Consider the following 57,671-nt stretch of genomic DNA (forward strand, 5'->3'; position numbering starts at 1 on the left):
TGTCATTGATGTTTTGAACAAGCTCTTGTAACTTTTTATAAAGCTCTGCTGCTAACTCCGCTAGATCTTCAGGGAAGAGTTTTATATTTGCATTGCGACAGGTTGTATAAGCTATGCGACCGAGTTTTTTCATGAGTCCAGTAGGAATGGTGGGTGCTTTAAAGCCGGCTGCTTTCGCTTTTGCCATGTCACTAAACATTTCACCTTCACCAGTGAGAAGCCAATAAAAGTCTACACCATAAATTTTGTAATAGGCAATTACGATAGATGCTGGTGGCTCATTTACACCGAGCTCATAATTTGCGAATGTACTTTTCGCCAAATCAAGAGTTTTTGCAAAAGCACCACGTTCTTCATTTCCAAGCATTTTTCTTATTTCACGTAGGCGTTTTGCCAATGGTGTTTTTGGTAACGCGCCCATAGTTTTCCTTTTAGAGGAGCATTAAGCCGTATCTTGTGTAGTTACTAGATGTGCACTTTCAGCTTCTATTTGACGCTTTAAATGCAATTTTAGAAGAGGCAAAGTAAGTTCCACTTCTTCAGTGTCGTTTATGTTTTGAACAAGCTCTTGTAACTTTTTATAAAGCTCTGCTGCTAACTCCGCTAGATCTTCAGGGGAGAGTTTTATATTTGCATTGCGACAGGTTGTATAAGCTACGCGACCGAGTTTTTTCATGAGTCCAGCAGGAATAATGGCAGGTGCTTTTAAACAAGCTGCTTTCGCTTTTTCCATATCTCGAAACATTTCACCTTCACCAGTGAGAAGCCAATTAACGTCTATACCGCAAATATTTTTGTCAATGAATAACATTGATGAAGGCGGCTCTCATACGCCAGTTTCATAATTATACATAGTACTCTCTGGTACTGTAAGATGATCAGCAAACTTTTTACGCTACGTAAAACCAAGAGCGAGCCGTACTTCACATAACCGTTTTGCCAGTTCTGTTTTTGATTTTTTTCAGATTTTGCCAAAGAAAATCACTCCACTCTTACATTTAGGTATGGCAAATTTATAAAAGTAAATCATAACTCATGTTACCGCCCGTTATTGAGGGCATTTATTCTACATTTAACCCCACAAAAACAGATGGTTTGAGCATCCGTTTAAAGCAGGAGCGAAAGTTATGACAATCACACAAAAATGGGATCGCCATAGTATTTTAGCCGAGCCACACTACCGTAACATGACCTTGGCGGAGCTCGCGAAAGCATATCAACTCCCTTCATCCAGCGTTCAGCATATCTGGACACGACCCAATGAGAAAGCCGAGCGTGCTATTGCAGACTTTATCGGCTTGCCCGTCGAGCAAGTTTTCTTTGAGCGCTACCCCAAAAGTCGCCGTCGCATTTTTAAAGCAGCAAAACACGCTCATACGGATTCCATCAAACATTCCCCATTGCGTGGGAGTGCTGCTTAAACTTCGTTGTCAGGCTTTGCGTGTTAGCGCATTTGCCATGAATTTAAATACCATAAGATAAAAAGGTTTATCAATGTCTAAAGATCAAGACGAAATAGGCAAGGTAAATTGCATAGAGTTTCATCCTGGGGCAGCCATTTTTGTGGTTTTGTTTTCCATAGCAGATGATCAGATTGTCTTTATCGGGGGTGGTTATAGTTGCTGCTTATAATTTATGGACCCCAGAGGAAAAGAGAGAGCTCTTCAATCCTTATTCAGAAGTTGAACGTTTAGAAATGATGCTTAGCTGTTCTTTTAGAGCAGTGAGTTGTGGCTTTAGGCATCTGCCGATACGCTTTATTATAGATCCGCCGCATTATTTGTTTGATGCGATGTTGGCGCGGCAAATTGCCATTCATATTTTGCATTATCACTTAGCAAATGCTTTACCGTGTGATAATTGACAAAACACAAAACTTAGAGAAATGGATTGATCATACGGGGTCCCATTGCCTTGAGTTTATAATGAAACATATTAATTTATAAATGATATAACTATCATTATTCACCTTAAACCCTAACACCGAATATCGGGAGACTCGCTTATTTTAAATCTTTTCATGATGAATCAACTTTATGCACGTTTATGCACTTAACTTTACGCCATAAGCGGAGTTGGCCATTCGGGGTCCCCCCTAAAGATAAGGCGAAAATGCCTTGAATGAACCGCTTTCATGCAAGGGTTGTTGCAACACCATAAGTTGGTAAATATACTATGAGCGGAAAACTGGCAAAGAGAATGATGATACCCACTTGGGCTTTCACCTCACTTTAAGAAAAAATTGTTTAAGGATTTGAACCTTGCCCAAAGCGTGTATGAATATAATCACTTAAAAGAGACTCAAATTCCTCAGCAATATGTTCACCCCGCAAAGTTTTCACCTTTTTCCCCTCAATAAAAACAGGGGCTGCAGGACTTTCACCCACTCCAGGCAATGAAATCCCGATATCAGCATGTTTTGATTCTCCTGGTCCATTGACGATACAGCCCATCACTGCAACTTTCAAACTTGCAACACCAGGGTATTTTTCGCGCCAGACGGGCATATTTTTATATAAATCCTCTTCAATTTTTTGTGCCAATTGCTGAAACACTGTCGAGGTTGTGCGCCCACATCCAGGGCAAGCGGCAACAACAGGCAAAAACTGCCGAAACCCCATAACCTGTAACAATTCCTGCCCCACCTTTACTTCGCGTGTTCGATCTCCACCAGGCTCAGGTGTTAAGGAAATGCGAATAGTATCCCCAATTCCCTGCTGCAGCAAAATTCCCAAAGCCACAGAAGAGGCAACAACACCTTTTGTACCCATCCCTGCTTCTGTCAATCCCAAATGAAGTGCATAATCACAACGCCCTGCCAAACTACTGTAGACAGCGATAAGATTTTGCACATCACTCACCTTAGCAGAAAGGATAATTTTATTACGCTCCAACCCTAGCTCTTCAGCAAAAGCAGCTGAATGTAAGGCTGACTGCACAACAGCCTCACGCATAACTTCAGAAACAGAGAGAGGATTTTCCTTTTGAGCATTTTCATCCATAAGCTGTGTCAATAACGCGTTGTCCAAGGAGCCCCAGTTCACCCCAATACGAATAGGTTTACGATACCGACAGGCAATCTCAATAATTTCTGCAAACTGGCGATCCTTTTTGGGTCCAAAACCGACATTTCCAGGGTTGATCCGATATTTTGCAAGAGCCTCAGCACAAGCAGGGTGTTCTGATAAAAGTTTATGACCAATATAATGAAAATCCCCCACCAAGGGTACAAACAAGCCTAACCGTTCCAACCTCTCTCGTATTTTAGGTACAGCCGCAGCAGCTTCATCACGATCAACAGTAATACGCACCAATTGGGAACCAGCTTTCCAAAGAGCAGCAACTTGCGCAACAGTGGAATCAACATCAGCAGTATCAGTATTTGTCATTGATTGAACAACAACCGGATTATGACCACCAACCAAGACATCGCCAACCGCAACGACGACAGACTGACGACGCTCAAAAGGTCCAGATAAAGAATACGCGGTGCTCATAAAGTCCTCAAATTTTCAAAGCTTGTGTTATCGATCATCCTTTATGGCAACAGTTACCAAAGTATAATTTAAAAAACGAATTGAAGAAAACGCTTTATAAAACCAAAATTGTTGTACTTCCACCACCGTCTGATAAGCAACACAATCAATGCAACCTTTCAATTTTCAAGCCGTTATAAAAAAACCAAAGATAATCCGAATTTTCGTAAAACAATATAACACCTGAAGGAGTTAATAAATGTGTCTATTTTCAACACACGCCAAGAATGCTAGAATTAAAAAGCGCATTGCACAATTAAAAAATGAACTTGTTCCTGTAAATCATTGGTATCCTGATAATGACAGCTTTAAAAACATCTCTAACATATTTGATACTTGGAAACAAAAAAGCTGTCACGCACTTCACCACCTCAACGAACATGCGGCAACATTGAAGAAAAAAGCAAAAGAGCACCCCAAAACAACGCTTGCATTAGCGGCGGGAATGCTCTTGACAGGCTTCTTTTTGATACGGAAAAATTAACAATACAACCTAGCCTTTTAAATGCCCGCTTGATCTCGGGCATTTTTTTTGCACTTTGTGACATGTGTGAGACATGACTTTTATGATAGGCGTTATTTTTTACAACGGGCCTTCCTTGGCATAAACCACCTGCTCATGAAAAGGATATCAATATCATGCGTGATGTCTTCATTGTCCTTGATAATAATCACTTTTGTCAGCAACTTACAAATGAAATAAATGAATTTTATTTTCATTTTTTGCTTCTTTTATGATTCTGATTTTATTATTTGGCACAAATTATTTTCTGATTCATCATCAAAAATACCATAACAAGGGATGTGCGCACAAAGGATAACCCAATCCATAATCAAGAGATCATCAACAGCCCAAGAGAACGCCATGCAATGAACATAATTTGTTTCTCGTTCTTTTCCTGTTTTTTCTCTTTCAAGAAATTTTTTCCTTACGGGAGAGAAGATCGTGATAAGAGGCATAACAACAACAATTTTTTTTAAGAAAAGACATGCTGTTCACATCAATGATATTTATTATTGTGATATCTCATTTATGTTTATAACCCCTCAATTTTTCCCCCTGCTTCCTAAAACCACCCGCATTTTTAAACCACAAGGCACACAATCTCCATCTGCATTAAAAACATCGCTCTTCACCAAAGAACTAAAACGCCAACGCACCCCAATCTGTCACCAAATTGGTTTTTCTGAACAGCCTCCCTCTACACCACTAATACACATCTACTTTAATGAGGCAACACCCTTCCCGCAAAACAAAAACGCTCTTGCGTTACATATGCGCACGCTCGTTTTGTTGCACATGCACATATCGTTTTAAAGAGACATCTCTTCGTGCTTCCAAAACTGTTTCACAGTGCTATCCATCATGAACAGCTTCGCTCTACACCACTAATACACATCACTTTAATGAGGCGACACCCTTCCCGCAAAACAAAAATGCTGCTTGCGCTGTATATGCGCACGCTCGTTTTGTTGCACATGCACATGTCGTTTTAAAGAGACACCTCTTCGTGCTTCCAAACCTGTTTCACAGCACTATCTGAAAATTGTATAATAATAAGCCATTGAACACCACCATCTTTACTGACACAAGTTTACTTGTACAAGGGATAAGCGGGCACCACCATTCTATTAATCCACTCCATGGTTTATTGACTCATTCATAGTGTGTGACACCCCTGCATGAAAAAGAGTTCATGAAAGGCATTTTCACACACCTCTCTTCACGCGTTTCATCCCCTACACCAACCTCACTGATAGTGTACAAGCACATGATTTAATTGCTTCAATATGAAAAGCGGTGTGATAAGAGAAATGTCTCATATTCGGCATAATAATATAAGGGTAATAATGACAATTTATCATGATAAATCAACATATTGCCCTCATAAAAGAACAAGTACGCACCAGTATTATCGTTGCCAACACGCAAATATTGCCTCTTGCGTTTAAACATCTCATAAAAGGCATGGGGGCGTCTTTTTTTAATTTTTACTCCCTGCCTCCTTGACCAACCCCACTTGTAACTTGCAAGCAAACTATTTTTCTTCAATATCAACCGGCTTAAAAGAAGAGAGTTTTATAATCTTACGCACATTGAACAGCACAAACAATCAATGATCATGACAAATCAATTCATTGCCCTCTACAAGCCCTATCAACAAACCTGCTTCGCAAGATTTCACGCAACCTTATACCCAAAAGATATATAAAATCAGAGTGAAACAAAACGCCCCTTTAAGACGCCAGCATACCTCTCTTATAAACATTTAGAAGAATAAAATTTTAGAATAATGCAAATAAGAATTTAAAAAGATGCACGATAAAAAACCAAACAAAATCTTCTATAGTGAATGTCCACTTGTTATAAGCAAAAGATATAAACATCAAACTTAACAAACCCAAGATTTTATCCTCCAGAAGCAACACGTTGCGCAGTATCCACATAGGTAATAACAGACATACCAGGAATAAGTTTTTCAGCTCCTTCCTGTCCAGGGTCTAACGCAATCCGTACCGAAATACGTTGTGCAATTTTAATAAAATTACCGATTGCCGTATCGGTCTTTAAAAGTGAAAATTCCGAACCTGTTGCAGGTGCGAAACGAACCACACGGCCTGTCAACTTCTGATTGTTCAATGCATCAACAGAAAAGATAACAGGCTGTCCAACACGCATCTTAAAAAGTTGCGTTTCTTTATAATTAGCAATAATCCAAATATCATCAGAAATCACCGAAACCAATTGCGTACCAGGCACAACATATTGCCCTACCCGCGCACCAACCAATCCAACATGCCCCGTTCTGGGTGATAAAATTTTCGTATGATTCAAATTGAGCTTAGCCGATTCCACACTCACCTTTGCTCCAGCAACTTCTGACTGTACACTTTGCCGCTCAAGATCCAATTGTTTTTGCAATTGTCGTTTTGTTTCAAGCGTTGCTAATAATTGGGAAAGAGGACGAGAAACCGTATTGGCAGCATCATTTAAACCAAGCTTTTTATTTTCAGCCCCCCCGAATGCGCGCGAACGTGCCAATTCAGCTTCCAAGGTATTAACTTCTCCCTGCAAAATCTGTGCCTGCAACATAATGCTTGCAAGTTTTGCATTTTTGGAATCCAAAGTCGCCTGTGCCCGTGCAAGCTGTTGTTGAAAGAGAGAATCATCAAGTTCAAATAACAGCATTCCCTTTTCAACTCTCTGATAATCTTGCACATAAATGCGTGAAATCACCCCAGAAATCTGTGAACTGACTAAAGTCACATCACCCTTAATGGAAGCATTATCGGTCATTTGAATTGTACTCACAAAAGGAGGAAGCTTCCAAGCCCATAAAATCAGCAAAATCCCAATAACACCTGCGAGAAATGCAATAAGTGTCGCTTTCGACCGTAATGCTTTTATCATTTTTTGCACTCCTCTTTTATGACACTATCCTGCTTCATACGTAGACGCCAAGAACATAATTGTACCAATATTTTGACAAGAAAAATGACAAATGTAACCGTTGCAATATAAAAATAAAGCCGAAAAACATCATCATAAGCAAAAATATTTGCTGTAAGCTTAAACTTATTGACCAACATCGCCGTTCCTTGCTCACTTCCCAAAAGATGAGAAGACGCACCATAAGAGGGTGAAAAAAGGGTATTTGCCTCTCCTGAAATGAGAGGATCTGTAACAAGAATATTTTGTGTTAAAGACTCAAAATTCTTATGGGCGAAAAAAACCTGTAAACTTCCAAACAAAGCCGAGCCGACCAAACCACCGGTCACTTGTGTCAGCAGGAACACAGCAATAAAGCTTAAAACATAGCGCGGACCTCGCGCACCAGATGTCACAAATCCCTTGCAAAGAACAGGTGGCAAAAAGAGCGCATAACTAAAGCTTATCAAACCTTGGCTCCACATCATATCTTGAGGGCGCGTTAAGTGGTTCACATGGCTATCTAAATAAGTACCAAGCGCCAAAAAGCCCAAAGAAAAAAGATAAAAATAATCTTCACGCCCAATACGTAAAAAAAAGACACAAACCGCCCCCCCTGAAAGAGCACCCAATACAATCGCCAAATACATGGGCACCATTTCACGATTTAACAAACCAAAAAGATTAAAAAAATTTGCCGCTAAAGTTGATCTCTCTAAAAGAAAAACGTGAAAGACCAACAAAATAAAAACAGTTTGTACCATTTCTTTACTGAGAAGCCAGCGTAAATCAATTAAAGGATTTTTTCTATTGAGTTCAATCATCGTTGCAATCATCAAAGAAAAAATAGCCAGTGCCCCCACCCAACCAATCCATGGTGCTTCATACCACCAATATAATATGCCAACAGACATAATCACTGCATTGATCCCAAGACCAAAGGCAATGAGACCATAACTCACCCAGTCTAATTTCTCGATGACCTTGTTGCGAACAATAGGGGTCAATGGAAGAGCGTAGATACACCCCAAACTGAGGAGCACCAAGCCCATTTCCATGGCTGAAAGGCTCAAAAATCCACCATTTTCTAGCAAATCAGGGGAAATCAAACGTGATAAAGGCGCTGCTAAAGTCGCATTCATATAATTTAAACTAAGACCAATGGTAAATTTTTTCGCTGGTGCAAAAGCTTCCATCATATAAAGGAGCGCGAGCGACGCCAATGGCGCCGCAGCAATACCAGCAAAAAAGCGAATAATCAGTGCAGAACGCAAATCCGTAACAAAGAGCTGTAAAACGCAGACCAAAACGAAACCAAGAATAGATAATTCAGCAAAAGCGCGAAGCCCAAACTGGTAGCGGATCTTGATCAACATGATTGCAACACTCACATTCGGGGCCATATAAGCAGCAACCAACCATGTCGTTTCCGTTAAAGTTGCATGAAAATCCCCCGTAAGATAGACAATATTAGATTGGACAACATTTGCCCCTAAACCATAAGCCCATTGCAAAATAAAAGAGGCAAGAATATAGACAAAACACTTTGGCAAAGGTCCAGCAAAAACAACACCGGGGTGTGGAAAAGGCTTTCCTCCCCTTCTAGCAGACATAACCGTACCTCTTTTGCCGCCCATGTCTCTTTATCCTATATAACCTTTTATGACTCTGTCAACAAAGCACCAACCGTCACCAATTGGTGAAAAATGCCTTTATCTTATGATTTTCTGCATCGCTAGAATCCCCTCCTAACGTTGCCTGGACTTGCAAGATCTGCTGTTCCAACACCTCAAAAGAAAGATTTTCTACAGCAACAACACGTTCAACCAAAAGAGAACAACCTGCAAAGGTGATATTGGCAACACCTCCACAAACAGCAAACAACTTTTCCCCAGAACTGGTACGAACGCGAACACTTCCCAAAACAATACTTGCCACTAAAGGGGCATGATGCGCCATCACCGTCAAGACACCTGATGCTGAAGGAAGAACAACGGATAATACCTGTTCTGAAAACACAATTTTCTCAGGTGACACAAGTTCAAACAAAAAATGCTCTTCTTTATTGTGTTCCACAAAAATCTCCACAAGGCTTGATACAAGGACAGCATGCCCTCTTTATAGCACTTATCACAAACGTCTTCTTATGAAGAAGACTCTGCAATGAGACGCTTCCCTTTTTCAACGGCTTCATCAATCGAACCAACCATATAGAAAGCCGCTTCGGGTAAATCATCATAATCACCAGCACAAAGACCTTTAAAGCCTTTGATGGTTTCCTCCAAAGGAACGAGTTTTCCAGGAGATCCTGTAAAAGCTTCAGCCACATGGAAAGGCTGTGAAAGGAAACGCTCAATTTTACGCGCCCGTCCTACCAGCAGTTTATCATCTTCCGAAAGTTCGTCCATTCCAAGAATAGCAATAATATCCTGCAACGCTCTATAACGCTGCAAAATGGTTTGTACTTGGCAAGCAACAGTATAATGTTCTTCACCCACAACCAATGGATCCAACATACGCGAGAAAGAATCCAGGGGGTCAACGGCCGGATAGATTCCTTTTTCAGCAATCGAACGCGAAAGAACGGTTGTTGCATCCAAATGGGCAAAAGAAGTTGCAGGCGCGGGATCTGTTAAGTCATCAGCAGGAACATAGATAGCCTGAACAGAGGTAATAGACCCTGTTTTCGTACTGGTAATACGCTCTTGCAAAGCACCCATATCGGTTGCCAAAGTTGGTTGATACCCCACAGCAGAAGGGATACGTCCTAAAAGCGCAGACACTTCAGCACCAGCTTGGGTAAAACGGAAAATATTATCCACGAAGAAAAGAACATCCTGACCTTCATCACGGAAACTTTCTGCAATCGTCAATCCTGAAAGAGCAACACGTGCACGCGCCCCTGGTGGCTCATTCATTTGCCCATAGACAAGCGCACATTTTGACCCTTCTGTTGAGCCATTATTTTCTTTTGGATTCACATTCACACGGCTTTCGATCATTTCATAATAAAGATCATTTCCTTCACGCGTGCGCTCTCCCACGCCGGCAAATACGGAATATCCACCATGCGCTTTTGCGATATTGTTGATCAGCTCCATAATAAGAACGGTTTTACCAACCCCAGCACCACCGAACAATCCAATCTTACCACCTTTAGAATAAGGCGCCAACAAATCAACAACCTTAATACCAGTCACAAGAATTTCTGAAGCCGTTGACTGCTCAACATATTCAGGAGCATCTTGGTGAATAGAACGCATCTTTGTAGCTGCAATGGGGCCAACATTATCAACGGGCTCTCCAATCACATTCATAATACGACCAAGCGTTGCCTCTCCAACCGGAACACTGATCTGTGTCCCAGTATCAAAAACTTTTTGACCACGAACCAAACCATCAGTGGTATCCATAGCAATCGTACGGACTGTGTTTTCACCCAAATGTTGCGCAACTTCTAAAACCAATCGCTGACCTAAATTATCGGTTTCCAAAGCATTCAAAATATTAGGTAACGCACCTTCAAACTGCACATCAACAACAGCACCAATAATCTGCTTAATCTGCCCAACGGCTCCTTTTTTATGCACCTCTTTTTGAGGGGAAGAACCAGAAGAAGCCTTTACACCAGTTTGCGATTTTGAAGCGGTTTTTTTGGCACCTGAACGAACAGTCGTTTTCTTTTTTTCAACTTTTCCTGCTTCCTTACTTGACGTCGCTGCTTTTACCATCAATTCTTACCTTTTCCATTTAAAGCGCTTCAGCGCCCGCAATAATTTCGATCAACTCCGTTGTGATTTGTGCCTGACGCTGACGATTATAAGCCACCGTCAATTTATCAATCATTTCACCGGCATTGCGCGATGCATTATCCATAGCAGTCATCTTGGCACCCATTTCACCAGCAACATTTTCAAGCAAAGCACGAAAGATTTGCACGGAAAGATTGCGTGGCACAAGTGTCTCCAAAAGAGAAGCTGCCTCAGGCTCATACTCATAAACAATGGATTGTAAATTTTCATTTTTATCTGTTTTTTCAACAATGCCTACCGCTTCCACAGCCTTTTGACGAGAATGCATGGGGATTAAGCAAAACGCTGTTGGTTGCTGTTGAATCACCGAAACAAATTCAGAATAAAACAGAGTACAAACATCAAAAGCACCCTCGTTGAATAAATCAACAATCCGCTGACTAATCATTGCCGCTTCTGCAAAACCAATCCGCTTTACAGAATGCAAATCGATATGATCAATCATCAAAGCTTTATAATCACGTGATAAAATATCCGCTCCCTTTTTGCCCACAGTTAAAATTTTAACGATTTTACCCGCAGCAAGCAGCGTCTTAGCCTGTTCACGTGCACGACGTGCAATCTGCACATTAAAAGCACCACATAACCCACGCTCCGCAGTACAAACCACCAAGAGATGCACATCATCTCGACCAGTCCCGCGCATAAGGGGTGGTGCGTCAACCACATCAACATCCCCAGCAACACTCGCTAAAGTAGCAGCCATTTTCTGCGCATAAGGGCGCGCGGAATGTGCTGCTTCCTGCGCACGATGCAACTTCGCCGCCGCCACCATTTGCATGGCTTTGGTAATTTTCTGTGTTGCTTTCACCGAAGCGATACGGTCTCTAAGATCCTTCAACGACGCCATTTAAGCATTCCATCAATTCATCACGAAAAATTCTTCGCGTAAGACTGAAGAACAGTAAGCAACTTACCCTTCAGCTCATCCGTTAACTGCTTTTGCTCAGCAATTGCCTGCAAAAGATCCAAATGATCACCTCGCAAGAGTGTCAAAAGCCCCTGCTCAAACCGCGCCACATCAGAAACAGCCAAAGAATCAAGGTAACCATTCACACCAGCAAAGATGACAACAACCTGCTCTTCTGTTTTCAAAGGAGAAAATTGCGACTGTTTCAAAAGCTCGGTCAAACGTGCACCACGGTTTAAGAGACGCTGTGTTGACGCATCAAGATCAGAACCAAATTGTGCAAAAGCCACCATTTCACGATATTGTGCGAGTTCACCTTTAATCGATCCAGCAACCTGCTTCATCGCTTTAATTTGTGCAGAAGACCCAACACGCGACACCGAAAGCCCCACATTCACAGCAGGACGAATACCCTGATAGAACAAATTGGTTTCTAGAAAGATCTGCCCATCGGTAATGGAAATAACGTTTGTTGGAATATAGGCAGAAACATCATTCGCCTGCGTTTCGATAACCGGCAAAGCCGTCAAAGACCCAGAACCATTTTCAGCATTCAATTTTGCAGCGCGTTCTAAAAGGCGTGAATGAAGATAGAAGACATCACCAGGATAAGCTTCACGACCAGGAGGACGACGCAATAAAAGAGACATCTGGCGATAAGCAACAGCTTGTTTTGAAAGATCATCATAACCGATCAAAGCATGTTGACCATTGTCACGGAAATATTCCCCCATTGCACAACCAGCAAGAGGTGCAATAAATTGCAGTGGCGCAGGATCCGAAGCGGTAGCAGCAACGATAATAGAATATTCAAGCGCACCGCGTTCTTCCAAAATTTTCACAAATTGAGCCACCGTTGAACGTTTTTGACCAATAGCCACATAAATACAATACACTTTATCTTGTTCTTGCCCACCTTTTTTGTCGTGGAACGGTTTCTGATTTAAAAATGTATCGAGCAAAATCGCTGTTTTTCCTGTTTGACGATCACCGATCACCAACTCACGCTGTCCGCGTCCAATAGGAATGAGCGCATCGATAGCTTTCAATCCGGTTGACATTGGCTCATGCACCGATTGGCGTGGAATAATCCCTGGCGCCTTAACATCAACACGACGCCGTTCTGTTGCCTTGATCGGTCCCTTGCCATCGATAGGATTTCCAAGAGCATCAACAACACGCCCAAGCAAAGCTGGCCCCACTGGAACGTCCACAATAGCGCCCAACCGCTTAACACTATCGCCTTCACGAATATCACGGTCCGATCCAAAAATTACAACCCCGACATTATCGATTTCCAAATTCAAAGCCATACCCCGTACACCATTTGAAAAGGAAACCATTTCCCCTGCTTGGACATTATCCAAACCATACACGCGAGCAATACCATCACCCACAGAAAGAACCCAACCAATTTCTGAAACCTCAGCCTTTTTGTCAAAGTTTCTGATTTGCTCTTTTAGAATTTTTGAAATTTCAGATGGTCTAATATCCATCAGCTGACCTCTTTTTTCAATGCAAGCTTAAGCGAAGACAGTTTTGTTACAAGAGACGCATCAATTTGAGACGACCCCACACGGATGATTAATCCACCAAGAAGAGTTGGATCAACAAGAATGCGTAGCAAAACTTTTCCCCCAACGACACCTTCCAAAGCCACGCGCAACTCTTGTTCTTGTTGAGAACTCAGTGGACGAGCAGAAATAATCTGCGCCGAAATTTCTCTTCGAGAGAGAGCGACACAACGCTGAAAAGCATGTAAAATACCAGACAAGGCACAAAGCCGACGATTTTGCGCAACAACACGCAAAAAATGCCCCATAATTTGACCAGCGTTCTTATCAGCAAATTTGATGCTTTCACAAACAGAATGCATCGTATTAACCTGCTCTTTTACTGAAAAGAATGGGCTCTGCACAAAGCGTTTTAAATCTTCGTTTTGATCCAGAACACGTAAAAAGGATTCCACAGCTTTTTCAACCTTTTCAAGAACTCCTGCTTCTTGAACATAATCAAAAAGTGCTTGCGCATAGCGCTGATCTACCAATGGCAGCGGCATAAGAGAAAATGAATCCGACACGAAATACCGCCTCTTTCCCTTGAAAAACTCTCTGATGTTTATCAGATAAAACAAATCAAAAATCCCAGACTTTAAGAATCTCTCTCTTAAAACCTAGAATAAAAAACTTTTGGGTTTCTAGCATAGACATGGCTGACTCGCAACACTCCAAATCACTGCTTTTTAAAAAATTTAAAGAAAATATTCAAAATATTTTTGAAGGGGATTTTTAAAATCCGATAAAAGAGCACTACGTTATTTTTATGTCTTTTTTTGAAATTTCATCCCTGACTTTTCCAGTGTTTTTCATTTTGGTATCCTTCATGTTTTGAAACCAAAAGCACAATAATCTCCGGCAATTTAACAATGGGATACTTTTCTTAAAAAGGCGCTTTTTCCACGAATCTGCTCCTGCTCCTGCTCCTGCTCCTGCTCCTGCTCCTGCTCCTGCTCCTGCTCCTGCTCCTGCTCCTGCTCCTGCTCCTGCTCCTGCTCCTGCTCCTGCTCCTGCTCCTGCTCCTGCTCCTGCTCCTGCTCCTGCTCCTGCTCCTGCTCCTGCTCCTGCTCCTGCTCCTGCTCCTGCTCCTGCTACCTGCTCCTGCTCCTGCTCCTGCTCCTGCTCCTGCTCCTGCTCCTGCTCCTGCTCCTGAAAAAATGTGTTATTTCAAGCATATAAGCAAGACATAATAACGGCTATTCCCCATAAAATAAGGAGAAAGTTGATCTTTTTACTTAAAATTCTCTCTCCTGAAAAAACATCTTTTAAAGAAGAAGGAGGTCGACCCTCATATACTGCCTTCTTGAAGCTTTGCGGATCAATATCAATCTGAACCCGAACGGAACTGGGCATTTTAGCAACGCACGCAAGCATCACACGAATAAAGCCTTGGATATCAAAAGAGCGCGGTCCTTGGAGCAAAAGCCGAAAACGATAACGTCCACGCACAAGAGCCAATAGCGCTTCTGCCGGTCCCATAACAGAGATATTTTTCTCTCGTGGTGCAACTTGGCGCAAAACACGTGCATAGAGCGCGGTTCTCTTTTTAGAGAAAGCTTTGCGGATCAATATCAATCTGGACCCGAACGGAACTGGGCATTTTAGCAGCATGCGAAAGCATTACACGAATAAAGCCTTGGATATCAAAAGAGCGCGGTCCCTGGAGCAAAAGCCGAAAACGATAACGTCCACGCACAAGAGCCAATGGCGCTTCTGCCGGTCCCATAACAGAGATATTTTTCTCTCGTGGTGCAACTTGGCGCAATGCACGTGCATATTGTTCTGCCGCTTGGCGGTTTTCTGAAGAGATAATCAAAGAAGCAAGCCGTCCATAAGGGGGAAGATGATAATGTTGACGTATAGAAATCTCATGCGTATAAAAATCCTCATGTTTCCTTGAAAGCAACGCTTGTATGACAGGGTGATCGGGTTGGTAGGTTTGTAAGAGCCCTAAACTTTCCAGCCCCATGCGCCCTGCTCTTCCAGTTACCTGAGACAAGAGTTGAAAGGTGCGCTCACCCGCCCGTAAATCGCCATTGGCAAGACCAAGATCTGCGTCAATCACTCCAACCAAAGAAAGTCCTGGAAAGTGATGTCCTTTAGCAACCAACTGCGTGCCAATAATAACGTCCACCTCACCATCTTCAATGGATTTTAGCTCGCTCCGTAATTGACCAATCCCACCTTTAAGATCCGTAGAGAGAACCAGTAAGCGTGCCTGCGGGAAAAGCGCCCGGGTTTCTTCAGCAATTCTTTCCACACCTGGTCCACAAGCCACAAGATGATCTAAAGTCCCGCATTCAGGACACGCTTCTGGAATTGGTTGATGATAACCGCAATGATGACATTTAAGTTGCCCTTGTGAACGATGTTCCACCAACCAACTAGAACAATTTCTACAATGAAATCGATGCCCACAAACACGACATAAAGTCAAAGGTGCATAACCACGTCGATTGAGGAAAAGCAGTGCTTGTTCCCCTTTCTCAAGCGTTTGTTTTAAAGCCGCTTCAAGAGCAGAGGAAATAAAACGTCCCCTTGGCACCCCCCCCTTACGCATATCAACCACCCGCAACTGTGGAAGTGCAACCGCTTTAAAACGCGATGGTAAAGAGAGTCGTTGATAACGTCCCGACAAAACATTTGCCTGACTTTCAATCGACGGTGTTGCTGAAGATAAAATAACCGGAAAATGCTCGAAAGAGCCCCGTGCAACAGCCATATCGCGTGCATGATAAAAAATGCGTTCTTCTTGTTTATAAGCACCATCATGCTCTTCATCAACAACGATGAGACCCAAATCATGAAAGGGAAGAAAAAGCGCCGAACGCGCCCCCGCCACAACCCGGACCCGCCCTTCTGCAACCTGCCTCCACACACGCTCTCGACGACGCGGTGACAAATCTGAATGCCATTCCGCCGCGTCAGCGCCAAAACGTGCATGAAACCGATCTAAGAATTGTTGTGTTAAAGCAATTTCCGGCAATAAAATCAAAACCTGCTTGCCATTTGTGAGCGCTTGGGCAACCGCTTCAAAATAAACTTCCGTCTTTCCTGACCCGGTCACACCATCCAGCAGAAAAACTTGAAACTGAGAAGACAAAACACCTTCCCGCAAAAGCTGCGCTGCTTCGTTTTGTGCACCCTGCAACACAGGCGGACAAAAATCAGGATTAGGCATTGCCACAAGAGCAGGTGCAGGCACCATAACCTCTTCAAAAACTCCAAGGGATTTTAAGCCTTCAACAACCCCCACAGAAACACCTGCCGCATGGGCAAGACCAGAACGTGTCCAAACGCCACCAGCACGTGCCAATTCCAAAACCTGTGATCGCGCGGGTGTGAGACGTACCACATCACCCCCACAATATTGCAAACCAGGCATCTGTCCTTCTGGATCTAAAGCAGCCGGCACACATAAAACCAACCGTGCCATAAGACCAAAAGGAGTCATCGTATACCGACCAACGAAACGTAAGAAAGCGATCATTTCCGCTTTTAACGGCGGGCAATCAAAAACATGAAGGAGAAAGCGTAATTTTTTACCCGCCAAAGAGACAGCCCCTTGCCCATCCTTTACGCTCTGCTCTTCAACCTCCACCACAATACCACAAACTTCACGCCCCATCACCGGAACACGCACAAAAGAACCAACGTCAACCTCCATACCCACCGGAACCTCATAACTATAAGCCTGCGCAACAGGAAGAGACACCAAAACCGAAACAATCTTTCTCTCTCTCATGCTCTCTGTCATCTTTGACGTCATCTTTTTACCAACTTTATACAGGTTTTTTGAACGATATTATTTTATCTTTATTAGAGCATAGAGAAAAATCCTCGGTGTCATTTATCATTACAGCCTCACCAATAATCGTACAAAGCCCCTTGAGATCGCCTTTGAGAGGATATAATCGAAAAGATAGAAAATTTAAATCATTTGCTGATATAGGCACTTCAAGAGCATCTAGAATACGCCTCAATTTTTGAGCATAAACACTTCTAAACCCTTTAGCTGTACCAATATTCCAGTATGATAGAAAGCTTCAAGCCCTTTATGTTCAAATCCTAAATTCATATAACGTGTAACGTTACAAGATACAAAAAATGTTCATTATTTTTTAAAACAGCTTCTTTATTTTACAAGCCCGAGAACTGCCATGAAAAACATTGATAATTCTCATCATTATTGGAAAAGTATAAGCTCATAATCAGGAGGCACTAAACGCAATAGGTAAAGAATCATACCCCCAATTGACAGCTAAACTGAGAAATATAAAAATTATCTAACCAATAACCATTGCTGTTTTGAGTTCATAGAGCTCTGCATCCATTATATATCCCAAAAAACATGAATAACACTCATAAAGCCCCCTCCCATAAATTGTGTTAAAACTAAGAACCGGTTTACGAATAAACATAAAGAAAAAAGACATATTTTCAATATTTTACGAACTATACACATAACTATGTGCATTATAGTGATGAAAATAGGATGTTTGACAACTGGAGTTTTCTCTTCTGTCTCTTAATTTATGAGCAGATAGCGTATCCATTCCCCCCCCTCCCATATTTATCTCTATGAACGCTTTAAGCTATATGATACGTTTATTTTATTCACGATGACTTAAAAGTCATAAAAGATAGCGAATATTTATAGAACAAGACACCCATTTATTGTCAACTGTTTTATTATATTTTTTATAATATATTCAAATAGTTATCTCATAAAATACCTATATTTTAGCAACTTTTCTACTTATGCCCCCTATAAGCCTTTAATCATGATTTCTAAGCCGTGTGAGACGGACAAAACACAACCGCTATGGGGAGTATCGTCAAGAACGCTGTTAGGCGCCCTGTAAGGGTTTTCTTGATCCTTTATAACCAAGGCTTGTTCGTCCTCTCAACAAACGTGGGTCTGATCTCATAACTTTTGTAAGCATACGAAAAGTTTAAGAGGTGGTATCCTCTCATTTAAAAATACAACTCTCATTAAAAAACAAATTTTCTTGCCAATCCTCTAAAATTACTTTATGAGTTAAAAAGTGTTTTGGTCGCATACGCAACGACCAAGAGGGTCTTGAAAGCCCAAAGCTCTAAACATGAATTTACTCCATTTTGTGGGTGTCCCGGAGTTCCGGGAGTTTTTGCTATGTCCAGGTGTGTCAACGCACTAAAAGCAAAAAAAGCTGATTAGAGTTCAGTACTTTCAAGCTCCCGGAATACTTATGCGAGGGCGCTCGCACCTGGTAGGGGAGATGCGAAGTGCAAGATAAAAAGCCACATCCTAACGATATTTCTGTGGGTAAAAAAATTCGCTTCAGAAGAAACTTCATGAGAATTTCTCAAAAACAATTGGGAAGAAAGTTAGGTGTAAGCTTTCAACAAATTCAAAAATATGAAAAGGGCATAAACCGTGTAGCAACTGGACGTTTGCAGGAAATTGCGAATATACTAGATGTTGATATTTCTTATTTTTATACTGATATTACACAAAAAAAGAACGTTTCATACCCTTGTGATGAAGGAATTTCCAGTAAAGAAGAATACTTACTTTTAAAAGGTTTTAGACAACTCCCCCCTAAAAAACAGAAAGCAATTTTGTGGTTGACTTCTGATGAGCAATCGATCTGTTAACGCAAAACGAGAAATCAGCAAAACTCCTTTCCTCATGAGTCAGCGAATATCTGCAAAAGAAATAGCGTGTTCATTCCCCCTTCCCATATTATCTCTATGAACGCTTTAAGCTATATGACACGTTTATTTTATTCACGATGACTTAAAAGTCTAAAAGATAGCTAATATTTATAGAACAAGACACCCATTTATTGTCAACTGTTTTATTATATTTTTTATAATATATTCAAATAGTTATCTCATAAAATACCTATATTTTAGCAACTTTTCTACTTATGCCCCCTATAAGCCTTTAATCATGATTTCTAAGCCGTGTGAGGAGGATAAAACACAGCCGCTATGGGGGATATCGTCAAGAACACTGTTAAGCGCCCTGTAAGGGTTTCCTTGACTTTTATAACCAAAGCTTGTTCGTCCTCTCAACAAACGCGAGTCTGATCTCATAACTTTTGTAAGCATACGAAAAGTTTAAGAGGTGGTATCCTCTCATTTAAAAATACAACTCTCATTAAAAAACAAATTTTCTTGCCAATCCTCTGAAATTACTTTACTGATAGGCTTGTGTTTTTGATCGTCCACGCAACGGTCAAATAGGGAGTTGAAAACCCGAAAACTCGTACATAAATTTGCCCCGCTTTGCGGGTGTCCCGGAGTTCCGGGAGTTTTTGCTATGTCCAGGTGTATCGACGCACTAAAAGCAAAAAAGCTGATTCGAGTTCAGTATTTTCAACCTCCCGGAATACTTATGCGAGGGCGCTCGCACCTGGTAGGGGGGATGCGAAGTGCAAGATAAAAAGCCACATCCTAACGATATTTCTGTGGGTAAAAAAATTCGCTTCAGAAGAAACTTCATGAAAATTTCTCAAAAACAATTGGGAAGACAGTTAGGTGTAAGCTTTCAACAAATTCAAAAATATGAAAAGGGCATAAACCGTGTAGCAGCTGGACGTTTACAAGAAATTGCGAATATATTAGATGTTGATATTTCTTATTTTTATACCGATATTACACAAAAAAAGAACGTTTCATACCCTTGTGATGAAGGAATTTCCAGTAAAGAAGAATACTTACTTTTAAAAAGTTTTAGACAACTTTCCCCTAAAAAACAGAAAGCAATATTGTATTTGACTTCTGAATAGAAAGAAAGGGATTAAAATAATATGTGACTCTTTAAATATTTGATAAATAAGCGCTTTTGTTATAAATTATCTAAATATTTATTACATATATACATAATAAATATTATTATCTGTTGTCTCTCAATACATCACTTCATGGAGCAATGACTACCCATTTAGCATCGTAAAATAGGTAGCTTAGTTTTTGTAGGCTTGATATTTTTGCGTTCAATAAATAAACGCAAGATCTCACACAAACTCCTCATGTCTTAGCAATACGGCTCTGTGACAAACCAAGATTGATGAATGCTTGCACCTCATTAATGTGTTGGAGGCCCTAGTTTTATTTCTCGTTGACGCGCAGCGCTTAATGCCTCTTTTGTGCGTGTTTGAATGAAATGCCTCTCAATTTGTACTACCATACCGAGTACAGTTGCTATGATATCACTTTGTAAACTCCCATCCATGATATAAGATTTTGTTTGTCACATGCACAATTCAACCACGTTCACGAGCAGCTTTTAAAATTTCTGAAGCAACAAGAGAAGAAAGCTGCCATTGATTTATCATTTTTCAACCAATCATAGATGATATGAATTGTTCCTCTTGCTTTTATTAAGAAACAATGAGGCATAAGAAAAACAAAAAGCTTTGCAGAAAAGAACGCAAACCCGTATAGAACAAAATACGCTCAGTATAAGGAGACAAGAGATGAAGTTTTTTGTAGATAGCGCCCATATTGAAGAGATCCGAGAATTACAAAATCTAAGCCTCGTTGATGGTGTGACCACTAACCCTTCTCTCATTCTAAAATCAGGACGCAATATTTTTGACGTTACAAAGGAAATTTGCACCCTCGTTGATGGGCCTGTTTCTGCCGAAGTTGCAGCAACAGAATTTGAAGACATGATGAAAGAAGCAGCTATTTTAGCAAAAATTGCCGACAATATTTGCATCAAACTTCCCTTAACACTCGATGGCTTAAAAGCTTGTAAAGCGCTTACAGCACAAGGATTAAAAACCAATCTCACACTTTGTTTTTCTGCCAATCAAGCCTTACTTGCCGCCAAAGCAGGCGCAACATTTGTTTCACCCTTTGTTGGCAGAATCGACGATTGCGGAAGTAATGGCTGTGAATTACTTCATGAAATTCGCACAATTTATGACAATTATAACTTTGAAACGCAGATTTTGGCAGCTTCAATCCGTACCGTTAACCATGTCAAAGAAGCCGCTCTTAGCGGCGCAGATGTTGCAACGGTGCCACCAACAGTTCTCAAAGCCCTGGTTAAACACCCTCTTACCGAGAAAGGTTTACAAATCTTCCACGATGACTGGAAAAAAACTGGGCAAAATATTGCTTAATCTTTTGCAAGCCCCCTAACATCACCCCCCCCTCCAACATAAAATACTCATCACATTTTGTAAGGTCCCCCCATACTTTGCAAAATCAACCCTAATTTTTTACAAGATCTTTGGAAAGCAACATGAAAAGCTGTTCTGCCAACTCTTCGGCAACACGTTTTTGTGCGCCCTCTTCTGCTTGCATTGTTGCATACTCCTGACGAAGACGTTCAAAAGAGGCACGCAAAGTTCTCGTCCCTTTGGCAACGGGAACATTTTTCATATCTTGCAGAATGTAGGAAGCTGTCCCCACCACAGTTCCAACAGAACCGCGCCCCTCCCTTTTTTGAAAACGATCAAACTCTATCCGCATAGATGTACGTGTAAAGAAAGATGTCTGGAAAATCAATTGATAGGATGGAGATGACTGGAAAAAACCGAGCAAGATATTACTTAATCTTTTGCAAGCCCCCTAACATCACCCCCCCCTCCAACATAAAATACTCCTCACATTTTGTAAGCTCCCCCCCATGCTTTGCAAAATCAACCCTAATTTTTTACAAGGTCTTTGGAAAGCAACATGAAAAGCTGTTCTGCCAACTCTTCGGCAACACGTTTTTGCGCGTCCTCTTCTGCTTGCATTGTTGCATACTCCTGACGAAGACGTTCAAAAGAGGCACGCAAAGTTCTCGTCCCTTTGGCAACGGGAACATTTTTCATATCTTGCAGAATGTAGGAAGCTGTCCCCACCACAGTTCCAACAGAATCGCGCCCCTCCTTTTTTCGAGAACGATCAAACTCTATCCGCACAGATGTGCGTGTAAAGAAAGATGTCTGCAATACCAATTGATAGGCTGGAGCAGAAGGTTTTCTCCCATCTCCATAAAGAAGAAACAGCAAATGATTGCGTACCATTTGCCCAAAACGATCTTCAGGTTCTGTAACGATAATGGAAGTAAGCTTTTGAGAAAGTCCTAAAGATTTTTTTCCTAAAGACCGGTTCTCAGAAACAGAATCGATAGAATCTATTGTTGTCGAAATCGGCGACACCTGACGGTAAAGCGGCTCCACCTTGCACCCACACAAAAGTGTGAGCAAAGCAGCGAAAATCACAAGAGTAAAACTTTTAAAGAACGACATTTACAATCCTTTGTGGAACAATAATCATTTTTTTAACAGTTTTTTCGCCCAAATGCGCCTGGACAAAATCAAGAGCCAGAACAGCCTCTTTAATCATTGCATCACTGGCCGTTGCGGTAACAGTCACCTCACCACGCTTTTTCCCATTAATCTGTACCGGCAAACTATAGCACTCTTCAATGGTTAATGCAGGATCATAAACAGGCCAAGGAAGTTCGCAGATCAAAGACTTTCCTCCTAAAGAAGCATGGCATTCTTCAGCCAAATGCGGCATAATAGGAGCAATCATCGCAAGGAAGAAATCCATCGCCTGACGCAAAGCTGCTTTCATTTCATCCTCAACATTTTGCACCTTATTGAGAAAGGGCGCCATAACATTCAGGAACTCATAAAGACGCGCAATGGCCCGATTAAAGGCAAATTTTTCTAAATCATCTTCCACAGCCTGGAGCATTCGATGTACTGTTTTTGAAAGTTCCAAAGCCGCACCTTGACGTCCAGTACAAGGAGATACGTCTCGTAAGACAGGAGAACTTACAGCTACACACCGCCAAACGCGCTGCACAAAACGATGCGCCCCTTCAACACCAGACTCTGTCCAGATGACATCGCGTTCAGGCGGAGAGTCTGATAACACAAACCAGCGTACAGTATCAGCACCATAGGAGGCAATAATATCATCAGGATCAATAACATTCTTTTTTGACTTTGACATTTTTTCAATAAAACCAATCGTCACTTCGCTTTGATCGGTTAATTTAAAAGCCTGGCGTTTTCCATCCTTTTCAACAATTGCAATTTCTTCTGGTGAAACCCAGCCCTGATCATCTCGATAGGTTTCATGAACAACCATCCCTTGGGTAAAAAGCCCCTTAAATGGCTCATCCACAGTCCCATAGCCCACCATTTTCATGGCACGCATAAAAAAGCGCGCATAAAGCAGGTGTAAAATCGCATGCTCAATGCCCCCAATATATTGTTGCACAGGCAACCATTCAACTATCGCTCGTTTGTCAACAGGTTCTTGTGCGAAAGGCGCAGTAAAACGCGCATAATACCAAGAAGAATCAACAAATGTATCCATTGTATCGGTTTCACGTTTTGCAGGCTGACCACAGACAGGACAAGTAACAGTGCGCCATTTTTCATGACGCACAAGAGGATTTCCTGGTTGTTCAAAAGTCACATCATCAGGTAACACGACCGGCAAATCAGCGTGCGACACCGGAACCACCCCGCAAGAGGTGCAGTGGATCATCGGAATGGGACAGCCCCAATAACGTTGGCGTGAAATCCCCCAATCACGCAATCGAAATTGCACGGTTTTTTTCCCTTGAGGTTGACCATAAAGCATCTGCCCTTCAAGTTTTTCGGCAGCGACCTCAAAAGCTTCTTGTGGTGTGAGACCATCCAAAAATTTGGAATTGACCATCACACCATCACCCGTATAAGCCGTTTCAGCAATCACACAATCTTCTCTCTCAACCCCTTTTGGCAAAACCACAGGATGCACAGGAAGGCCATATTTACGTGCAAAATCCAAATCTCTTTGATCATGAGCAGGACATCCAAAAACCACCCCAGTTCCATAGTCCATAAGCACAAAATTGGCAATATAAACGGGAATATGCACTGTCGGATCAAAGGGATGAATAGCTAGAAAAGGTGTAAGGAACCCTTGTTTTTCAGCCGTTTCAAGTGCTGCTGTTGTTGTGCCACCAGACCGACAGTTTTCGATAAAACGTCCAAGCGCCTTATCTTGTTGTGCAAGAGCTTGCGCAAGAGGATGATCGACAGACAGCGCTAAAAAAGAAGCACCAAAGAGTGTATCAGGCCGCGTTGAATAACAAACAACTTCGTTAAACTCCTCACAAAGCTCTCCAAAATCCTCAGGCGCCTCACTTCTCTCTGCCAATTTCAAAGCCCAACGAATCAATAAGCCTTGTGACTTACCAATCCAATTTTTTTGCATCGTACGCACTTTTTCTGGCCATTGTTCAAGCTCTTCAAGCCCTGCCAGTAAATCTTCACTAAAATCACTAATTTTAAAAAACCACTGCGTCAATTCGCGCTGTTCAACCAATGCACCAGAACGCCAACCCCGCCCATCAACAACTTGCTCATTTGCCAAAACAGTTTGGTCAACCGGATCCCAATTGACCTTAGCCACTTTCCGCGCAACCAGCCCCTTTTGATAGAAATCAAGAAACAGCATTTGTTGGCGATGATAATAGGCAACATCACACGTGGCAAATTCCCGAGTCCAATCTATTGAGAGTCCCAATTGCTTTAACTGCCCGCGCATCACTGCAATATTTTGATAGGTCCATGTTTTGGGGTGCACTTTATTTTGCATAGCCGCATTTTCAGCAGGCATACCAAAAGCATCCCACCCCATAGGGTGGAGCACATTAAACCCTTTCGCGCGTTTATAGCGTGCCACAACATCGCCCATGGCGTAATTGCGCACATGCCCCATATGAATGCGTCCAGAAGGGTAAGGAAACATTTCTAAAACATAATATTTTTCACGCTGATCTTCTTGCACGGTCTGAAAAATTTTCTTTTCATCCCAAATTTCTTGCCATTTTTGTTCGCGGGCACGTGGATTATAGCGTTCGCCTAAATGATAACGTTCAATTGTCATTCTCATTATACTCTTTTAATAAAATTGAACCAAAAAACTTGTTTTATACTTCACCATATTTATGCTTGACCACGGATTAACATCAGCGTCAACATTTTCAGTCAATATTTTACAAAGTTTTTACAAATAACAGTTCAATTCTTGAATAAAAACAGAAAGCACAAAAAGATGAACACACACTCTACCCCTGATATCTCTTCCGTTACAGCATGGCATGATCTCAAAAAAGACATTGCGAGAATATGTAAAGACTATGAGCGCCCCGTGGAAGAAGTTCAACTGATTGCCGTCTCAAAGACTGTCTCTGTGGAAAATATACGCCCTCTTTTACAAGCAGGTCAGTCTCTTTTTGCCGAAAACCGCGTGCAAGAAGCCGCAAAAAAATGGACTGATTTGCGTCAACAGTTTCAAAATATTGAACTTCATCTTATAGGACCTTTACAATCGAACAAAATAGCAGAAGCTGTCAAAATTTTTGACATTATTCAAACGGTCGATCGCGAAAAAATAGCCAAAAGCTTAGCCGAAGAAATGCAAAAACAAAAAAAACATCTTCCCTGCTATGTTCAGGTCAATATTGGCTTAGAACCCCAAAAAAGCGGTATTGCACCGCAAGAAGTAATCCCTTTTGTTGCACAATGCAAAAACAATTATGGACTTGATATCATCGGTCTTATGGGCATTCCCCCTGTAGAAAAAAACCCCGGTCCTTATTTTGCCCTTTTAGCAAAACTGGCAAAACAAACTAAGCTTCCAAAGCTTTCCATGGGCATGTCTAATGACTTTGAAACAGCTCTTCAATTTGGCTCTAATGTTCTTCGCATTGGTTCTGCTATATTTGGAAAACGCCTTTAAGCTCTCACCTTGCTAAAAAAGCGTAATGATATAACAAAAATAGCAAAAACGCGCCTTGAGCACCTTGTTGCATAGCTCTATCCCATAGTTATAATCTTACCAATTTAGAAAGCCTCAAAGCACCATATCTTTCAAGGATTAAAGCATAATCCTTCAATACATTTATTGATAACACTATAAGTGTCATTTCATTATTTACCGTGAATCATCATTCCAAATATTGGAAAATTCTCTCATCAAACTTCCTCTAATATTGAAACAATTTAAATCACTTGTGTATGTCATAGGTGTGGTTGGCATATAAAGAATAAAACGAGAGAGAAAAGAAAAAAATGCCTCTGATGAACTATACCCTTATGCCAAGGATATCGCAACACTATGAGCTTTTAAATATAACGCAATAAAAGGCTGTATGCACATGCACTGGTACACAACAATAATGGTACTGTCTTGTCCCTTATGTAAGTAAACTTGTGTAAGTAAAAACAGTGGTGCTCAATAGCTCTATCGTGAATGACTTTGGCTCTGCTATATTTAGAAAATGCCTTGTGTAGAGCAATTTCCCTTCATATAAATTCCCATTGAAAACTCTACGAATAAACCAAAAATAACAGAAATGAGAAAAAATATTCCACTCACTATCAATAAAAAAGCAACTCTCGCAGAAAAAATGCCCATCTTTCTTTCATCCCATGAACAAAAAGCTGATTTCCAAAACTTCTCACCAGCACATACCCAATACGTATAATGACTTCAAAAGAGCCCTGAAATTTGGCTTTCATATTCTCGCACTTTAGTCTTCTACCTCCCCCCTCTCTCATCACCATTCCACCAAAAGCGCCGCAAAAAAGAAATCCTGGATAGACATCTCAAAGCAAAATAATAAAAATATAGAGGCGTGCGCATGAATAAAAAAACTGTCGTGAAATCAATAATCCCAAAAGAATATTCAGCACGCTTATCACAATGATTTCCATTTAAAAACACGAATTTTCTCAACTTATCCAATACGTCTACCACTTAGCAGTGACATAAAGCAAAAAAGAAAAAGGCTTATGGTTATCAATACGGCACTTCACTTCTCGTGTAAGTCCCTTGGGCACAATAAGTACTTCAAATGCCGAAGTGAACAGAGAAAACCATTCTAAACATCATGATAGCAATCATAAACAAATGGTAACATAGAGGTTTTCTACACCCTGAAAAGGGCAAGATGCACACAACAATCACAAAAAGTATAAAGCTCAATTCATGCGTACAAACAATAACAACACAACTCAGTTCAATGCTAAATATATTCCCTTGTTATGCTTGCAAATTAAAAAAATACCAATTTTTCAGATGCAAAATTCTTCTCATTTCAAGCTTTAATGAAGAAAAATAGGATATTATCATTGAGAATAAAATAAGTAATATTCTTACATTATTAAAAGGTTTCATATACAAAATAATGTATTTCATTATTTATCAAATTATTTTTATTTCCATTTTTAAAATATGTTTGACACTATTCTAAAATGCGTGATAACCATAATGTAGATAGTTCAAGGGGGGGATTAATATGTTCGGTTCATTCAAGACATTTGGTCATAGGGCTACAAGTCATTCTTTTTGTCATTCGCACAATTCAAGACCTACTCATAGAAATGCATATGGCTTTAACGATTTTACTTCTGAGATGAGTTTTCAAGGCCTTCAAGCAGGCGCTGGATTGGGACTAACCGGAGCACTTTCAGGTACTATAACTAGAGGACCAGCAGGTGCATTTTTAGGGGAGCGGGGTGAGAGGTTTGACAATGGGATTCATAGGAGGTGCCGTTGGGGGCTTTATAGGGAAAGCTCGTAAATGTTGGTTCTAATCCATAGAGAATACCTACAATGATATCTCTGAAATGAGTAATTATGTAAAAATATTCGAAAAAATACACCAAACAACTTTCTCAGACTTATGGATAAAATAATTTTCAGAGATATCTATTCGTATCATATACTGTAATTAGGATTTTATTATAATGGATATTCACGATGAAATTGTAAGATTGTTTTTCAAGCTCATTATAATTACTCCTATAGTTGCCATTCTTTTTAAAATATTCATTAGTAAGGATTGGAGGGCCTCTATTATAGTAGCATTATCGGCAGTTATTATACCCTTTCTTTCTGATTTTTCGCGTAGATATTTTGGCTTAGATTACAACTAGGGCTTTGTTATAATAAATGTTCATTATGAAATCATAAGAATGCTTTGCGTGCTTATTGTGTTTGTCTCTCTATATGTTCCTACTATTAGAGTATTCTATGGGATAAGTTGGAAATTAGCTATCATTGCATCATTATCAGGAGGAGTTGCGCTATTGATTATAGACAGTTTGTTTAGATATTTTGGCTTATATTAATATTTATTAAATTTATTCTTTTAAAACGCGTGCCTACAAAAAATATTCAAATTGACCACCTATGAAGTCCTCTTCATTTTTCTATTTTATGTGATATTTTTTAACATCTTGATGCTTTTATAAAAAGCTCTTGGCTACAATAGGTTCTGCCGCATTTAAATATCCTAAATGAGCATAAAATACTCTCTTGAAGACCAAAATATCAGATTTTAAAAATTCACTACTCCAATTTTTGTTATTTAGTTTAACCTCAAAATGTAGTATAATCTCAAAATGAAAAGTTTTTGGAACGCTGCCACAAATATAAAAACACAATGGCTGATTTTTCCAAACAATAAATTAAAAGAGAGAAACATAACTGAAAAAATCTATCCAGTACCAAACCATATCAAAAAAATTCCTTGATGGACGAAGAAATCTATCAACAATGGTAGCAGGAGATACCAATGATTCAGAACGTTTTTGGGCAAAACATAGCCAAAGCACTGCCAGTACGCAAAATAGATTGAGGATAATCTTTAACCCATGCCTATATATCCTGCGTAGCATGACTGGAATCCATTGCCACCACATGAATTTATAATGATATAAGTTTCATTATTCACCGTGAATCATAACCCCAAATACCGGTAAGATTCTCTTATCATACCGCCTCTCATACTGAATGAATGATAACCACTTGGCTTATACGTCATAGACGCGGTTGACATAAGAGGATACAACGAGAGAAGAAAGGAGGAAAAATGTCTCTCATAAACCACCTTGAAAAAAGCCTCTAACCACCTTCATGCAAGGGTTATCGCAACACCATGACGCTGCTAAATATACAATGCAACAAAAGGCTGTATGAATATGAGCTCGTACACGAAAATGATGGTGCCAACTTATCTCTTCATAATTGTAAAGTTATACCCACATAAACATAAAGCCCCATAAAACATGAAAGACAGCAGTGCGCAATAGCTTTATCATTCATGGTTTTGGCTTTATCGTTATACAATTCACGAAAACCCTGCCGTGAAATAGGCTTGCAAGCACGAAAAGAGTTCTCTTTAAAACAAGCACATAACTATGCAACAAAACAAGTATATACTATGCAATGGTGCTCTGTTTTGCGTGAAGGACTTCTGCGCCTTTCTCTCTTCAAAAACAGCTTTACAGTTCCTTCCACCCCATTCACTTCAATTCCATTTCATTTCTCATATGAGACTCATGAACAAGTTCATTTTCACCAAACCAAAGCAAAATATATCAGAAAGCTCTTAAGCTGCTTTTACAATTTAAGGTGCATGGTGAAAATTACTCTCCCCGTTTGAGCAGCAAAAGATCGCAATAAAAATCCCCTTTTAAAAATAACCTCGTTAATTTTCAAAAATTGATTGCACAAATGCCTGTAATCTAGTCTACTCTACAAATGAGGCTTTTCTTTCAACAAAAAGTCCACGCGGAAATTCTGTTTAATAAACACAAGAACATAAGAGCGGACTTTCCCAAACAACAAAAGAGAGGGAACGAATGTCTGAAAAAATCTATCCAGTACCAGATCATATCAAAAAACATGCTTTGATTGACGAAGAAACCTATCAACAATGGTATAAAGAGAGTATCAATGATCCAGAAAGCTTTTGGGCAACACATGGTCAACGTATTGAATGGTTTAAACCTTATACAAAAGTAAAAAATGCTTCCTTTCATGATAATGTATCGATCCGATGGTACGAGGATGGAATAACCAATGTTGCCTATAACTGCATTGATCGCCATTTAAAAGACCGTGGTGATCAAGTTGCATTGATTTGGGAAGGCAATAATCCTTATCATGATAAAAAAATAACCTATCATGAACTTTATGAACATGTGTGCCGTTTTGCCAATATTTTAAAAAAGCACGGTATAAAAAAAGGTGACAAAGTTACCATTTACTTACCTATGATTCCTGAAGCCGCCTATGCCATGCTCGCCTGTGCCCGCATTGGTGCCATTCATTCGGTTATTTTTGCTGGTTTTTCTGCTGAAGCAATAGCAGGACGCATTGTTGATTGCCAATCAAGCTTTGTCATTACCGCAGATAAAGGTTTTCGTGGCAAAAAAGTGATCAATCTAAAAGACACTGTTGATCATGCGATTGACATCGCGGCTAAACAGAATGTTCAAGTCAATAAAGTCATGGTTATACGACGGACCAATGGAACAATTCATTGGGAAGAGAGACGTGATTTTTGGTACCATGACGAAGTCTCTGATGCCAGCCCAGATTGCCCAGTAGAAAAGATGAATGCTGAAGATCCTCTTTTTATTCTGTACACCTCGGGCTCAACAGGAAAACCTAAAGGCATTTTGCATACAACAGCTGGTTATCTTGTTTATGCTTCGATGACACATCAATATGTTTTTGACTATCATATTGGTGAAGTTTACTGGTGTACTGCTGATATTGGCTGGATTACCGGGCATTCTTACTTAGTATATGGTCCTTTATGCAATGGTGCGACCACTTTAATGTTTGAAGGTACACCCAATTTTCCTGACCAAAGCCGATTTTGGAAAATTGTCGATAAGCATCAAGTGAATACGCTCTACACCGCACCAACGGCTATTCGCGCATTAATGGGAGCGGGAAATTCATTTGTCGAGAACTCTAAAAGAACCTCGCTGCGTCTTTTAGGCAGCGTGGGAGAACCGATTAATCCAGAAGCATGGGAATGGTTTTATCATACGGTTGGCAATAGTCGCTGTCCTATTCTTGATACATGGTGGCAAACAGAAACAGGAGGGTATATGATTACACCTCTTCCTGGTGCAACACCCCTCAAAGCAGGATCAGCAACACGGCCTTTTTTTGGTGTGCACCCCCAAATCGTTGATGACAAAGGCAATATTTTGGAAGGAGAAGCGGAAGGCAATCTTTGCATCGCAGGCTCATGGCCTGGTCAAATGCGAACCCTCTACAATAATCATGAGCGCTTTATTGAAACCTATTTTTCTGTCTACAAAGGAAAGTATTTTTCAGGCGATGGCTGTAAACGCGACAGTGATGGCTATTATTGGATTACAGGACGAGTTGATGACATTCTCAATGTCTCTGGACATCGGTTAGGAACAGCTGAAATTGAATCAGTCCTTGTTGCTCATCCAGCTGTTTCAGAAGCTGCTATTGTGGGTTATCCACACCCCATTAAAGGACAAGGAATTTACAGTTTCATCACTTTAATGGAAGGAACAACTCCAAGTGAAGAGTTACAGAAAGAGCTTATTGATCATGTCCGCAACGAAATTGGAGTCATTGCCATATTGGATAAAGTTCAGTTCGCCCCTGACCTACCAAAAACGCGATCGGGAAAAATTATGAGACGTATTTTACGAAAAATTGCTGAAAATAATTTCAACGATCTAGGAGATACTTCAACCCTTGCCGAACCACAAGTTGTTGATGATCTTATTGCCAATCGTCAAAATTAAAGAAGCGACGCATTAACGGAAAACCAAGGGATAACTTTAGCCTTTATGCAATTGCAGTATTTGCGTTAAAGTTATCTTTAAGGACACAAACTGGAAATATTATTCTCTTTACCCGCTTACAATATTCCGTCTGCTTTTGAGAGCCTACGGAGTTAAGCTTTAGGAAATGCACTTTTTGGCTTGAAAGCGAATGGAGGATTCAAACAGTTTGGAGACGTGAGGTATTCCATACAAGAATGGGTGTTAAGGGGGAATCTAGGTTGTTGTTTGAGTGTTGGTCTTGTAGCACTTTTATTTTTGATAATATATTGATTTATAATGAATATTTTCATTATTCATCTTAAATCACAACCCCAAATACTGCCTTTATAAGCTTCTCCCCTTTCAAACTTCCTTATGTTGAAGAAATTTGTTCACTTAGCTTATACACTATCCGCAAGATTGACATGCGGATAAAAACGAGAGGAAAAAGATCTTTCATGTACCGCCTTGCAAAAGACTTCTAACCACCTTCATGCAAAGGCTGTCGCAACACCATGAGCCGATAAATATACAATGTAACAAAAGGCTGTATAAACATCAGCTAATACACGGCAGTGATAGTGCCGACGTTTCCCTGCATAAGGGTTAAAGTTATACCCACATAAACATAAAGCCACATAAACATAAAGAGAATCGTGCGCAATAGCTTTATCATTCATGGCTTTGGCTTTATCATTATAAAATTCACGAAAACACCGCTGTGAAATAAGCTTGCAAGCCCGAAGCGAAGTCTCTTTCAAAAAAACTCGTGACCATGCAACAAAACAAGCGTACGCATAACCAACACAATGGTGTTCTGTTTTGCGTGAAAGTCCCAACTCCGTTAAAAAACGTGAAAAACAAAAGCGTGAAGCAATGTGCCATCTTCATTATCTTAAAGAGATTTTAAAGACATTGCTTTAGAGACTTTTGCACGAATAACGTTCATGAGAAGTCTCTTTATGCCAGTTAGATAATCTTGTTTACACCTTAACCGCTTTTACCTCTAACCACTCTTACAAAGTGCAAGCGAATAATCTCTATGAATTTATGATAAAAAAAATGAGTGACTTTTCCTCTTCAGAATCCTCACTCGAATTTCAAAATTATGAAAACTTTAAATGATGGTATCACGTTGTTATACAACAATCAAGAGCCTTTCAAACTCTACGGACATTTCCAAACTGAACCAACCACTTATGCAAACAGATACCCTCGTCTAAACAACAAACCGTTAAAGAAAAAATATTAAGAATTGTGAACTATAAAGAAAACAAGAGCTTAAAAGAAGAATAAGAGCAAAAGTTCTTTTCCCTCACACAAAACAATAAAGACAACCATTAAACAAAAAACAGTAAGGACAGCTCTCATGTTTCTGCTAGAATCACCTTAGAATTCCTGCTAAAGTTATCAACAAAGGTAAAATAAGGAAAAACAACTATTGATCATATTTTGCCAGACAATATTCTTCAACAACAAGTGGGGAACAACGAGCAAAAACGTAAGCTATAAACAAAACGTAAATTTGAAGTGATGAAGATGCAAGTCTTTACAATGATGCAAGATAAAAGCAGAAGTGGTAACGAAAAGTGATTCATTTTGAAAATGTTGGTTTGCGCTATGGAATGGGCCCTGAAGTCCTTCGTGACATTAGCTTCCATATTCCTCCTGGGTCATTTCAATTTCTAACAGGCGCCTCTGGAGCGGGGAAAACGTCGTTGATGCGCCTTATGTTTTTAGCGCTCAAACCAACGCGCGGTCATATTGATCTCTTTGGCGTAGATACAGCATTGCTTAAACGGCAAGAGCTTCCCGCCTTAAGACGACGTATCGGTGTCGTTTTTCAAGACTTTCGTCTCCTCGACCATATGACCATTTATGAAAATGTTTCCCTCCCTTTACGCATCAAAGGGCAAGAAGAAGCAACATATCGCAGTGAAGTGGAAGATCTTCTTAGTTGGGTAGGTCTTGGCAATCATATTCACGTTCTCCCACCAGTTCTTTCAGGAGGAGAGAAACAAAGGGTCGCAATTGCCCGTGCGCTCATTGATCAACCTGAAATCCTGCTTGCTGATGAACCAACAGGCAATGTTGACCCCCCTTTGGCAAAACGCCTTCTTCGTTTGTTTATTGAATTAAACCGTTTTGGAACCGCTGTCATCATTGCCACCCATGATATCGCATTAATGGAACAGGTTGCAGCACGGCGTATGCTTCTCCATAACGCACGGATGACAATTCATGAATAAATCTTTCCCAATTTTTACAAGAGATAAAAAGACAACTTCTATTATTCCCAGTGGGAACATTTCTGGAAAAGCATTGGTTGCTGTCATTGCGATTATGACATTTCTCTCAAGCCTCACATTGATTGGTGTTGACTTCGTACAACGTGCTGCAAACAATTGGAGCAATCAGATAAGTCGCGAAGCAACCATTCAAATACACCCCATTGAAAATGTTGATGTTGAAAAATCTCTTCATGAGGCAGTTCAATTGGTCAAAACATTTCATGGTGTACAAGATGCAAAAATCGTTGACCAAAAAGCAACTGAAAAATTGCTCGAACCATGGCTTGGGAAGGGGTTAAGTTTAAAGGAATTTCCTCTTCCGCGCCTTATTGTTATAACGCTGAAAGAGAATGAAGAAATAGACCTTCAAGCCATCGACCAGGCAGTCAAAACACAGATTCCGGGGGGACAATTTGATGATCACCATATTTGGATAGACCGTTTTAGAACAATGGCACATACAACTGTTTTCATTGGTTTTTCAATTTTAGCATTGGTTCTAGGTTCACTCATACTCACAGTGATCTTTGCCACACGCAATGCATTGGCAGAGAATGCACATATTATCAATGTCTTATATTTTCTCGGTACTGAAACCCTTTTCATTGCACGACAGTTTGACTGGCATTTTTTTAAAACGGCACTGTGTGGCGCATTATACGGTGGCATTGCAAGTGTACTTCTGTTTTCTGCTTTTACCTTTTGGACAAACTATAACCTAGGCCGAGTTGAAGCCAGCCAAATTATGGCAATGTTCGGACATTTCTCCATGAACTCTCTTCCCTATGGAAAAATCATAAGCCTTATTCTGTTTGTTTCTCTTCTTACCACACTCACAAACCGTATGACCATTCTTGCACAACTTAAAAAAATCGATCAATGTGAAAATGGCTTATTTTAATTTTATGACCCACAATTCGTACCATTCCAAACCCTTGACAGAAAACAACTTAGAGCATTCACTGGAAAAACATACCCTCTATACAAGGTTGCATCTCCACCAATTGTTTCGCTATTTTCCACCAACAGCGCTGACTCTTTTAATGATTGTTCTTCTCTTTTGTGTTGGTTTTGTTGTTTTTTCTGAAAAAACAGAGCGACTTCAACCACCAAACCCTTTACCAAAAGCAGAAGCAATTATTGTTCTCACAGGTGGAGAAAACCGCATAGAGACAGGACTGCAGCTTTTACAAAAGGGGCTTGGTTCACGACTCTTAATCAGTGGAGTCAATGCAACAACCAATCTCAAAAATCTCATGCATAACACGCATATTACATCACGACTTTTCACATGTTGCGTTGATCTTGGGCATAAAGCGATTAATACACAAGGAAATGCAAAGGAAAGTGCAGACTGGATCAAAAAACATCACTATACCACAGTTTATATCGTCACCCACGATTATCATATGTGGCGCTCTTTGCGTGAACTTAAATATTTAATGCCTGATATCAATTTTATTGCCTATCCTGTAAAACAGAGTAAAGCTGAGAACAGCATACAACAGGTTAATCAAATTCGCATTCTTCTCTTCCAATATATCAAAACACTTCAAGTCTATATAAGAACTGCATTTTGATCTTTGCCTATGTTTACTTTAACGGTTTGCATAAATTCTTTGCATTATAGGGATAAAAATCAAACTGATAGCGCTCTATGAACAATCCCTTTTAAAACTGTGAAAATAACTACAACATATTGATTTATAAAAATGATTTGTCATTCTTCACCTTGAATAACAACCCCGAATACCCGTAAGCTTCCCTCATTTTAAACCTCCTTGTTGTTGAGTCAATTTTTTTACTTAGCTTGTACTTCATAGGCAACATATTGATTCATAATGATTTTTTATCGTTTCTCACCTTGAATCATAACCCCGAATACCCATAAGATTCTCTCATCTCAAATCACTTTATATTGAATCAATTTTATTCACTTGGTTTTACACCATAAGCGGGATTGACATGTGGATAAAATTACAAAGGAAAAGAGGAAAAATGCCTCTTATGAATCGTCTTAATGCAAGAGCTGTCGCAATACTATGAAACAAGTGAATATACCACGAACTGGTAAAAAAAATGATAGTGCCGGCTTAACCCTTCATAAGCGTGAAGATGGTGGCGCTCAATGGATTTATAGTTATACAATTCACAGACGACACCGTAAAATGGGCTTAGGAGCTCTAAGAGAGGCGCCATAGAAATCTCTTTAAAACAAGCCCGTGAACATGCAACGTGGGTGGCATTGTGTTTTGCGTGAAGACGTGCCCTCATTAAAGAACGTGAGAAACAAAAGCGTAAGACAATGCGGTATTTTCATTACTTAAAAGACATTGCCTTAGAAACTTTTAAAAGCCGTAAAGCTGAATTAAAGAATGATGATAAATCTGGATATTGGTTTTCATCTTTACAACTTTATGTACTCCCCAAATGAAGCTGTCTTTCCATTTTAGAAATCATACAAACAGATATACACAATACACTAGCCCCCATATGACCAACAAAAGCTGCAACAACAGAGAACACACCTGTTCATCTTACGTTTTGTTTTAAATGTGCTGCTGCATTAGAATTGGTTGTTGATTTACAAACAACAGCCAAAGCACATGCTCTCTTAGGAAAACAACGCCATAAAGTGATTAATAGACCTGCAATAGATTGAAAAGATGTGCTGGCTTTTTATAAAACACTTTGCCCCCCTACTTAATCAAAAACCGCTTACAGACTTCTTATCACGCACAATAATGCAGTAAAAATATCCTCAGCCCCTGTCATATCCTAAAGCTGTTGGGTTAAAGTAGAAACTTTTCAAAACTATCATTTTTGCTCCTCCCCTTTGACAAAAGCTTGCCGTACGAAAACGCACAAGAACACCATGTTCCTTACAATTCATATTCCCTGCCAATTGTCAAAACTTAATCACGTGCAAGAGCCACAACGGGATCAAGCCGTGAAGCCTGCCTGGCTGGAGAAAAGCCAAAACATATTCCAATGATGGTTGAAAAAGTAAGAGAGAGAATAACGGAATCAATCGTGTATATCAAGTGTATGGGCGCCTTAAACAGTAAAAACAAGCCTCCAATAGAAAGCCCAAATAGAATTCCCAAACCACCACCAATGACACAAACCAAAATTGCTTCAATTAAAAATTGTAACAAAATATCGCCCTGTCGTGCCCCCACTGCCATACGCACGCCAATTTCATTGATCCGCTCAGAAACAGTGACCAGCATAATATTCATCACCCCAATTCCACCCACAATCAGTGAAATTGCTGCGATTGAAGACACAAGAAGCGTTAAGATATGCGTACTTTCCATAATACGCTTACGAAAGAATTCTGAATTTGTAATGAAAAAATCTTTTTCACCATGCCGCATAATAAGAAAACGCTTAACCATTGTTTCTGCCAAATGTGAATCAATATGATCGGCAATCTTAACCATAATTGCACGAACCTCTGTTGTTCCCAAAAAACGCGTTTGCACTGTTGTATAAGGCAAATAAATCTGCAACGTACTTGACGCACTTCCTTTATTTTGTGAAGCAATAACGCCCACAATACGCGCTGGAACTTTCCCCACGTGGACAATTTTTCCAAGTGGGCTTTCACGGCTATGGGGAAAAAGCACAGAAACTGCTTTCTTTTCGATCACAAGATCAACCGACCGGTCATGGACACTTTTTTTATCAAACAACTGTCCTTCAACAATCTCCATTCCCTGAGTTTGAAAAAACTGTTCTCCTACCCCAGAAATCATAGCATTGGCTTCCACTGCACCAAAACGCACCTTCGCACTCACAGAAAGCTGAGGTGTTACACCAGAAATATAAGGGAGCCTAGAAAGAGCTTCTGCATCAGCTTCAACCAAACTAGTGATTTTATCTGCTTGTGGATCAGAAAAGCCTTTCCCTGGAAAAATTGTCAATGTATTAGAACCCAAGCTCTTAAAATTTTCCAATATTTTTTCCCGCGTTCCATTCCCCAAAGCCACCATTGCAATAATGGCCCCAATACCGATAATCACCCCAAGCATTGTTAAAAACGTCCGCAACCGATGTGCATTCATTGCCAACAAAGCCATAACAAACGCCTCACGAAAACGCTCCACAAAAGAACGAAACGTACCAAGCCGTTTCTGAACTTGCAGATTTTGTTTTTCATGAAAAGGTTGATCATCCGTTTCTTTTTTTGCAACCTTTGAAAGAGTATCCGAGATAATTTCTCCATCACTAATTTCGATAATGCGCTCTGCTCTTTTAGCCACATGCATATCATGTGTCACCATGATAATTGTGCGCCCTTCTTGATGCAGTTCGTCCAAAATACGCAACACCTCTTGCCCACTTTTTGTATCTAATGCACCAGTTGGTTCATCGGCAAGAATAACCTCCGCATTATTCATCAGTGCCCGCGCAATAGAGACACGCTGTTGTTGACCACCTGAAAGCTGGTTTGGACGGTGATTGATACGGCTCCCCATACCTAATCGAGTTAAAAGCTCTTTTGCACGCTTTTTTCTCACCTCCGGTGCACAACCTGCATAAATAGCGGGCATTTCAACATTCCCAAGCGCTGTCAATTCCCCCAATAAATGATAGCGCTGAAAAATAAACCCAAAATGATTGCGCCGCAAAGCTGACAATTCATCACCAGAAAGATGCGCTGTTTCCTTCCCTGAAATCAAATAGTGCCCTGAACTTGGTCGATCGAGGCAGCCTAAAATATTCATCAATGTGGATTTTCCTGAACCAGAAGCGCCCACAATTGCAACCATTTCACCACGCTTAATCGTAAGGTTAATGTTTTTCAAAACCGTAACAAATTTCTCTCCGGCAGAAAATTTACGCACAATATTTTCTAAAACGATAACCGCCTCTTCTTGCTTTGTTTTCATGGACTACATCTCATCTTCATTATGGACATCAGAAGATTCAGACTTCATTCCACTTTGCAAACCTGTAATAACCACCTCACCCTCCTTCAGTCCTGAAACAACTTCAGCCATGACTTTATTATTCAGTCCAATTGTCACCTCTCTAGAAACCACTTTGTTTTTCTCTTCCAAAACAGAGACCCATGCTTTATTTTCATTTGTCAGATCGCGCAAAGCATCACTTGGAACCAACAAGACATTCTGAGCACGTCCTAAGATAATATGCACCTGAGCTGTCATATAGGTGCGCAAAAAGTTGTCTTTGTTATCAACATGCACAATCCCATTATAATAGATAGCGGATAAACCAGCCCCTCCTCCCATGCCAGGGTTAATACTCACATCAGCGCTAATGGATTCAGGCGCTGGCTCTACTCTTTCTAAAGTTCCCTCATATCGGCGCTGTGAATTTCCTAAAACTGTAAAATAAAGAGGTTGTCCAGCATGAACTTTAAGAACGTCAGCTTCTGAGATTTGTGCTTTAATGGTCATTTTTGACAAATCCCCTAAAATAACAATTGTTGGTGCCGATTGAACGGCATTAACGTTCTGCCCTTCTTCAACAACTGTTGCTAAAACAGTTCCCCCCGAAGGAGCCGTCACACGTGTATACCCCAAATTGACCTCTGCACTCTCCACATCAATTTGTGCTTGTATAATCTGTTCTTTAAGTTGCGCAATTTGCGCTTCACGTATTTTTACTTGTGTCGCCGCCTCATCAAAATTCGCGCGTGAAACTGCGCGTGCTTCAATCATTTGTTTTTGACGCTCTAAATTTTTCTGTGCCAAAGAAAGATAAGCTTCTTGTTCTCCTAAACTGGCATAATAATGCGATAATGCAGCTTTTTTTCTCTTCAGGTCATTTTTTTGATCTACCGGATCAATTTCTGCCAAAAGATCTCCCTCTTTCACAACACTACCAGGCGAAACACGCATGGACACAATACGCCCGGTTGCACGCGCACCGACAGCAACCAATCGATAGGGACGTACAATGCCAGACGCCAAAACACTTTCTTCAATATCCCCACGCTTTACCACTGCTGTCATATAAACTGACGAGGATGTTCCCCAAAAAAGAGAACGCAAAAATAAAAGAAAAATAATGAGCAAAAGAGCCGCTAGAAAGAAGGAAAGTTTTTTGCGTTTTAGAATGAAATTTTTAAGGAATTTTTTTTTCATTTCTCTACCTTCATACGTGAAGAGGCAACATGATCAACCACCTCTGAATGGGAAACCTCAACGATACCATCCCAACCACCTCCCAAGGCTTTCATCAGCCCAATATATTGAGTAACCAAAGAAACCTGACAGTCTTGAAGAGCCATTTGTGAAGAATAATAAGAACGATTAGCGTTTAATAATTCAAGAAAACTCGTATTCCCATTTTTAAAAAGGCGTCGTGAAAGTTTTAAAGAATGCAAAGAAGCCGTATTGGCAACAACGAGTTTTTTTAAGCGCTGTCTTTCCTTAGTTAATTTCACAAGAGCATTTTCTACATCTTCTAAAGCACCCAAGACAGACGCCCTATAAGAAAGGAAAGCTTGATCGCGCTGCGCACGCGCTACCGCAACAGAAGCGACAACCTGCCCCCCGTTAAAAATGGGAAAGCGAAGACCTGGACCAAAAGACCATGCAACCGTTGAATCTTTCCATAATTGCCCAATGGCCGTTGCCACGGTTGAAATACTCCCTGTTAAACTCAAAGATGGAAAAAGATCCGCTTGACGTTGACCAATCCGCGCCGTAGCTTGCGCATATTGGCGCTCTGCCCGTCGTAAATCTGGACGTGTTAACAAAATATCAGCTGGAATTCCTGCTGGAATCGGCCATTTTGGCTGTGGAATTTTCGCTTGCTGCACATTTTTTTGCAAAAGTTCCTTCAAAGCCATCGGCACACGACCAGTCAAAACAGAAAGGCGATGAATACTCACAGCCAAATTCGCTTCTATTTGTGATATATCTGCTTCTGTGCTTTCTACCTGTGCACGCGCATTTGAAACATCAAGCTCAGCAACATCACCAGCTTTTAGTCTAGCACACATTAATTGATATGTTTGACGCTGTGATGAAGCGATTTTCCGCACGATCAATAATTTTTGTTGCAAACCACGCATTTGAACATAGTTTAGTGCGACATCTCCCAACAGAGTTACCATTGTCGCACGCATATCTTCCACCGCAGCTTCAAAACCATAACGCGCTGCTTCAACCCCCCGTTTATGCCCGCCAAAAAGGTCAAGCTCCCAACTGGCATCAAAACTACCACGATACTGCCCCAAAAAAGATGTATCAGATTGTTCAGCGCTGCGTGTTCCAGAAATAGACGTTGATATATTAGGCAAAAGAGACCCTACAGCTTGCCCTAAACTTGCACGCGCTTCACGAATGCGCGCTTTAGCAATGGCAACATTATTATTCCCTGCAATTGCATCATCCATTAACAGATTTAAAACAGGATCATCTAAACGCCGCCACCACCCTGCAAGAGTCATCGGCTTCCCATCTGTCTGATCCGTTTGTTCGCCCCAAACTGAGGGAACTTTAAAAAATGTTTTCTTGTAGTTAGGACCAACCATACATCCCGAAAGTATCAAAAGGGATAAAAAAGCAATAGAAAATACATCTCTTAAAGCGCCCCATTTTAGATTTTTGCTCCGCATCCATTCTTCCGCTTCGTTTAAGAATCAGTTCGTTAATACTTTGTTTACTATCATTCTTATTTCAAACTTAGCGTAAAAAATCAAATACAGCTTATACAAATTGCACAAAAATAAGCACAATGAAGCACCTGATTATCTGAACATTTTCTTATATTAAACGAACGCAACTTTAAAAAAAACTTCTAGAAAGGGGGAAAAATCACACATCAAAAACAAAGAAAAAACGTAAAAATACTATAAAGTCAAAATATTATAAGAAACGCATTTTAAAAATTTTACCCTACCTCCATTTTTCCATTTCTTTTAAAGAACTTGTTCATGAATACTTCATATCTTCTATTGTTTTTACAAACGCAATGTAAAATTAAATACAATTTGTATAAAATATACAAAAGTCAGCACAATCACTCCTCCATTCATCAGAGCAGTTTGTTTCCCCAAAATAGAGAGGATTTTAAAAATTTCTTCTGAAAATGATAACCAATCAGCAAATCAAAAAATGCAAAAATACAATAAAACAAGCTTTTTCAAGAAATGCATCCAAGATTTTTCTTTGCTTTTATGCCCTCAGCACTTTTTTAAAAGTGAGACCATGAAGATTTCATTAACTCTCTTCCTATGGCCAACTCAGCGCGAAAAGTTAAATACAGTTTGTACTGGAACATGATCTGAGGGCTGTTCCCACCCCCGTGCATGACGAAAAATTGCAAGATCAGACACAAAAGACGCTAAATCAGGAGAAGACCAAATATGATCCAATCGCCGGCCACGATCAGCAAGCGCCCAATCACGTGCACGATAACTCCACCATGTGTAGAGCTTGGTAGGAACAGGAATATACATACGCATAAGATCAATCCATCCACCTTGGGAACATAAAGCTTGTAAACGCTCTGTTTCAATGGGTGTGTGACTGACAACCTTTAACAATTGCTTATGAGACCAAACATCATCTTCTAAAGGAGCGATATTTAAATCACCCACCAAAAGAGAAGAAAGTCCATTTTCCTGATCAGCACGAATGGAAAACATTTCTTCTAAAAAATCAAGTTTATGACGAAATTTCTCATTCACCTCAGCATCAGGCACATCACCTCCAGCGGGAACATAAAAATTATGAATGCGAACATCCCTCCCACCAGCTTCAACAATAACCGAAAGATAACGACAATCCTGCTTTTGACAAAAGAAACGCTTTTCAACATTTTTAAAAGGCAAACGTGAAACAATTGCCACACCATTGTAGGATTTTTGCCCACTCAATGCGATATGCTTGTAACCAACCGCCTCAAAAGCCTCAATGGGAAACAACGTATCTGGACATTTCGTTTCCTGTAAACACAAAACATCCGTAGAAAATAGATCTAAATACTGCAAAACTTGCGCAAGACGCAAACGAATAGAGTTAATATTCCAAGTGGCAACACGCAAAGACATCTGTTTCAATTCTGATGGCATAACATCACATCATTTATGAGAAGGAAGTTTAAACATACCATCAGTAAATCTCACCCCTGTCCGCACATTCATGATTTGAACAGTCGTTTCTAAATTCTGTTGGTCCACAATTGTCCACTGCCGTAGCGCATAACTTTTAGAATCAAAAACCATTCTTATTTGCCCCGCTCCAATGCTTCTATCCCTTAAAACAATGGTCACCGCTCCTGGGTCTTCACGAAATGCGAATAAACGCCCTGATGACACATCAATTTTATTGTCCAACAAAAACTTCATCGGCGTTCTAAAAAGCTGCGAGAAATTCCAAGTATTGAGAGCACGATTATTAATACCAATGAATTGACCATCTGTAATAATTTGTAAAGGTATTTTTTTATAAATAAAACGAATTTTCCCTGGACGTTCTAAATAAAATGTCCCCTGAGACATTTTTCCTTGTGGACTAAACTGAATAAAATCACCTGTCATTGTTTTAATTGCCGCAAAGTGATCAGCAATATTCTGTGCCCGTACCACTTTATGAGATGATTGTGAAAAAGCAGGAAAAGTGAAGCACCAAAAAGTCATCATCCCTAAAAATCCAAAGATGATTCTTTGTGGTAAAAAAGACATTTTCATAAAAATTCTCCCAAGTAATACTCATATATCCTATCATTTAAGGAATAAACAACGAATAAAAATCCTTCTTTAAAAGATATGATCGAAAACAACTATCAAAAGACTTTTATTTTCAAAAAAATTATTCTCTCAAAGCACAAAAACTTTTCCGTTTACCCACAGTATTCTCTCAACGCAGCTTCTTTCTCTCTCACCATTCAAACAAGAAACTTTACCCCCCCTCAACAACATGGAAGATGAAAGAAAATTGACGATGAAAAAACAACGAAGTGGCTATAAAAATCACCCGTTGAAGAAAATGTGACAGAAACACCCACGCCATTTTCTACAGTGGCTTACGCAATGGCCTCTCAAAAAATCCCTCCATGCTTGAATTTCCACCCGCACAAAAACTTCCCTCCACATAATTTTCTAAACATAGCCCCTTTCTCTCTATTCATTCAAATAATTAAAGCAACAAAATTTATCACCACACGAAGAATAAAAGAGCCCCAAAGCAATGTTTCCCACAAACCTAAAAGCTCTTTTCGTCATAAAAAATATTTCACACACCCCAAGAAACATCCCTTTACCCTATGTAAAGAAAAAATCATAAATCTCTCTATTTCTTGAAAAGCAATTGTCTGGAACAATGATCAAAAGGTTTTTATTTCAAAAAGCTTCTTCTTCCGCAGGCACCAAAATTTCTCTTTTACCCGCATGGTTTGCAGCACTAATAATACCTTCTTCCTCCATATGCTCAATCAATAAAGCAACACAACTTATCACCACACGAAGAATAAAAGAGCCCCAAAGCAATGTTTCCAACAAACCTAAAAGTTCTTTTCGTCATAAAAAATATTTCACACACCCCAAGAAACATCCCTTTACCCTATGTAAAGAAAAAATCATAAATCTCTCTATTTCTTGAAAAGCAATTGTCTGGAACAATGATCAAAAGGTTTTTATTTCAAAAAGCTTCTTCTTCCGCAGGCACCAAAATTTCTCTTTTACCCGCATGGTTTGCAGCACTAATAATACCTTCTTCTTCCATCCGCTCAATCAAGGAAGCAGCGCGGTTGTAGCCAATACCCAAACGGCGTTGAATATAAGAGGTTGAAGCCTTACGGTCACGAAGAACAACAGCAACAGCTTGACTATAAGGATCATCTGCGTCTTGAGAAATTGAAGAAACACCCTCAGCATCTTCTGCCGTTTCCTGCGTAATCGTTTCCAAATAATCAGGCAAAGCCTGCGCTTTGAGATGCCCCACAACTTGTTCCACTTCATCATCCGCCACAAAAGGTCCATGAACGCGCTGAACACGCCCTCCTCCCATCATGAAGAGCATATCTCCTTGTCCTAACAATTGCTCAGCCCCCTGTTCCCCAAGAATGGTTCGGCTGTCAATTTTTGAACTCACAGAAAAAGAAATTCGTGTAGGAAAATTGGCTTTAATCGTTCCGGTAATCACATCAACCGAAGGGCGCTGGGTTGCCATAATCACATGAATACCTGCAGCACGTGCCATTTGTGCTAAGCGTTGAACTGCTCCTTCAATATCTTTACCAGCCACCATCATCAAATCAGCCATTTCATCAATAATGACAACGATATAGGGCATAGGACTAAAATCAAGCGTTTCCGTCTCATAAAGGGGCTCACCAGTCTCATGGTCAAATCCAACCTGAATGGTACGCACCATTTTTTCTCCCTGACTTTCTGCCTCTTTAACCCGTGCATTAAACCCATCAATATTGCGAACACTCAGTTTTGACATTTTACTGTAGCGATCTTCCATTTCTCGAACAGCCCATTTCAGCGCAATCACCGCTTTTTTAGGATCTGTCACAACGGGTGTTAACAAATGGGGAATGCCATCATAAACGGAAAGTTCAAGCATTTTTGGATCCACCATAATAAGACGGCATTGTTCAGGTGTCATCCGATAAAGAAGCGATAAAATCATCGTATTAATAGCAACAGATTTTCCTGACCCTGTGGTCCCTGCCACCAAAAGATGTGGCATTTTTGCTAAATCCGTAATAACCGCCTCACCCCCTATTGTCTTGCCTAAAGCAAGTCCTAACTTTGCTTTGCTCTCCATAAATTCTTGCGCTTGCAAAATTTCCCTTAAATAAACCATTTCACGCTTTGCATTGGGCAATTCTATTCCAATTACATTGCGTCCTGGCACCACAGCAACACGCGCTGAAACTGCACGCATCGAACGTGCAATATCATCTGCCAAACCAATAATACGAGAAGACTTAATACCAGCAGCCGGTTCAAATTCATATAAAGTGACCACTGGGCCAGGACGTGCATCAATAATTTGTCCCTTAACCCCAAAATCTAACAAAACGCCCTCAAGTTCCTGAGAATTGGCTTTTAAAGCAGCCGGAGAAAGTTTTGCATCTCTTACTGCCGGCGGTGGAACTGCAAGATAATCTAAAAGTGGCAGAAGAAAATCACCATTTGAAGAAACCTTTAAAGACTTTAAAAGACGTTTCTTCCTCGGAGAAGCAGACACTTTATCTTGAGGTTTTTGACCTTGTGTTTTTTCATCACCAAAAATGGGTTCAATGCGATCAAACGATTTTCTTTGCCCTTGAGAACGCGCTTTTAAGGAGAAAAGACGAAAAAAACGCGCTTGTAAGCAATAAAAAAGATGTAAAAGAGCCCCAAAAGCCGTCGCAAAAAAACCGTGTCTTTCTTCCTCTTCAGCCTCTTCTATATCTTCTGATACATTAAAAATTCGATCTACAGTTTCTTTTTTCTGAACGTTTTTTATTTTATTTGTCTGGCGTCGCCATATCACATTCCCCGCAAAAGCAGCTATAAAAAAACCCAATAAAGTAATAGCAACACCCAAGAGCACATTCTTAAAAGGCGAAAGAAAGACAGGAAAGAATAAAGAAACAACATTGAGAACTTTATCTCCCAAAAAACCTCCCAAACCCATCGGCAGTGGCCAATAGGTCAAAGGAACAAGAGGCGTCATGAGAGCAAAAGAAACTAAAAAACAAAGTGCTGATATAATCCACAAAAAAAGACGAAACCTCAAATTGTGAATATTCTTTTGTGCCAACAAAAGAAAAGACCAAAATAATGGTGACAACAAAATACCAAGACTTGCCAAACCAAAAAACTGCATGACAAAATCTGAAAAGATTGCACCAGGCCACCCCATAAAATTTGTAATCTTATTTGTACTTGCATATGTTAATGAAGGATCCGCAACATTCCATGTCGCTAAAGCAAACACACAAAAAACAATGAATCCTAAAAGCCCAAGCCCAATAAAAACACCAATCTGGCGCAAAAACATTTCAATGAGCCGCGAACTATAAGGTTTTTGGGCTTCGTATGAATCATAAGGAGACGAATTTTTGTGCATCCATGAATTCCAAATAAAAAATGTTCACATGAAAGAGTTATAAAATAATAATCGCAAATTATGACCGCAAAATATTAATACGGCTTTAACCATCATAAACACAAAAATGCCTCTTATGTAAAACGCAGTAAAATCTTTTCCTTGCATATGCGGATCATAAGATACATTGGACAGATTATAAAGGACCATGCCGGCTGAATCTGATTTCAGTTTTATTTTACGTAAATCAAATATAAAATAAAAAACACAAAACTAAAACGCTCAGCGAGATTATGAAGTGAATAGCAATTAAGTGATCCGCATAAAAAACAATTAAGGAGAAACCAAACTTTCTCAATCAGCGCAAGAGAAAAAACCCACCCTTTAAGACAAGAAAAAAATAAGATATTGTGAAAGAAAGATATCCTGTTTAAAAATGAGCAAACTACCAACAACGGAATAAAGCCTAACATGGAATAAAACATTGTGCATTCTGATCCCGATAAAAATACAAAATCCTATAAAAATAGAAAACAATGCGATCTCCTTATTGCAGGAGGCGCAACTGTCGGTTTGACACTTGCGATAGCGCTCAAACAAGCAGCTCCTGATTTAAAAATGAAAATCATTGATGCTGCGCCTCAAGAAGATACTCCTACTTCTAATATACGAACCATCGCTCTTTCTGCCGCTTCCATTCGTATGTTAAAACAATTACACTGTTGGGAATATATACATTCCCATGCCCAACCCATTCATTCCATGATCATCACGGATGCATGCACAAGTGATCCTGTTAAACCAACTCTTTTAACCTTTGAAGGAGATGTGACACCTAACGAGCCTTTTGCCGCTATGGTGGAACAGAAAAAACTCATCCACGCTTTTAAAAAGCGTGCAAAAGATCTGCATATCGCGATCACCACAAACACGCATGTCATTGATTTTCACCAAGAAGACCAACGCACAGCTGTCACTTTAAGCAATGAAGAAATTTTGCAAACAAAATTGCTCATCGCAGCTGATGGAACCCATTCAAAATTACGCGAAAAAGCCGGACTTAAAAACTTTTCTCATCCTTATAAACAAACAGCCATTATCTGCACCGTTGAACATGAAAAACCCCATCATGGGCAAGCAATTCAACATTTCCTACCAGCTGGACCTTTCGCTCTTCTTCCTCTCAAAGGCAATCGATCCGCCATTGTATGGAATGAACACCATAAAACTGCGCAATATTATCTTAACGCTGATGCTCTTATTTTTAAATCAGAACTTGAAAAACGCATTGGTCACCGCCTTGGAAAACTTTCTTGGAATGGTGAACGTCAAGCTTTTCCTTTAAAGCTTTCTTTAACACGTCAATGCATTCAACCACGTTTTGCTCTCGTTGGTGACGCTGCCCATACAATCCACCCCCTTGCAGGGCAAGGACTCAACCTAGGATTACGCGACAGCGCTGCTCTTGCTGAGGTGATTATTGAAACGGCGCGATTGGGGCTTGATATTGGCTCCCTCACAGCTTTGGAACGCTACCAAAGCTGGAGACGTTTTGAAACTGTGCGTATGGCTTTGAGCAATGACTGGCTCAATAAACTCTTTTCTAACGATAATCCCCTCTTGCGAATGCTGCGCGACACCGGCCTTGGAATTGTTAATCAAACACCCAAAATGAAAAAGTATTTTATTCAGGAAGCGTCCGGTCTCACTCCCAATGCCCCACGTCTCTTACACGGACTCCCCCTTTAAGAAAAATGAATAAAAGCCATACTGTTTCACTTTTTATAATCTATTTTTATAATCTATGAACAAAATTTTCTTTTATCAAAATCAACCCTTTACTGATTTTAAAACAGCAAGATTTTGGAAGGAATCATGACAGTATACAATAAAGTTGCCAATACCCTATACCCTCATATTCCCTAACAACTTGTACATTGAAACTGCCCATCTCCCACACAAGAAGAAAGGAGGAAAAATGTCTTTCATAAACCGCCTTCATACAAGGGTTGTCGTAACATTACACATATTCACTTGTTGCAATCTACGAATAATAACTTCCCTTTCCACAAATGAAGCTTTTTGCTTATTTTGAAATGAACTGTTTTAAAAAACACATTATGCTATACAGAAAATCATGCGAAACCTAACATCACAGTCTTTTATGTATTCATACAGCTCCTCATACAAAGTATAAAATGCCATTGTATAACCCGTTTATGCGCACTTTATCGCTCATTCACGCATTCTTTAAAAAGATGTCTCTTATTGCACCAAAAGCCCAGTGCACAAGAACACTCATAAAAGGCAAAAACAAAACTACAAGCATGAAATGCCAAGCACAAAATTCATTGTGCACCAACATCTTAACCTTATGCCTCTTAAGCTTTATACAAGATAAAAATCAGCGACATTATCCTCACCAATATCATCATAAATCATTACCATACAGTTCAATCATTGTAGGCAATGCCACCATGAGAGCCGGCACCATTATCGTATCTTCAAGCCCCGAATATCGCTCACTCGTACACCAATCTGGTTCATAAGAAGCATTTCTTTTCTTATCTCAAGCAATTTTGTTCCCCTGCACCTATCTCACAATATGCAAAGAAATGGTTTGATTGATTCATTATGAAAAAGAATTTATAATAAATATTTTTCGTTACTCACTTATGAATCACGCCCTCTGAATATTGTCAGATTCTCTCATTTCAAACCACTGTATGTTGAACTCATTTGTTTTACTTGGCTTGTACACCATAAGCGGAATTGGCATGAGGGTAACATGAGAGAAGAAAGGAAGAAAAATGTCTTTCATAAACGCCTTCATGTAAGGGATATCACAACACCATGAGTGCATATATAGACCATAAGCTGGTAAATACGTTGGAAGCTAGTAAAGAAAATGTTCCAGCTTGTTCCTTTATCAGCATGAAGATGGTAGTGTACAATAGATTTATCAGTATACGGACTTGATCGTTAAACAATTCACTAAAATACCACCACGAAATGGGCTTATGGGCTCTAAGAAAGATTTCTTTAAAACAGACAAAACCTATTGTTTTGAACCCATGATAAAACACTTCAAAATATTTCCTTTGACATTCAAAGCATATCTTAAATCATCTTTTGATGAACCCATAAAATGATTACTCTATAAAACGGTCAGTAAATTTCACTCTTTTACTGTCTATAATCATTTTTTATAAAATTTGTTTTTAAACAATTTATGAGCTTGTTAAGTGGTTTTATATTATTTTGTACTCGATATTTATTGTAAATCCTTTTATTAAACCTCATTTCGATTATTCTGACAATAATTAATCGACCCCTTAAAGCAATGGAATTACCTGTATCATTCTCCAATCCCATAGATACGATAACAAAAAAATCTCTTTACGCTCTCTCTTACAATTCTGTTGTGAGAACGCCATAACTCCTCGTGCGCTAGGAACCCTTTTTGAAAACCTGGTGAAAACTTATTTAACGCAAGACCCTATTCAAAAGCAAGAATTATGAAACAGTTCAAAGTTATTTTGAGTGAGCTAGAAAACGTAGAAAAGATGAGCGTGATATAGGCTATTGATCTGGTAGCTAAAATTCGTGATGAGGAAAGCTTTGCTGCTCTTCAATGTAAGTGCTATAAAGCCTCTCACTGTATTAAAAAAGAAGACATTGATAGCTTTATTGCAGCCTCGGGCAAAGATTCATTTACTCATCATATTCTGATAAAGCAGAATTTCAAAATAAAGAATGTGTCTGATAATATATTTACTTACAACAATCATTTATCAGTTTTGTAGAAAGAGTTAGCCCCTCAAATACAGTAAAATTCGTCTCTTTCAATTCTTTTATACTCATTCAATTAAAATCATCCCCTTGCTACATTATAAGAAGGCGCGATATATGCACAAAACTCTTTAAGATGAAGAATACAATGCTTCTCAACGCATTCTCTTAATACAAAAGCAGGTACAATATTTTGAGCTCGTAAATAGAATCAGCGATTAATCAAATCGCATAAACCAGACTGCGTTCCTGCAAAATAATCGACTCTTCTGGGCATTTACTGAATTTAGAAGTTAAAGACAAATTTAGCATTCCTCCCCAAAACACGCCACAAATGATTCCAGTTAACAGACCAAAAACAAGATTAAAATTCAATGCGTCTTTCAGAATCGGATCAACCTTGCGAAAAACGACCAATGTAAATTTGGTGGCAAATGCAATAATAATGAATATCAGGGTTAACGGTGACCTAGGCCGAATAATTAAATCCGTCCCCTCTTTTACTTTTAAACGCGGACCAGTACTCCAGAGTACCCAACCAACGCCAGCCACCAACGATCAGCCCCGCCAACATTGATACTAAACCCCATTCTGAATTCCCCAGCTCGGTAATCACGCTATTTCCACCCCAAAAAGAAAGATCATCGGCAAAAGGAAAAGACTTTTAATGTCTATTTCCCGATGTTTCAGTGCGCTTATTCCCCTCATAACGAGAAAAAAAGCAAAATCCAGACCCATATAGGAACTCTGGTAAGAAGAGTTAATAATGACATATTATGTACCTTTGCATTTTAGGCGATAATAATATGGCATGATATTAGGAAAATCTTTAGAAAAAACCCACCACCACAAACCATACCAAGACGAACTCATTAGAATTCGAGAAACAATGTTGTGATAACCCTTGCGTGAAAGCGGTTCACGAAAGACACTTTTCTTCCTTTCCTCACTAATTTTTACCCCTACGCCAATCCTGCTGATAATGTCAAGCCAAGTGAATAAAACTGATTCATCATGAAAAGATTTGAAATGAAAAAATCTTACAATATCTGGGATTATACATCAAATTGAACAATGATAAATTATGATTATAAATCAATTTGTTATACAAAAAAGACGAATTTTGAAGACCATGACTGAAGAGTACTGGCTACTATAGTAGTATTTATTGCGTTTGAGTGAATTTTTATGCTTTTTATGACTTTATTGAATTGAATGAATCAATATTTTAACACTGTAGCCTTTAATACATCAAATGACTTAAAATAATACATTGTTTAAATTCATATCTTTTGTGATTCTTTATATTTGCAAAAACTGCACATATATTATGTTACTTCTAGTTCTTCAAGCGTATAACCATTCTCCAACCATTCTTTAATCCATTTAGGCCTACGCCCACGACCATTCCATAATTCCCATGGGTCATTAGGGTTTCTATAATGGCGCTCTTTGCTCACAAGATCAGCAATATCAATTCCATATGTATTGGCAATTTCAAGAATTTTTCGCCGTGCATCCTGCTTTTCTCTTTCTTGCCGTTTTCTCAATTCTGCATCGATTTGAATCCGCATTTCTTGCAACTCATCAAGATTCATGTTTTTGAGATCATTCACTTCTTTATTCCCCTTGCAAAAAAGAATTGTGCTTTGCCATATTTTTAACACAATTATATACGATTTTTGCCGAATTTGTTGTCATAATTAGAATTACGATAATTTTATCCTTTTGGAGATGTGCTTTGAACCACGAAAAGTTTTTTATTTGTGTCTCAGCTATCACAACCGCATCCTTTTTCAGTTCGATTGCTGGAATAGGGTATCGGAGCGTGAAAGTCTTACTGCACTTCTCTGATTATTATGGACCAGCAATCGAAAGTGAGTACAAATCGCCTTTCTATAAACTATGGCAGCATGTGATAAAGGACAAGTCCTTTACACATAATAACAGTATAGTCCATTTTGATTATAAACAACACTTTCACAGACAGCAGATTTTAACTTCATATCAATACTCTCCCAAAAGATTGAGACCGTCGAATTATACAAAGCAATCAGCCTCACTACTCTTCAAAAAATGGTTATTGCTTGAAAATAGCCTTTCTTCCCATAAACACCGTAAGCATAATATTGGTTGGCATCATATGTTGTGTTTTTTCTCATACGCTCACGCGATTGATCGGATATCGCTCTATGCTAAAAACATTCTCGAAAAATGTCAAACTTACAGTCATAAAATGTGTTCTAAATTGAATAACTTTGTTTCACGAAGCTATAGAAAAACAATGTTTAAGCGTTTTAAAGAATCACACATTGATATCAATAAGCATTTTCTTCATAAGGTATATGGTTTATGATTTCTCCAGGTTTTGTGATGCTTGTTTCTGCATATGCGCCTACTATTTCCACACCACTTCCAGCGGTGGTTGTGTGGGAATCATGGAGTGGTGTTTATGTATACGATGTGAGCAGTGATCATACGTTATCATATCATCCCTTTACGTTTTGCGACAAAGCCGAAACAATTAGACAATTAAAGCAGAATGAACATAATTTTGACGAAAATTTAGAGCAATCAAGTGTCAGGAATTTGAAATTGTTTGATTTCTCTCTTCCTCATAGGTTTGGTATATATAAAAATTTTAAGGTTGTACAAACTGTTTCCACGCATTGTTTTAAGAAAAAGACATTGCAAGATCACTCTGAACAAGCTGTACAATTCATATTAGATTTTTATAGTTCTGGTAACTTCAAGAACGATTTTACCGGTATCTATGTGCAAAGAGTTGCTTCACATGCTGGAGTAAAAACGCTTGCTCCTAAAGAAGCACAAGAATCTTTGGATCTTCATGTAAATGAGCCAAAGAAAATAATCCAGGCAGACCCTCTTCCGCTTGTTCTTCCAGAACAAGCAGATGCGTTCACGCATAAAGCAAGCAATGTTGACGATGCTTTCACAATAGAAGGTGCTCCTTCATTGGAAGGGCAATAGGAGTCATCGTAATCGCATTTATGAATAAAAAATATGATTTTGATAGGGTATAGTGATGAAAACTAGATAAAAAAATATTAAAGCTCTAATTAGTAAGATGAAGTAAAATCTTTTCTAATTAAGGGCGAAAATAATGAAAATGATCGAACAAAGCAGCGTTGATAAAGCATTTCGTCAGGGGGCAGCGCGTGAAATTACAATTGTAATGCACTCAGAAAGTGAGTGGTATTTTACATTTGTTGCAGACGATCCAATGACTGGTGAAACGAGCAAATATACGTTGCTTACACAAAGAGGAAAACTAAGAACGTGGGCTGATCCAAAATATCTCTTTAAATTTCTTCTTGAACGAGGAGTTATTTGCGGCAGCTTTAATCTTAATCAAGGACGCAAAACATGAAACAATTAAATATTTTTCGCACGACTCATAATAAAATCATCGGGACCACTGCAGCTGTAACAGTATTTTTTATGGCTCATCCCGTGTATGCACAAGTTAGCAAATTGAAGAGAGCAAAAGAGGTTTTGGAGACAGTTAAAAGTGATTTGAGTCATATTATTCCTATTGCTGCTGCTGTCATACTTCTATTCTTAGCAATCGGCTATGCTGGACGCTACATTGGAAAGGATACGTTTGTACGGTGGGGTGCTGGTGTTATTATTGCGGGTTCAGCAACTGAACTTGTTAATTTTATACTCAAATCTAATATAAGTTAAACTTGTTGATTTCATATTCGATGAAGTATCATGGAATATGGGTTACAATATTATACAAGGAAAAATGCTCTTTTTATTTAAGAGGAGTTCTTGAATAATAGTATTGCTGTATAGTTTATTCTTTTGTGAAATAATGAGAAGAAATCTATTTGGATTTTAATATTTCTTAAAGAAATCAAATACTCGTCAAACAATGCGATAATGAAGTTATTATAATTGTTGCAATATTAGATGTATTTTTTATCGTTTATCTTGTAGACGCTTAAGTAAGATTTTACGGTGGAAGTTGGACGGTTATATTAAAGGTCCTTTCTAATATTACTTTTATATTTTTGTGCCTAGCAATTAATTGTGCTGGGCACCCATCAAAAAAGTGAATTTATAGATGTGATGTTTGCCGTTATCTTCATGAATATAGTCTTAGGCTTATTAAGATGTTTTTCTGTGATGTAGAGTAAATCATTAAGTCATATAACCTGATATGCTTTTTTATTAGGAGGAAGAGTTTAAACATCGATGATATTACATATCCGTTAGTTTTTTTATAGCACAGATAAAGAGATTCTGTTCGTGACAATTTTAATATCAACTAAGGTAAATGTCCTAAAACAATCGGATATTCTTCAAACATAAGTATACAGTAAGAATGATGACAATTGCCGCAACGATAATTATGTTTTTAGAACCTATTCTGGGAGTATGTTGAAGTTCAAGAGTATAAGATGAAGAAATTGAGTATAAAATCAAAAAGATAAAAAAGCCATTACAGTTTTTAAAATTGTAATTATGTTTTTGCAGTTTGTATTTATGTATCAAAGATTATTTTTTGAAAGATATAGAATATTTCAAAGGTGTTTTAGAACAAATTGGATATAATTCGTTTTACTGTTTCTGCTGCAGTTATTTGTATCTACAGAAACGATTATTATCATAATTAGATCTACAGTAAGAATTAGTATACTCCTTAACTCTAATTAAAATTGAACGTAAAAATATAAAATTCATTTTAAATAAATGCATCATCTGACAATTATGAGCGTATTGGAATATCATCTTAGTGATACTAAAAATGAAATATTTATTAAGAGTAAAAACATGAAACAGTTTAATAAATTGCAATCAAGAAACAGCAGCAAATTCATCACAGTCTTTGCGGCTATAGTATCATATCCTACATATGCTCGAGCATATGATTTAACTGAAAAAATAAGTGTTTTAAGCATCAAAATACCCGAGTATTTGATTATTCCTAATTATAGTCAATATCATTATGTTTTTGGAGCCACAATTGACTATGCACAGAAGCGGCATGAGAAAAATGCATTTTACTGTAGGCTATTAACATTATCAGAGGTGGATTAACAATACAAATTGTGCTAATATCACTTAATGCAAAAGAAATAAACAACAAGTAACCATCAAGTATAATTCAAATTGTTTTTAATAGTGTCCGTCGATTATAAGTTATACCAATAACCATGTCCTCATGATGCAAATAAAGAGAATATTGTTTATGACAGCTTTATTCAAAATAAGGATAAAAGATATGAAACGATCAAATATTCTTCACATAAAAATGTGCAATAGAATCAGTATTGTTTTTACAACTTTAATGATGTTTTTGACCACTCAATTTGCATATGCTCAAGAACACGTGAATCACGTAAAATTGCTCCTAGGGATACAATACGGGTTTAGTATATTGATTCCTATTGCCGGCGCTGTTATCCTTTTATTTCTATTGCTCATTTATGCATTTCACATCATCGCAAAAGCTACATTCCTGCGATGGGCATTCAGTGTCCTCATCGCCAGTGCAGCATTTTATATTAGCGGTATATTATTCCAGATCACCTGATTGGAGCCACTAAATGAAACCACAAAAGCAAGAAGCGTTTCCTTTATTTAAAGGAGCAACGCGTGTCCCAACAATTTGGGGTGTGCCCATGATGCCGCTTATCATTATGGTTATGGGAGTTGCTGTTGTTGCTATGACAATAAATATCTTTTTATGGATTATAGCACCGCCACTATGGTTCATTATGGCGCAAATTACAAAAAATGATGATAAAGCATTTCGTATTTGGTGGTTATGGATTGATACCAAATTTCGCAACCGCAACAAGGATTTTTGGGGTGCATCAAGTTACAGTCCCTCTGATTATAGCAAAAGGAGACAAGCATGACAGTAATTGAAAGCAGTAAACGCCTCACATCAGAGGCATCAGTAAGCTTGTTCATACCTTATTCACACCATGTCACCGATACGATTATCTCTACAAAAAATGCAGAATATCTTTCGGTTTGGAAGATTGACGGGCGCTCACACCAAAGTGCTTCAGAAGAAGATATTTTTCAGTGGACTAAGGAGCTAAACAGCACCCTACGTGGTATTGCATCAGCGAATTTGTCACTATGGACGCATATTGTGCGCCGTCGTGTTTATGAGTATCCCGATTCAACATTTGATAAAATGTTTTGTTATCAACTTGATGAGAAATATCGACAGAGCTTCACCGGTTATAACCTTATGGTTAATGACCTGTATCTAACTGTCATTTTTCAGCCAATAGCTGATAAAGTTATGTCATTCTTTTCTCAGCATGAGCGCGAAACGCTTGATCAGAAAAAAATGCGCCAAGAATCATGTATCAAAACGCTCAATGACATCAATAGCACCTTAGGTCAATCATTAAAACATTATGGTGCTGAACTTCTTGGTGTTTATGAAAAAAACGGACATGCTTACTCTTCTGCGCTTGAATTCCTTGGAATGCTTATCAATGGCGAATACCACCCCATGCCGATCTGCTATGATCGTTTTGCCGACTATATGTCTATTAATCGGCCGTTTTTCTCAAAGTGGGGGGCTCTTGGTGAATTGCGTACAATCAGTGGAATGCGTCGATTTGGAATGTTGGAAATTAAAGAATATGATACGACAACAAAACCGGGCCAACTGAATATTCTCTTGGAAAGTGA

Annotated in this window: 39 protein-coding genes and 8 pseudogenes (1 of these 47 running past the window's edge); 21 read left to right on the plus strand and 26 right to left on the minus strand. The window is 39.3% G+C overall.

All coding sequences use genetic code 11. The annotated features are described in order from the left end of the window. Both BN67_RS04095 and BN67_RS12610 read right to left on the minus strand, forming a co-directional pair. Positions 1 to 421 (minus strand): helix-turn-helix domain-containing protein (locus BN67_RS04095; protein WP_019222868.1); only part of this gene is annotated, 421 nt, incomplete at its 3' end. A 21-nt stretch (positions 422 to 442) separates the two neighbouring features. Further along, positions 443 to 943, minus strand: a pseudogene (locus BN67_RS12610) (helix-turn-helix domain-containing protein). Between the two features lie 184 nt (positions 944 to 1,127). On the opposite strand from BN67_RS12610, the gene BN67_RS04105 reads away from it, so the two are divergent. The 3 genes and pseudogenes from BN67_RS04105 to BN67_RS11540 all read left to right on the plus strand — a co-directional run. Next, a complete protein-coding gene (locus BN67_RS04105) occupies positions 1,128 to 1,421 on the plus strand; it encodes a helix-turn-helix domain-containing protein (protein WP_019222524.1) in 294 nt (97 codons plus the stop codon). Positions 1,422 to 1,494: 73 nt separating this feature from the next. Then, a complete protein-coding gene (locus BN67_RS14450) occupies positions 1,495 to 1,632 on the plus strand; it encodes a hypothetical protein (protein ID WP_192813122.1) in 138 nt (45 codons plus the stop codon). Next, positions 1,616 to 1,831: pseudogene (locus BN67_RS11540) on the plus strand (hypothetical protein); the annotation flags it as partial. The gene BN67_RS14450 and the pseudogene BN67_RS11540, both read left to right, overlap by 17 nt. A 415-nt stretch (positions 1,832 to 2,246) precedes the next feature. Here the strand turns inward: BN67_RS11540 and ispG are convergent. Then, entirely contained in the window at positions 2,247 to 3,497 is a 1,251-nt protein-coding gene (ispG, locus tag BN67_RS04115) for a flavodoxin-dependent (E)-4-hydroxy-3-methylbut-2-enyl-diphosphate synthase (RefSeq protein WP_019222871.1), read from the minus strand. Positions 3,498 to 3,735: 238 nt separating this feature from the next. Between ispG and BN67_RS04120 the strand changes: the two genes are divergently transcribed. After that, a complete protein-coding gene (locus BN67_RS04120) occupies positions 3,736 to 4,020 on the plus strand; it encodes a hypothetical protein (RefSeq protein WP_019222872.1) in 285 nt (94 codons plus the stop codon). Positions 4,021 to 5,946: 1,926 nt separating this feature from the next. Here BN67_RS04120 and BN67_RS04135 read toward each other — a convergent pair. The 9 genes and pseudogenes from BN67_RS04135 to BN67_RS04175 all read right to left on the minus strand — a co-directional run bounded on the left by BN67_RS04135 (position 5,947) and on the right by BN67_RS04175 (position 17,001). Further along, positions 5,947 to 6,948 carry an HlyD family secretion protein gene (locus tag BN67_RS04135; RefSeq protein WP_019222876.1) on the minus strand — a complete coding sequence of 334 codons (1,002 nt, stop codon included), beginning with the start codon at positions 6,946 to 6,948 and terminating at the stop codon, positions 5,947 to 5,949. Beyond that, on the minus strand, positions 6,945 to 8,603 hold the full coding sequence (locus BN67_RS04140; protein ID WP_026088160.1) for an MFS transporter: 1,659 nt from the start codon (positions 8,601 to 8,603) through the stop codon (positions 6,945 to 6,947). The genes BN67_RS04135 and BN67_RS04140 overlap by 4 nt, the downstream gene beginning before the upstream one ends. A 52-nt stretch (positions 8,604 to 8,655) precedes the next feature. Further along, on the minus strand, positions 8,656 to 9,042 hold the full coding sequence (locus BN67_RS12615; RefSeq protein ID WP_425277075.1) for a F0F1 ATP synthase subunit delta/epsilon: 387 nt from the start codon (positions 9,040 to 9,042) through the stop codon (positions 8,656 to 8,658). Between the two features lie 68 nt (positions 9,043 to 9,110). Continuing rightward, entirely contained in the window at positions 9,111 to 10,697 is a 1,587-nt protein-coding gene (gene atpD / locus BN67_RS04150; RefSeq protein WP_019222879.1) for a F0F1 ATP synthase subunit beta, read from the minus strand. 19 nt (positions 10,698 to 10,716) lie between these two features. Further along, positions 10,717 to 11,628: a F0F1 ATP synthase subunit gamma gene (locus BN67_RS04155; protein ID WP_019222880.1), complete on the minus strand. Its 912-nt coding sequence runs from the start codon at positions 11,626 to 11,628 to the stop codon at positions 10,717 to 10,719. Between the two features lie 20 nt (positions 11,629 to 11,648). After that, positions 11,649 to 13,184 carry a F0F1 ATP synthase subunit alpha gene (gene atpA / locus BN67_RS04160; protein WP_019222881.1) on the minus strand — a complete coding sequence of 512 codons (1,536 nt, stop codon included), beginning with the start codon at positions 13,182 to 13,184 and terminating at the stop codon, positions 11,649 to 11,651. After that, positions 13,184 to 13,768 carry an ATP synthase F1 subunit delta gene (atpH, locus tag BN67_RS04165; protein ID WP_026088161.1) on the minus strand — a complete coding sequence of 195 codons (585 nt, stop codon included), beginning with the start codon at positions 13,766 to 13,768 and terminating at the stop codon, positions 13,184 to 13,186. Before atpH ends, atpA begins: the two co-directional genes overlap by 1 nt. Positions 13,769 to 14,549: 781 nt before the next feature. Beyond that, positions 14,550 to 14,777 (minus strand): annotated as a pseudogene (locus BN67_RS15400) (primosomal protein N'); the annotation flags it as partial. 13 nt (positions 14,778 to 14,790) lie between these two features. Then, positions 14,791 to 17,001 carry a primosomal protein N' gene (locus tag BN67_RS04175; RefSeq protein ID WP_019222884.1) on the minus strand — a complete coding sequence of 737 codons (2,211 nt, stop codon included), beginning with the start codon at positions 16,999 to 17,001 and terminating at the stop codon, positions 14,791 to 14,793. A 1,511-nt stretch (positions 17,002 to 18,512) separates the two neighbouring features. On the opposite strand from BN67_RS04175, the gene BN67_RS04190 reads away from it, so the two are divergent. Continuing rightward, positions 18,513 to 18,884 (plus strand): helix-turn-helix domain-containing protein, encoded by a 372-nt coding sequence (locus BN67_RS04190; protein WP_019222888.1) that lies wholly within the window; start codon positions 18,513 to 18,515, stop codon positions 18,882 to 18,884. Positions 18,885 to 19,666: 782 nt separating this feature from the next. Continuing rightward, positions 19,667 to 20,023 carry a helix-turn-helix domain-containing protein gene (locus BN67_RS04195; RefSeq protein WP_019222889.1) on the plus strand — a complete coding sequence of 119 codons (357 nt, stop codon included), beginning with the start codon at positions 19,667 to 19,669 and terminating at the stop codon, positions 20,021 to 20,023. Between the two features lie 155 nt (positions 20,024 to 20,178). Here the strand turns inward: BN67_RS04195 and BN67_RS13535 are convergent. Then, positions 20,179 to 20,551, minus strand: a pseudogene (locus tag BN67_RS13535) (recombinase family protein); the annotation flags it as partial. Positions 20,552 to 20,713: 162 nt separating this feature from the next. Here BN67_RS13535 and fsa point away from each other — a divergent pair. Next, a complete protein-coding gene (gene fsa, locus BN67_RS04200; RefSeq protein WP_019222891.1) occupies positions 20,714 to 21,367 on the plus strand; it encodes a fructose-6-phosphate aldolase in 654 nt (217 codons plus the stop codon). Between the two features lie 91 nt (positions 21,368 to 21,458). Here the strand turns inward: fsa and BN67_RS04205 are convergent. The 3 genes and pseudogenes from BN67_RS04205 to leuS form a co-directional block, all read right to left on the minus strand. Continuing rightward, positions 21,459 to 21,773 (minus strand): annotated as a pseudogene (locus BN67_RS04205) (hypothetical protein); the annotation flags it as partial. Between the two features lie 122 nt (positions 21,774 to 21,895). Next, entirely contained in the window at positions 21,896 to 22,486 is a 591-nt protein-coding gene (lptE, locus tag BN67_RS04210) for an LPS assembly lipoprotein LptE (RefSeq protein ID WP_019222893.1), read from the minus strand. Further along, positions 22,473 to 25,133, minus strand: a complete 2,661-nt coding sequence (gene leuS / locus BN67_RS04215; RefSeq protein ID WP_019222894.1) for a leucine--tRNA ligase — start codon at positions 25,131 to 25,133, stop codon at positions 22,473 to 22,475. The genes lptE and leuS overlap by 14 nt, the downstream gene beginning before the upstream one ends. 168 nt (positions 25,134 to 25,301) lie before the next feature. On the opposite strand from leuS, the gene BN67_RS04220 reads away from it, so the two are divergent. The 3 genes from BN67_RS04220 to acs all read left to right on the plus strand — a co-directional run bounded on the left by BN67_RS04220 (position 25,302) and on the right by acs (position 31,843). Continuing rightward, complete coding sequence (locus BN67_RS04220) at positions 25,302 to 25,988, plus strand: YggS family pyridoxal phosphate-dependent enzyme (protein WP_019222895.1); 687 nt, start codon at positions 25,302 to 25,304, stop codon at positions 25,986 to 25,988. Positions 25,989 to 27,549: 1,561 nt separating this feature from the next. Further along, positions 27,550 to 27,834 carry a hypothetical protein gene (locus BN67_RS12625; RefSeq protein WP_019222898.1) on the plus strand — a complete coding sequence of 95 codons (285 nt, stop codon included), beginning with the start codon at positions 27,550 to 27,552 and terminating at the stop codon, positions 27,832 to 27,834. Positions 27,835 to 29,899: 2,065 nt separating this feature from the next. Next, entirely contained in the window at positions 29,900 to 31,843 is a 1,944-nt protein-coding gene (gene acs / locus BN67_RS04240; RefSeq protein WP_019222899.1) for an acetate--CoA ligase, read from the plus strand. Positions 31,844 to 32,355: 512 nt separating this feature from the next. On the opposite strand, the gene BN67_RS04245 is transcribed toward acs, so the two are convergent. After that, on the minus strand, positions 32,356 to 32,703 hold the full coding sequence (locus BN67_RS04245) for a hypothetical protein (RefSeq protein ID WP_019222900.1): 348 nt from the start codon (positions 32,701 to 32,703) through the stop codon (positions 32,356 to 32,358). Positions 32,704 to 33,453: 750 nt separating this feature from the next. On the opposite strand from BN67_RS04245, the gene ftsE reads away from it, so the two are divergent. The 4 genes and pseudogenes from ftsE to BN67_RS14785 form a co-directional block, all read left to right on the plus strand. Next, positions 33,454 to 34,113: a cell division ATP-binding protein FtsE gene (ftsE, locus tag BN67_RS04250; RefSeq protein WP_019222901.1), complete on the plus strand. Its 660-nt coding sequence runs from the start codon at positions 33,454 to 33,456 to the stop codon at positions 34,111 to 34,113. After that, the gene (locus tag BN67_RS04255; protein ID WP_019222902.1) at positions 34,106 to 35,056 is read left to right on the plus strand and encodes a cell division protein FtsX; all 951 of its coding nucleotides are present in this window, start codon (positions 34,106 to 34,108) and stop codon (positions 35,054 to 35,056) included. The genes ftsE and BN67_RS04255 overlap by 8 nt, the downstream gene beginning before the upstream one ends. Continuing rightward, entirely contained in the window at positions 35,043 to 35,735 is a 693-nt protein-coding gene (locus tag BN67_RS04260; RefSeq protein ID WP_019222903.1) for a YdcF family protein, read from the plus strand. Before BN67_RS04255 ends, BN67_RS04260 begins: the two co-directional genes overlap by 14 nt. A gap of 418 nt (positions 35,736 to 36,153) precedes the next feature. After that, positions 36,154 to 36,814 (plus strand): annotated as a pseudogene (locus tag BN67_RS14785) (Arm DNA-binding domain-containing protein); the annotation flags it as partial. 256 nt (positions 36,815 to 37,070) lie between these two features. On the opposite strand, the gene BN67_RS04275 reads toward BN67_RS14785, so the two are convergent. The 7 genes from BN67_RS04275 to BN67_RS04310 all read right to left on the minus strand — a co-directional run bounded on the left by BN67_RS04275 (position 37,071) and on the right by BN67_RS04310 (position 47,210). Next, positions 37,071 to 39,053 (minus strand): MacB family efflux pump subunit, encoded by a 1,983-nt coding sequence (locus tag BN67_RS04275; protein ID WP_019222906.1) that lies wholly within the window; start codon positions 39,051 to 39,053, stop codon positions 37,071 to 37,073. 3 nt (positions 39,054 to 39,056) lie between these two features. Further along, entirely contained in the window at positions 39,057 to 40,274 is a 1,218-nt protein-coding gene (locus BN67_RS04280; RefSeq protein WP_019222907.1) for an efflux RND transporter periplasmic adaptor subunit, read from the minus strand. Further along, positions 40,271 to 41,755 (minus strand): efflux transporter outer membrane subunit, encoded by a 1,485-nt coding sequence (locus BN67_RS04285; RefSeq protein WP_019222908.1) that lies wholly within the window; start codon positions 41,753 to 41,755, stop codon positions 40,271 to 40,273. The genes BN67_RS04280 and BN67_RS04285 overlap by 4 nt, the downstream gene beginning before the upstream one ends. A gap of 627 nt (positions 41,756 to 42,382) precedes the next feature. Continuing rightward, positions 42,383 to 43,192 (minus strand): exodeoxyribonuclease III, encoded by an 810-nt coding sequence (locus BN67_RS04290; protein WP_026088163.1) that lies wholly within the window; start codon positions 43,190 to 43,192, stop codon positions 42,383 to 42,385. Positions 43,193 to 43,222: 30 nt separating this feature from the next. Further along, positions 43,223 to 43,831 (minus strand): outer-membrane lipoprotein carrier protein LolA, encoded by a 609-nt coding sequence (locus BN67_RS04295; RefSeq protein ID WP_019222910.1) that lies wholly within the window; start codon positions 43,829 to 43,831, stop codon positions 43,223 to 43,225. A gap of 651 nt (positions 43,832 to 44,482) precedes the next feature. Further along, the gene (locus BN67_RS14115; RefSeq protein WP_019222912.1) at positions 44,483 to 44,641 is read right to left on the minus strand and encodes a hypothetical protein; all 159 of its coding nucleotides are present in this window, start codon (positions 44,639 to 44,641) and stop codon (positions 44,483 to 44,485) included. Between the two features lie 139 nt (positions 44,642 to 44,780). Then, on the minus strand, positions 44,781 to 47,210 hold the full coding sequence (locus tag BN67_RS04310; RefSeq protein ID WP_019222913.1) for an FtsK/SpoIIIE family DNA translocase: 2,430 nt from the start codon (positions 47,208 to 47,210) through the stop codon (positions 44,781 to 44,783). Positions 47,211 to 47,675: 465 nt separating this feature from the next. Between BN67_RS04310 and BN67_RS04315 the strand changes: the two genes are divergently transcribed. Together BN67_RS04315 and BN67_RS13550 are read left to right on the plus strand one after the other, a co-directional pair. Continuing rightward, positions 47,676 to 48,938 (plus strand): ubiquinone biosynthesis hydroxylase, encoded by a 1,263-nt coding sequence (locus BN67_RS04315; RefSeq protein ID WP_019222914.1) that lies wholly within the window; start codon positions 47,676 to 47,678, stop codon positions 48,936 to 48,938. Positions 48,939 to 50,549: 1,611 nt separating this feature from the next. After that, positions 50,550 to 50,923: pseudogene (locus tag BN67_RS13550) on the plus strand (restriction endonuclease); the annotation flags it as partial. 280 nt (positions 50,924 to 51,203) lie between these two features. Here the strand turns inward: BN67_RS13550 and BN67_RS14790 are convergent. Beyond that, entirely contained in the window at positions 51,204 to 51,536 is a 333-nt protein-coding gene (locus BN67_RS14790) for a hypothetical protein (protein WP_244427033.1), read from the minus strand. A gap of 773 nt (positions 51,537 to 52,309) precedes the next feature. Further along, entirely contained in the window at positions 52,310 to 52,597 is a 288-nt protein-coding gene (locus tag BN67_RS04345) for an H-NS histone family protein (RefSeq protein WP_019222920.1), read from the minus strand. A gap of 736 nt (positions 52,598 to 53,333) precedes the next feature. On the opposite strand from BN67_RS04345, the gene BN67_RS04355 reads away from it, so the two are divergent. The 5 genes and pseudogenes from BN67_RS04355 to BN67_RS04385 all read left to right on the plus strand — a co-directional run. Further along, complete coding sequence (locus BN67_RS04355) at positions 53,334 to 53,972, plus strand: lysozyme family protein (RefSeq protein ID WP_019222923.1); 639 nt, start codon at positions 53,334 to 53,336, stop codon at positions 53,970 to 53,972. 133 nt (positions 53,973 to 54,105) lie between these two features. Continuing rightward, positions 54,106 to 54,403: pseudogene (gene korA, locus BN67_RS12645) on the plus strand (KorA family transcriptional regulator). Further along, positions 54,369 to 54,689, plus strand: coding sequence for a VirB2 family type IV secretion system major pilin TrwL (gene trwL, locus BN67_RS04365; protein WP_019222925.1), 321 nt, complete (start codon positions 54,369 to 54,371; stop codon positions 54,687 to 54,689). The pseudogene korA and the gene trwL overlap by 35 nt, the downstream one beginning before the upstream one ends. A 1,871-nt stretch (positions 54,690 to 56,560) precedes the next feature. Continuing rightward, complete coding sequence (locus BN67_RS04380) at positions 56,561 to 56,875, plus strand: VirB3 family type IV secretion system protein (protein ID WP_019222928.1); 315 nt, start codon at positions 56,561 to 56,563, stop codon at positions 56,873 to 56,875. After that, positions 56,872 to 57,671: the 5' end (the start) of a VirB4 family type IV secretion/conjugal transfer ATPase gene (locus BN67_RS04385; protein ID WP_019222929.1), read on the plus strand. The gene runs 1,672 nt beyond the window's last position; 800 of the gene's 2,472 nt are visible here — the first part of the coding sequence; it begins with the start codon at positions 56,872 to 56,874; its stop codon lies off the right edge, out of view. Before BN67_RS04380 ends, BN67_RS04385 begins: the two co-directional genes overlap by 4 nt.

The sequence above is a fragment of the Bartonella rattaustraliani AUST/NH4 genome (assembly GCF_000312565.1).
Taxonomy (GTDB): Bacteria; Pseudomonadota; Alphaproteobacteria; order Rhizobiales; family Rhizobiaceae; genus Bartonella; species Bartonella rattaustraliani.

Coding starts and splice junctions, on each gene's coding strand:
- BN67_RS12625 (WP_019222898.1), top strand. CDS start 27,550: ATGTTCGGTTCATTCAAGACATTTGGTCATAGGGCTACAAGTCATTCT.
- BN67_RS04120 (WP_019222872.1), top strand. CDS start 3,736: ATGTGTCTATTTTCAACACACGCCAAGAATGCTAGAATTAAAAAGCGC.
- BN67_RS04285 (WP_019222908.1), bottom strand. CDS start 41,755: ATGCGGAGCAAAAATCTAAAATGGGGCGCTTTAAGAGATGTATTTTCT.
- BN67_RS04290 (WP_026088163.1), bottom strand. CDS start 43,192: ATGTCTTTGCGTGTTGCCACTTGGAATATTAACTCTATTCGTTTGCGT.
- BN67_RS04275 (WP_019222906.1), bottom strand. CDS start 39,053: ATGAAAACAAAGCAAGAAGAGGCGGTTATCGTTTTAGAAAATATTGTG.
- atpA (WP_019222881.1), bottom strand. CDS start 13,184: ATGGATATTAGACCATCTGAAATTTCAAAAATTCTAAAAGAGCAAATC.
- BN67_RS14450 (WP_192813122.1), top strand. CDS start 1,495: ATGTCTAAAGATCAAGACGAAATAGGCAAGGTAAATTGCATAGAGTTT.
- atpD (WP_019222879.1), bottom strand. CDS start 10,697: ATGGTAAAAGCAGCGACGTCAAGTAAGGAAGCAGGAAAAGTTGAAAAA.
- ispG (WP_019222871.1), bottom strand. CDS start 3,497: ATGAGCACCGCGTATTCTTTATCTGGACCTTTTGAGCGTCGTCAGTCT.
- BN67_RS04380 (WP_019222928.1), top strand. CDS start 56,561: ATGAAACCACAAAAGCAAGAAGCGTTTCCTTTATTTAAAGGAGCAACG.
- BN67_RS04140 (WP_026088160.1), bottom strand. CDS start 8,603: ATGGGCGGCAAAAGAGGTACGGTTATGTCTGCTAGAAGGGGAGGAAAG.
- trwL (WP_019222925.1), top strand. CDS start 54,369: ATGAAACAATTAAATATTTTTCGCACGACTCATAATAAAATCATCGGG.
- BN67_RS04155 (WP_019222880.1), bottom strand. CDS start 11,628: ATGGCGTCGTTGAAGGATCTTAGAGACCGTATCGCTTCGGTGAAAGCA.
- BN67_RS04295 (WP_019222910.1), bottom strand. CDS start 43,831: ATGAAAATGTCTTTTTTACCACAAAGAATCATCTTTGGATTTTTAGGG.
- BN67_RS04255 (WP_019222902.1), top strand. CDS start 34,106: ATGAATAAATCTTTCCCAATTTTTACAAGAGATAAAAAGACAACTTCT.
- BN67_RS04135 (WP_019222876.1), bottom strand. CDS start 6,948: ATGATAAAAGCATTACGGTCGAAAGCGACACTTATTGCATTTCTCGCA.
- BN67_RS04355 (WP_019222923.1), top strand. CDS start 53,334: ATGATTTCTCCAGGTTTTGTGATGCTTGTTTCTGCATATGCGCCTACT.
- lptE (WP_019222893.1), bottom strand. CDS start 22,486: ATGTCGTTCTTTAAAAGTTTTACTCTTGTGATTTTCGCTGCTTTGCTC.
- BN67_RS04220 (WP_019222895.1), top strand. CDS start 25,302: ATGAACACACACTCTACCCCTGATATCTCTTCCGTTACAGCATGGCAT.
- BN67_RS04105 (WP_019222524.1), top strand. CDS start 1,128: ATGACAATCACACAAAAATGGGATCGCCATAGTATTTTAGCCGAGCCA.
- BN67_RS04175 (WP_019222884.1), bottom strand. CDS start 17,001: ATGACAGAGAGCATGAGAGAGAGAAAGATTGTTTCGGTTTTGGTGTCT.
- BN67_RS04280 (WP_019222907.1), bottom strand. CDS start 40,274: ATGAAAAAAAAATTCCTTAAAAATTTCATTCTAAAACGCAAAAAACTT.
- acs (WP_019222899.1), top strand. CDS start 29,900: ATGTCTGAAAAAATCTATCCAGTACCAGATCATATCAAAAAACATGCT.
- fsa (WP_019222891.1), top strand. CDS start 20,714: ATGAAGTTTTTTGTAGATAGCGCCCATATTGAAGAGATCCGAGAATTA.
- BN67_RS04310 (WP_019222913.1), bottom strand. CDS start 47,210: ATGCACAAAAATTCGTCTCCTTATGATTCATACGAAGCCCAAAAACCT.
- BN67_RS04260 (WP_019222903.1), top strand. CDS start 35,043: ATGGCTTATTTTAATTTTATGACCCACAATTCGTACCATTCCAAACCC.
- leuS (WP_019222894.1), bottom strand. CDS start 25,133: ATGACAATTGAACGTTATCATTTAGGCGAACGCTATAATCCACGTGCC.